At 65.1% G+C, this 57,671-nt stretch carries 48 protein-coding genes and 1 pseudogene (2 of these 49 cut by a window edge); 28 read left to right on the top strand and 21 right to left on the bottom strand.

All coding sequences use genetic code 11. The annotated features are described in order from the left end of the window. Positions 1 to 884, bottom strand: a pseudogene (locus AC05QJ_RS13805) (IS110 family RNA-guided transposase); it reaches 64 nt to the left of the window's first position. Positions 885 to 1,168: 284 nt separating this feature from the next. Beyond that, the gene (locus AC05QJ_RS13800; RefSeq protein WP_476747382.1) at positions 1,169 to 2,074 is read right to left on the bottom strand and encodes an AraC family transcriptional regulator; all 906 of its coding nucleotides are present in this window, start codon (positions 2,072 to 2,074) and stop codon (positions 1,169 to 1,171) included. A gap of 173 nt (positions 2,075 to 2,247) precedes the next feature. Here AC05QJ_RS13800 and AC05QJ_RS13795 point away from each other — a divergent pair, with 173 nt between their 5' ends. The 7 genes from AC05QJ_RS13795 to AC05QJ_RS13765 all read left to right on the top strand — a co-directional run bounded on the left by AC05QJ_RS13795 (position 2,248) and on the right by AC05QJ_RS13765 (position 8,374). Beyond that, positions 2,248 to 3,306, top strand: coding sequence for an NAD(P)-dependent alcohol dehydrogenase (locus AC05QJ_RS13795; RefSeq protein ID WP_476747381.1), 1,059 nt, complete (start codon positions 2,248 to 2,250; stop codon positions 3,304 to 3,306). 110 nt (positions 3,307 to 3,416) lie between these two features. After that, on the top strand, positions 3,417 to 3,839 hold the full coding sequence (locus tag AC05QJ_RS13790; RefSeq protein WP_476747380.1) for a nuclear transport factor 2 family protein: 423 nt from the start codon (positions 3,417 to 3,419) through the stop codon (positions 3,837 to 3,839). Beyond that, entirely contained in the window at positions 3,836 to 4,588 is a 753-nt protein-coding gene (locus AC05QJ_RS13785; RefSeq protein ID WP_476747379.1) for an SDR family NAD(P)-dependent oxidoreductase, read from the top strand. Before AC05QJ_RS13790 ends, AC05QJ_RS13785 begins: the two co-directional genes overlap by 4 nt. Before the next feature lie 5 nt (positions 4,589 to 4,593). After that, positions 4,594 to 5,841, top strand: coding sequence for an NAD(P)/FAD-dependent oxidoreductase (locus tag AC05QJ_RS13780; protein ID WP_476747378.1), 1,248 nt, complete (start codon positions 4,594 to 4,596; stop codon positions 5,839 to 5,841). After that, on the top strand, positions 5,838 to 6,653 hold the full coding sequence (locus AC05QJ_RS13775; RefSeq protein ID WP_476747377.1) for a DUF1365 domain-containing protein: 816 nt from the start codon (positions 5,838 to 5,840) through the stop codon (positions 6,651 to 6,653). Before AC05QJ_RS13780 ends, AC05QJ_RS13775 begins: the two co-directional genes overlap by 4 nt. Further along, on the top strand, positions 6,625 to 7,884 hold the full coding sequence (locus AC05QJ_RS13770) for a class I SAM-dependent methyltransferase (protein ID WP_476747376.1): 1,260 nt from the start codon (positions 6,625 to 6,627) through the stop codon (positions 7,882 to 7,884). The genes AC05QJ_RS13775 and AC05QJ_RS13770 overlap by 29 nt, the downstream gene beginning before the upstream one ends. Then, on the top strand, positions 7,877 to 8,374 hold the full coding sequence (locus tag AC05QJ_RS13765) for a DUF2878 domain-containing protein (RefSeq protein WP_476747375.1): 498 nt from the start codon (positions 7,877 to 7,879) through the stop codon (positions 8,372 to 8,374). Before AC05QJ_RS13770 ends, AC05QJ_RS13765 begins: the two co-directional genes overlap by 8 nt. Positions 8,375 to 8,512: 138 nt before the next feature. On the opposite strand, the gene metC is transcribed toward AC05QJ_RS13765, so the two are convergent. From metC to AC05QJ_RS13745, 4 genes are all read right to left on the bottom strand, one after another. After that, positions 8,513 to 9,682, bottom strand: coding sequence for a cystathionine beta-lyase (metC, locus tag AC05QJ_RS13760; protein WP_476747374.1), 1,170 nt, complete (start codon positions 9,680 to 9,682; stop codon positions 8,513 to 8,515). An 86-nt stretch (positions 9,683 to 9,768) separates the two neighbouring features. Then, a complete protein-coding gene (locus AC05QJ_RS13755; protein ID WP_476747373.1) occupies positions 9,769 to 10,305 on the bottom strand; it encodes a DUF3833 domain-containing protein in 537 nt (178 codons plus the stop codon). Between the two features lies 1 nt (position 10,306). Continuing rightward, entirely contained in the window at positions 10,307 to 10,861 is a 555-nt protein-coding gene (locus tag AC05QJ_RS13750) for a chalcone isomerase family protein (protein WP_476747372.1), read from the bottom strand. 150 nt (positions 10,862 to 11,011) lie between these two features. Continuing rightward, a complete protein-coding gene (locus tag AC05QJ_RS13745; RefSeq protein ID WP_476747371.1) occupies positions 11,012 to 11,758 on the bottom strand; it encodes an outer membrane beta-barrel protein in 747 nt (248 codons plus the stop codon). A gap of 225 nt (positions 11,759 to 11,983) precedes the next feature. Here AC05QJ_RS13745 and AC05QJ_RS13740 point away from each other — a divergent pair, with 225 nt between their 5' ends. Then, the gene (locus AC05QJ_RS13740) at positions 11,984 to 12,601 is read left to right on the top strand and encodes a LysE family transporter (protein WP_476747370.1); all 618 of its coding nucleotides are present in this window, start codon (positions 11,984 to 11,986) and stop codon (positions 12,599 to 12,601) included. On the opposite strand, the gene AC05QJ_RS13735 is transcribed toward AC05QJ_RS13740, so the two are convergent. Together AC05QJ_RS13735 and AC05QJ_RS13730 are read right to left on the bottom strand one after the other, a co-directional pair. Then, the gene (locus AC05QJ_RS13735; protein WP_476747369.1) at positions 12,579 to 13,019 is read right to left on the bottom strand and encodes an MAPEG family protein; all 441 of its coding nucleotides are present in this window, start codon (positions 13,017 to 13,019) and stop codon (positions 12,579 to 12,581) included. The genes AC05QJ_RS13740 and AC05QJ_RS13735 overlap by 23 nt on opposite strands. Beyond that, complete coding sequence (locus AC05QJ_RS13730) at positions 13,016 to 13,318, bottom strand: DUF2834 domain-containing protein (protein ID WP_476747368.1); 303 nt, start codon at positions 13,316 to 13,318, stop codon at positions 13,016 to 13,018. The genes AC05QJ_RS13735 and AC05QJ_RS13730 overlap by 4 nt, the downstream gene beginning before the upstream one ends. A gap of 109 nt (positions 13,319 to 13,427) precedes the next feature. On the opposite strand from AC05QJ_RS13730, the gene AC05QJ_RS13725 reads away from it, so the two are divergent. Then, positions 13,428 to 14,243 (top strand): helix-turn-helix domain-containing protein, encoded by an 816-nt coding sequence (locus AC05QJ_RS13725; protein WP_476747938.1) that lies wholly within the window; start codon positions 13,428 to 13,430, stop codon positions 14,241 to 14,243. Positions 14,244 to 14,323: 80 nt separating this feature from the next. Continuing rightward, positions 14,324 to 15,418, top strand: a complete 1,095-nt coding sequence (locus tag AC05QJ_RS13720) for an NAD(P)-dependent alcohol dehydrogenase (RefSeq protein ID WP_476747367.1) — start codon at positions 14,324 to 14,326, stop codon at positions 15,416 to 15,418. Positions 15,419 to 15,441: 23 nt separating this feature from the next. Here AC05QJ_RS13720 and AC05QJ_RS13715 read toward each other — a convergent pair whose 3' ends face one another. Then, positions 15,442 to 15,606: a DUF2986 domain-containing protein gene (locus tag AC05QJ_RS13715; RefSeq protein ID WP_476747366.1), complete on the bottom strand. Its 165-nt coding sequence runs from the start codon at positions 15,604 to 15,606 to the stop codon at positions 15,442 to 15,444. Next, the gene (locus AC05QJ_RS13710) at positions 15,593 to 16,339 is read right to left on the bottom strand and encodes a tRNA (adenine(22)-N(1))-methyltransferase (protein WP_476747365.1); all 747 of its coding nucleotides are present in this window, start codon (positions 16,337 to 16,339) and stop codon (positions 15,593 to 15,595) included. Before AC05QJ_RS13710 ends, AC05QJ_RS13715 begins: the two co-directional genes overlap by 14 nt. 410 nt (positions 16,340 to 16,749) lie before the next feature. Between AC05QJ_RS13710 and AC05QJ_RS13705 the strand changes: the two genes are divergently transcribed. Further along, positions 16,750 to 17,613 (top strand): diguanylate cyclase domain-containing protein, encoded by an 864-nt coding sequence (locus tag AC05QJ_RS13705; protein ID WP_476747364.1) that lies wholly within the window; start codon positions 16,750 to 16,752, stop codon positions 17,611 to 17,613. 7 nt (positions 17,614 to 17,620) lie between these two features. On the opposite strand, the gene AC05QJ_RS13700 is transcribed toward AC05QJ_RS13705, so the two are convergent. Beyond that, positions 17,621 to 18,349 carry a carbon-nitrogen hydrolase family protein gene (locus tag AC05QJ_RS13700; RefSeq protein WP_476747363.1) on the bottom strand — a complete coding sequence of 243 codons (729 nt, stop codon included), beginning with the start codon at positions 18,347 to 18,349 and terminating at the stop codon, positions 17,621 to 17,623. A 1,608-nt stretch (positions 18,350 to 19,957) separates the two neighbouring features. Between AC05QJ_RS13700 and AC05QJ_RS13695 the strand changes: the two genes are divergently transcribed. Continuing rightward, positions 19,958 to 21,553, top strand: coding sequence for a ShlB/FhaC/HecB family hemolysin secretion/activation protein (locus AC05QJ_RS13695; RefSeq protein ID WP_476747362.1), 1,596 nt, complete (start codon positions 19,958 to 19,960; stop codon positions 21,551 to 21,553). A 39-nt stretch (positions 21,554 to 21,592) separates the two neighbouring features. Then, positions 21,593 to 30,553: a two-partner secretion domain-containing protein gene (locus AC05QJ_RS13690; RefSeq protein ID WP_476747361.1), complete on the top strand. Its 8,961-nt coding sequence runs from the start codon at positions 21,593 to 21,595 to the stop codon at positions 30,551 to 30,553. 61 nt (positions 30,554 to 30,614) lie between these two features. Here the strand turns inward: AC05QJ_RS13690 and AC05QJ_RS13685 are convergent. Continuing rightward, a protein-coding gene (locus AC05QJ_RS13685; RefSeq protein WP_476745068.1) for an IS3 family transposase occupies positions 30,615 to 31,834 on the bottom strand; the annotation gives its coding sequence in 2 pieces (ribosomal slippage) (positions 30,615 to 31,486 and positions 31,486 to 31,834; 1,221 coding nt in all). Between the two features lie 522 nt (positions 31,835 to 32,356). Between AC05QJ_RS13685 and AC05QJ_RS13680 the strand changes: the two genes are divergently transcribed. Then, on the top strand, positions 32,357 to 34,102 hold the full coding sequence (locus AC05QJ_RS13680; protein WP_476747360.1) for a SulP family inorganic anion transporter: 1,746 nt from the start codon (positions 32,357 to 32,359) through the stop codon (positions 34,100 to 34,102). On the opposite strand, the gene AC05QJ_RS13675 is transcribed toward AC05QJ_RS13680, so the two are convergent. Next, positions 34,099 to 34,533 (bottom strand): Rrf2 family transcriptional regulator, encoded by a 435-nt coding sequence (locus tag AC05QJ_RS13675; protein WP_476747359.1) that lies wholly within the window; start codon positions 34,531 to 34,533, stop codon positions 34,099 to 34,101. The two genes, AC05QJ_RS13680 and AC05QJ_RS13675, sit on opposite strands and share 4 nt — an antisense overlap. A 124-nt stretch (positions 34,534 to 34,657) precedes the next feature. Here AC05QJ_RS13675 and AC05QJ_RS13670 point away from each other — a divergent pair, with 124 nt between their 5' ends. The 3 genes from AC05QJ_RS13670 to AC05QJ_RS13660 all read left to right on the top strand — a co-directional run bounded on the left by AC05QJ_RS13670 (position 34,658) and on the right by AC05QJ_RS13660 (position 38,317). After that, the gene (locus tag AC05QJ_RS13670; RefSeq protein ID WP_476747358.1) at positions 34,658 to 35,542 is read left to right on the top strand and encodes an NAD(P)/FAD-dependent oxidoreductase; all 885 of its coding nucleotides are present in this window, start codon (positions 34,658 to 34,660) and stop codon (positions 35,540 to 35,542) included. A 154-nt stretch (positions 35,543 to 35,696) separates the two neighbouring features. Continuing rightward, positions 35,697 to 37,337, top strand: a complete 1,641-nt coding sequence (locus AC05QJ_RS13665; RefSeq protein ID WP_476747357.1) for a hypothetical protein — start codon at positions 35,697 to 35,699, stop codon at positions 37,335 to 37,337. Then, positions 37,337 to 38,317 carry an endonuclease/exonuclease/phosphatase family protein gene (locus AC05QJ_RS13660; protein ID WP_476747356.1) on the top strand — a complete coding sequence of 327 codons (981 nt, stop codon included), beginning with the start codon at positions 37,337 to 37,339 and terminating at the stop codon, positions 38,315 to 38,317. The genes AC05QJ_RS13665 and AC05QJ_RS13660 overlap by 1 nt, the downstream gene beginning before the upstream one ends. Position 38,318: 1 nt before the next feature. Here AC05QJ_RS13660 and AC05QJ_RS13655 read toward each other — a convergent pair whose 3' ends face one another. From AC05QJ_RS13655 to AC05QJ_RS13620, 8 genes are all read right to left on the bottom strand, one after another. Then, the gene (locus AC05QJ_RS13655) at positions 38,319 to 38,795 is read right to left on the bottom strand and encodes a hypothetical protein (protein ID WP_476747355.1); all 477 of its coding nucleotides are present in this window, start codon (positions 38,793 to 38,795) and stop codon (positions 38,319 to 38,321) included. Further along, positions 38,792 to 39,154 (bottom strand): hypothetical protein, encoded by a 363-nt coding sequence (locus AC05QJ_RS13650; RefSeq protein WP_476747354.1) that lies wholly within the window; start codon positions 39,152 to 39,154, stop codon positions 38,792 to 38,794. Before AC05QJ_RS13650 ends, AC05QJ_RS13655 begins: the two co-directional genes overlap by 4 nt. 5 nt (positions 39,155 to 39,159) lie before the next feature. Continuing rightward, entirely contained in the window at positions 39,160 to 39,681 is a 522-nt protein-coding gene (locus AC05QJ_RS13645; RefSeq protein ID WP_476747353.1) for a DUF4123 domain-containing protein, read from the bottom strand. A gap of 8 nt (positions 39,682 to 39,689) precedes the next feature. Further along, positions 39,690 to 40,391, bottom strand: a complete 702-nt coding sequence (locus AC05QJ_RS13640) for a hypothetical protein (RefSeq protein WP_476747352.1) — start codon at positions 40,389 to 40,391, stop codon at positions 39,690 to 39,692. Positions 40,392 to 40,463: 72 nt separating this feature from the next. After that, positions 40,464 to 41,834, bottom strand: coding sequence for an APC family permease (locus tag AC05QJ_RS13635; protein ID WP_476747351.1), 1,371 nt, complete (start codon positions 41,832 to 41,834; stop codon positions 40,464 to 40,466). Positions 41,835 to 41,958: 124 nt separating this feature from the next. Further along, a complete protein-coding gene (locus AC05QJ_RS13630; protein WP_476747350.1) occupies positions 41,959 to 43,341 on the bottom strand; it encodes an aspartate aminotransferase family protein in 1,383 nt (460 codons plus the stop codon). Positions 43,342 to 43,388: 47 nt separating this feature from the next. Further along, entirely contained in the window at positions 43,389 to 44,186 is a 798-nt protein-coding gene (locus AC05QJ_RS13625) for a helix-turn-helix domain-containing protein (RefSeq protein ID WP_476747937.1), read from the bottom strand. A 300-nt stretch (positions 44,187 to 44,486) separates the two neighbouring features. Continuing rightward, the gene (locus AC05QJ_RS13620; protein ID WP_476747349.1) at positions 44,487 to 45,977 is read right to left on the bottom strand and encodes an aldehyde dehydrogenase; all 1,491 of its coding nucleotides are present in this window, start codon (positions 45,975 to 45,977) and stop codon (positions 44,487 to 44,489) included. 232 nt (positions 45,978 to 46,209) lie between these two features. On the opposite strand from AC05QJ_RS13620, the gene AC05QJ_RS13615 reads away from it, so the two are divergent. The 11 genes from AC05QJ_RS13615 to AC05QJ_RS13565 all read left to right on the top strand — a co-directional run. Continuing rightward, positions 46,210 to 47,676, top strand: coding sequence for a sigma-54-dependent transcriptional regulator (locus AC05QJ_RS13615; protein WP_476747348.1), 1,467 nt, complete (start codon positions 46,210 to 46,212; stop codon positions 47,674 to 47,676). Then, positions 47,673 to 48,677 (top strand): NADH-quinone oxidoreductase subunit B family protein, encoded by a 1,005-nt coding sequence (locus tag AC05QJ_RS13610; protein WP_476747347.1) that lies wholly within the window; start codon positions 47,673 to 47,675, stop codon positions 48,675 to 48,677. Before AC05QJ_RS13615 ends, AC05QJ_RS13610 begins: the two co-directional genes overlap by 4 nt. Before the next feature lie 11 nt (positions 48,678 to 48,688). After that, the gene (locus tag AC05QJ_RS13605; protein WP_476747346.1) at positions 48,689 to 50,146 is read left to right on the top strand and encodes a nickel-dependent hydrogenase large subunit; all 1,458 of its coding nucleotides are present in this window, start codon (positions 48,689 to 48,691) and stop codon (positions 50,144 to 50,146) included. Between the two features lie 14 nt (positions 50,147 to 50,160). After that, a complete protein-coding gene (gene nikR / locus AC05QJ_RS13600; protein ID WP_476747345.1) occupies positions 50,161 to 50,610 on the top strand; it encodes a nickel-responsive transcriptional regulator NikR in 450 nt (149 codons plus the stop codon). A 5-nt stretch (positions 50,611 to 50,615) separates the two neighbouring features. Next, positions 50,616 to 51,950, top strand: a complete 1,335-nt coding sequence (locus AC05QJ_RS13595; RefSeq protein ID WP_476747344.1) for a PAS domain-containing sensor histidine kinase — start codon at positions 50,616 to 50,618, stop codon at positions 51,948 to 51,950. 139 nt (positions 51,951 to 52,089) lie between these two features. Continuing rightward, complete coding sequence (locus AC05QJ_RS13590; RefSeq protein WP_476747343.1) at positions 52,090 to 53,109, top strand: HoxN/HupN/NixA family nickel/cobalt transporter; 1,020 nt, start codon at positions 52,090 to 52,092, stop codon at positions 53,107 to 53,109. A 221-nt stretch (positions 53,110 to 53,330) separates the two neighbouring features. Beyond that, positions 53,331 to 54,413 carry a hydrogenase small subunit gene (locus tag AC05QJ_RS13585; protein ID WP_476747342.1) on the top strand — a complete coding sequence of 361 codons (1,083 nt, stop codon included), beginning with the start codon at positions 53,331 to 53,333 and terminating at the stop codon, positions 54,411 to 54,413. Between the two features lie 24 nt (positions 54,414 to 54,437). Further along, positions 54,438 to 56,294, top strand: a complete 1,857-nt coding sequence (locus AC05QJ_RS13580; protein ID WP_476747341.1) for a nickel-dependent hydrogenase large subunit — start codon at positions 54,438 to 54,440, stop codon at positions 56,292 to 56,294. Between the two features lie 59 nt (positions 56,295 to 56,353). Beyond that, complete coding sequence (gene cybH / locus AC05QJ_RS13575) at positions 56,354 to 57,034, top strand: Ni/Fe-hydrogenase, b-type cytochrome subunit (RefSeq protein WP_476747340.1); 681 nt, start codon at positions 56,354 to 56,356, stop codon at positions 57,032 to 57,034. Continuing rightward, the gene (locus AC05QJ_RS13570; RefSeq protein ID WP_476747339.1) at positions 57,031 to 57,666 is read left to right on the top strand and encodes a HyaD/HybD family hydrogenase maturation endopeptidase; all 636 of its coding nucleotides are present in this window, start codon (positions 57,031 to 57,033) and stop codon (positions 57,664 to 57,666) included. The genes cybH and AC05QJ_RS13570 overlap by 4 nt, the downstream gene beginning before the upstream one ends. 1 nt (position 57,667) lies before the next feature. Further along, a protein-coding gene (locus AC05QJ_RS13565) for a HypC/HybG/HupF family hydrogenase formation chaperone (RefSeq protein WP_476747338.1) crosses the window boundary here: on the top strand, positions 57,668 to 57,671 show its 5' end (the start). Its footprint extends 320 nt past the window's final position; 4 of the gene's 324 nt are visible here — the first part of the coding sequence; it begins with the start codon at positions 57,668 to 57,670; its stop codon lies off the right edge, out of view.

The raw sequence follows: 57,671 nt of genomic DNA, 5'->3' as shown, positions 1-57,671 counted from the left end.
TTGCGAGCGAGCATCACCAAGGCTTGGGTAGTGCGGAATCCTTTGCTTATGTATCCCTCATAAACCTCTTTCCAAGCAGCAGTGCGACGGGCCGACATTGCAGCGTTGTGCAACAGGCGACGAGCTTCAGGATCACCGCGCTTGGACAAACTGCGACGTCCATCTTTCTGGCCCGACTTGGAGACCCGGAGGTCCAGTCCCAGAAATGCGATAAAGGCATCCGAGTTTCGAAAGTCTCCTCGCTGAAAGGCGGTGAGCAAACGAGCGCCAGTCAACAAACCGATACCTTCAACTTTCATGCAACGCTCCAATTGCTCCGCCAATCCGGCCTCTTTCAACTGGTTATTGATGGTTTTTTCAATGAGCGCTTCTAATCACGCCATGGCTTTGAGCTGGCCCCCTATTGCCCTCTTGAGCAGGGGTTCATTGGCCCAGCTCTGTTTGAGGCTGACGCGCGCCTGGACCACTGCAGCACGACGGCGGAAAAGGCTGATAATGCGACGATAGAGCGTGCAGGGCGGGCTCCACGGACGTAGCTCCTGGCCCTCGTTCTTGAGATACCGAGCAAGCAGCCGGGCATCCAGCGCGTCGGTCTTGGCGCGGATATTCACGCCTTTGCGGTAGTGGCTCAGTTCATAGCCACCCACCATGTAAATCGTGCAGCCGAACTCATGAGCGAGATCAGCGAACATCAAGTGATAGATATTGGTCGCTTCGATGGCGACAGCTACTTTTCCCGGCAACGCTTTGAGCCAATTCTTGATGGATGTCTTGTTATTGGGAATGGTCTCCAGCTCATCGGACTCGGCGTGGTAAATCACCAACTCATCTTTGGCGACGTCCACACCCACAATCGGCTGTAAAACAGTAACTGGCATTGCCATTGGGCTTTCTTCCCGGATATGGTTTGAGGGCTTGAAGGGCCACCCAGAGGCGCAGGCTTGTATCTTTCGTCGGTTGTGAGCCAGAAGGATTCTTTATCGGCGCTTGGGTGAAAGGAGGAGGGGCGAGATCTCCCACGGTCTGTACTGCGCGAACAGTCAGAAGCTGGCTTTGTCCCTTCTCCTCCCTTCAAGTCCTACCATACAAGCTGGCCTTGCCAGCGATGCGCCGCGTGAGCGGCGCTCGATCCTGAGAACGCCGAAAAAGCCCGGCATGCGCCAGGCAACTACACCGGCAATTCCCGATACGGCACCTCTTCTCCCGGATTGCGCAGAAACTGCCGCTTGTACTCGCGGCTGAACTGCGAACTGCTCTGATAGCCGACCCGGTGCGCCACCTGCGCCACGCCCAGCCCTTCGCCGATCAGCATCTGCTGCGCCTTGAGCAGGCGCAGGCGCTTGAGGTACTGGATCGGCGACAGCAGGGTGCTGCGCTTGAAATGCTCATGGAAGGCCGACGCACTCATGTTGGCGCGGCCCGCCAGGGCGTCGATGCTCAAGGGCTCGGCATAGTGGTCGCGCAGGTAGGCCAGCGAGGCGCCGATCCGGGCGAAGTGCCCCTGCTGCTCCACCAGCGCCCGCAGCGCTCCGGCCTGCGGGCCTTTCAAGGCAGCAAAGTACACCTCGCGAACCCGCGCCGCGCCCATCACCCGGGCATCTTCCTCGGTCTGCAGACACTGCAGCAGGCGCAGCACCGCGTCCTGCATCGGCGCGTCCAGCGGCGCCGAACTCATCGACTCCGGCGTCTGCGCCCGGACCATGCCCGCCGGCAGCGGGTCCATGGCCTGGACCATCTCGCTCAGCACCAGCGGATCGATACCCACCGACACCCCGTACAGCGGCTGCGCCTCACTGGCAAAGGTCTCGCACATGAACGGCACCGACAGCGCCTGCACCAGGTACTGCCCGGCGCCATAGTCCAGGGTGCGCTCGCCCAGGCGCGCCAGCTTGCTGCCCTGGGCCAGCACCATCAGGCTCGGCTCGTAGATCTGCGGACTGCTGGCGACGTATTCGGCCCACGACAGCACCTGCACCTCGGCAAGCCGGGTCTCGACGAAGCCGGGACGGCTGGCCAGCGGCTTGATCAGATCGCAAAGGGCCTGGCGGCCAGGAAAGAAACGGGAATCGGACATGACAGGAAGCAGCAGTGAATGAACGGGCCATGATCGCAGATTCGCGGGCGCCGGCAGTGCCGAACGTCAGGGTACTGGAGTAATAGGCATGACACGCGGAGGAATGCCCATCGGCAGCGCCGCCGATGATCCGCAGAATGCGCCGCCTTCACCCGCTGTGCAGAGGCACCTCCATGTATACCGCCATCGGCTACGCCGCCCAATCGCCTACCGCTCCCCTCGCCCCGATGACCTTCGAGCGGCGCGCCCCCCGCGCCAACGATGTGGTGATCGACATCCTCTACTGCGGCGTCTGCCATTCCGACATTCACCAGGCCCGCAACGAATGGGGCATCGCCGTGTACCCGCTGATGCCGGGCCACGAGATCATCGGCCGGGTCCGCGCCACCGGCAGCGCCGCCAGCCAATACCAGCCCGGCGACCTGGTGGGCGTCGGCTGCATGGTCGATTCCTGCCAGCACTGCGAGGCCTGCCACGCCGACCTCGAACAGTACTGCCTCGAAGGCCCGACCATGACCTACACCACCCCCGACCGGGTGGACGGCAGCTACACCCTCGGCGGCTATTCCAGCAGCATCGTGGTGCGGGAAGACTTCGTCCTGCGCATTCCCGAGGGCATGGACCTGCCCAGCGCCGCACCGATCCTCTGCGCCGGCATCACCACCTGGTCGCCGTTGCGTCACCACGGCGTCGGCCCCGGCCACCGCATCGGCATCCTCGGCATGGGCGGACTCGGCCATATGGGCATCAAGCTGGCCAAGGCACTGGGCGCCGAAGTCACGGTGTTCACCCGCTCGCCGGCCAAGGCCGAGGAAGCCCAGCGCCAGGGCGCAGACCATGTGATCGTCTCCACCGATCCGCAGCAGATGGCCTCGGTGGCGGACCATTTCGACTTCCTGCTCGACACCATCCCGGTACAGCACGATCTCAACCCCTACCTCCAGACCCTGAAGTTCAACGGCGTGCACATCCTGGTGGGGCTGATCGAACCCATCGAACCGGCCATCGACGCTGCGCACCTGGTGCTCAAGCGCCGGGGCATCGCCGGCTCGCTGATCGGCGGCATCGCCGAAACCCAGGAAGTGCTCGACTTCTGCGCCCGCCACGACATCCGCTGCGACGTGGAGATGCTCGACATTCGCCACATCAACGAAGCCTACAGCCGCATGATCGCCGGCGATGTGAAGTACCGCTTCGTGATCGACATGGCCACGCTGCCGCCCGCCACCTGACCGAGTGCAAAAAAGCTGTACAAGCGAATTGACTTGTACAGCTTCTTGCCTAGGCTTCAGGAAATACCTGTACAAACAATCCTGTTTGTACAAGATTCCCTGGAGCCGCCATGTCCGATTACCTCAACGGCTTCGCCCGCCAGTTCGCCGCGCTGGACGCCGGCAACCTGAGCCGGCTGGGCGAGTTGTACCGCGAGGACATCGAGTTTCGCGACCCGCTGCACCGCATCCACGGCCTGCCAGCGTTGCGAGACTACTTCACCCAGCTCTACGCCAACGTCCAGGACATCAACTACGAATTCCACGGCGCCGACGAAGCCCGCCCAGGCCAGGGCTACCTGCGCTGGACCCTGCACTTTCGGCATCCCCGCCTGAACGGCAACCACCCCATCCACCTCGACGGTTGCAGCCACCTGAAGTGGACCGACCGCGTGCACTTCCACCAGGACTACTTCGATGCCGGCGCCCTGCTCTACGAGCATGTGCCGGTGCTTGGCGGACTGATCGGCTGGCTCAAGGGCCGCCTGTCATGAGCCGCTGCTGGCTGACCGGTGCCGGCAGCGGCATCGGTGCTGCTCTGGCCGAAGTCCTGCTGGACCAGGGCCACAAGGTCGCCCTGGGCGCACGCACGGCCGAGTCCGTCGAGGCACTCAAGGCCCAGCATCCCCGGCAGACACTGCTGGCCCTCGGCGATATCACAGACCGGCAGCAGGTCGAGGCAATCGTCGAAGACATCAGCGAACAATGGGGCGCCCTCGATCTGGTGATCCTCAACGCCGGCACCTGTGAATACCTGGAGCCCGGCCAGTTCGACAGCGACACCGTCGAGCGGGTGATGCGCACCAACCTGCTGGGCACCAGCCAGTGCCTGCAGGCCGCACTGCCGCTGCTGCGCCGCGGGCAGCGGCCGCACCTGGTGGTGGTCGCCAGCTCGGTGGCCTGGCTGGCGTTGCCCCGGGCAGCGGCCTACGGCGCGTCCAAGGCGGCGCTGCGTTACCTGGTGGAGTCGCTGCGCATCGACCTGATTGCTGAAGGCATCGACGTCACCCTGGTCAGCCCCGGCTTCGTCGACACCCCGCTGACCCGGCGCAACGACTTTCCCATGCCACAACTGTGGAGCGCCGAACGCGCCGCCCGGCATATCGCTAGGCGCCTGCCACGCCGCCCGCTGGAAATTGCCTTCCCCGGTCTTTTCATTTTCATCCTGCGCCTGCTCGGTGCCCTGCCGGCGCGCTGCCGGCTGTGGCTGGGCCGGCGCATGGCCCGCCCCGGACAGGACTGACGCCCATGCGCATCGCCATCATCGGCAGCGGTATCGCCGGCCTGACCAGTGCCTGGCTGTTGTCCCGGCGTCACGAAGTCACGGTGTTCGAGGCCGCCGACTGGATCGGCGGTCACACCCACACCGTCGACGTGAGCTGGCAAGGCCGACAGTACGCCATCGACACCGGTTTCATCGTGTTCAACGACTGGACCTACCCCAACTTCATCCGCCTGCTGGAGCAGCTTGGCGTGGCCTCGCGGCCCACCGACATGAGCTTTTCGGTTCACGACCCGGCCAGCGGCTTCGAATACAACGGCCACGACCTCGACAGCCTCTTTGCCCAGCGCCGCAACCTGTTGTCCCCGGGGTTCTGGGGCATGCTGCGGGATATCCTGCGCTTCAACCGCCAGGCGCTGGCCGACTTCGATGCCGGGCGCATCGAGTCGACCACCCGCCTCGGTGACTATCTCGCCGCGCAGGGCTACGGGCGGCGCTTCATCGACCACTACGTGGTGCCCATGGGCTCGGCCATCTGGTCGATGTCACGGGCCGACATGCTCGGTTTCCCCTTGCAGTTCTTCGTCCGCTTCTGCCGCAACCACGGCCTGCTGTCGGTCAATCACCGTCCGCAATGGCGGGTGATCGAAGGGGGTTCACGGGCCTATGTCGCGCCGCTGTGCCGGCGCTTCGCCGAACGCATCCGCACCAACTGTCCGGTAAGCCGGGTGCGCCGCGACGAGGCCGGCGTCGAACTCACCAGCCGCGCCGGCAGCGAACGCTTCGACCGCGTGGTGTTCGCCTGCCACAGCGACCAGGCGCTGGCCATGCTGGAAGCCCCGAGCGAAGCCGAGCGCCAGGTGCTGGGCGACCTCGGCTACGCCAGCAACGATGTGGTGCTGCACACCGATACCCGCCTGCTGCCACGCCGGCGCAAAGCCTGGGCGGCCTGGAACTATCGCCTCGGTGAAGTCGAGCAGGCCCCCGCGACCCTGACCTACGACATGAACCTGCTGCAAGGCATCGACGCCCCGGTGACCTTCTGCGTCAGCCTCAACCAGACCGCGCTGATCGATCCGGCGCAGATCCTGGCGCGCTTCGACTACGCCCACCCGCAATACAGCCTCGGCGCCGTCGCCGCCCAGGCCCGCGAGGCCGAACTGCAGGGGCGGCAGCACAGCTTCTATTGCGGCGCCTACTGGGCCAACGGCTTTCACGAGGACGGCGTGAACAGCGCCCTGCGCGTGGCCGAATACTTCGGAGAGCGCCTGTGAACAGCCACCTGTGCCACGGCTGGGTCAGCCACCGGCGCCTGACCCCACGGCCCCATGCGTTCCGCTACCGGATCGGCATGCTCTACCTCGACCTGGACGAACAACCACGCTGGCTGGGCCTGTCGCGCTGGCTCGGGCGCTCGCGCCTGGCGCCGCTCTGCCTGCGCGACACCGACTACCTGCCGGCCCGCACCCGCCACGGGCAATCCCTGGCCGACGCGGCGCGCGCGCTGGTAGGCCAGGCCACCGGAAAGACACCGGACGGTGCCGTGCACCTGCTGACCCAGCCACGTTGCTGGGGCCTGTCGTTCAACCCGGTGAGCTTCTACTTCTGCCACGACGCTACCGGGGAACTGCTGGCGATCCTGCTGGAGGTGCGCAACACGCCGTGGCGCGAACGCTTTCACTATGTGCTGCCGGTCGAACCGGGCCAGCCCCGGCGCTTCGCCCTGGCCAAGGCATTCCATGTCTCGCCCTTCCTGCCGCTGGACATGGACTACCGCATGGACTTTCGCCTGACCGACAACGGCCTGCGCATCCACATGGAGAACTGGCGCGAGGGCCACAAAGTGTTCGAGGCGCACCTGGCACTGCAGCGCCAGACCCTCGACGCCAACACCCTGCGCCGCCATGTGCTGGCCTTCCCGTGGATGAGCCTGCGCACCTTGAGTGCCATCTACTGGCAGGCCCTGCGCCTGTTGCTCAAACGCACGCCCCTGCACGCCCACCGCGCCAGCCAGGATGCCCCTGGCCTCGGCCGCCCAGTCCCCGAGGAGCCCGAGCATGTCCGAACCCACCCTGAGCATCAGTAAATCCGGCGGGCTCGCACCGCTGCTGGGCAACCTCGGCAGAAACGCGGTGCTGGCGCAGATGCGGCACTTGAGCCAGGGCCAGTTGCGGCTCATCACTCACGACCGGCAATGGACCTTCGGCCCCGCCGGCAGCCCACTGTACGCCGAGATCGAAGTGCTCGACGAAGCCGCCTGGGGCCTGGTGGCAGCCAAGGGCTCGATCGGCGCCGGCGAGGCTTACATTCACGGCTACTGGCGCAGCCCTGACCTCGCGGCGGTGACCCGTCTGTTCGTCGCCAACCTCGACGTGCTCGACGCCATGGAGAGCGGCATCGCCCGCCTCGGCCGCCCGGCCCTGCGCCTGTTGCACTGGCTCAACCGCAACAACCGGCGCAACGCCCGCGGCAACATCCTCGCCCACTACGACCTGGGTAACCGCCTGTTCGAGCAACTGCTCGACCCGACCATGATGTACTCCGCCGCCCGCTTCGCCAGTCCGGAGCAGAGCCTGGAGCAGGCACAGCTGAACAAGCTCGAAGACATCTGCTGCAAGCTCGACCTCAACCCACACGACCACCTGCTGGAAATCGGCAGCGGCTGGGGCAGCCTGGCGATCCATGCCGCCTTGCAGCACGGTTGCCGGGTCACCACCACGACCCTGTCCCGGGCCCAGTACGATTACACCCGCCAGCGCGTGCGCAACCTCGGTCTGGACGGGCAGGTCACCGTACTGAACGAAGACTACCGTGACCTGCACGGGCATTTCGACAAGCTGGTGTCCATCGAAATGATCGAGGCGGTGGGCCACCGCTACCTGCCCGAGTACTTCCGGCGCTGCGGCGAGCTGCTCAACGACAATGGCCTGATGCTGCTGCAAAGCATCACCATCCGCGACCAGCGCTATGCCCAGGCGCGGCGCTCGGTGGACTTCATCCAGCGTTACATCTTCCCCGGCGGTGCCCTGCCGTCGCTGAGCGTGCTGCTGGACACCGCCAGCCGCGAGACCGGCCTGAACCTGGTGCACATGGAAGACTTTGGCCAGGACTACGCCCGCACCCTGCGCCACTGGCAGGACAACCTCCAGCGCGCACGCCCGGCCTTGCTGGACATGGGCTATGACGAGCATTTCCAGCGGCTGTGGGAGTTCTACCTGTGCTACTGCCGTGGCGGCTTCGAAGAGCGCGCCATTGGCGTGGCGCAATTGCTCTGGGCGGCGCCAGCGGCGCGGCGGGCGCCGGTGCTGGATGCCTGAAGGCTCGCGGCGCTGGCTGATCGGCAATGCCCTGTGGCTGCAGGCCGGCTGGTGGGGTTGCGTGCTCGGGGCGCGGCAGCCGTGGCTGTTGCTAGCGGTGGTGATCGGGCTGGTGGCGCATGTGCTGTTGTGCCGGCAGCGCCGGGCGGAAATCGGTGTACTGCTGCGGGTGGGGCTGGCGGGATGTTTGCTGGATGCCGGTCTCGGGGCGCTGGGGGTGTTCGCGTTCGACCAGACACCCCTGCCGGCATGGCTGGCGTTGCTCTGGCTGGTGCTGGCCAGTGGCATGCGCCATAGCCTCGGGTGGATGCGCCGGCCGCTGTGGCGGGGGGTGGTGTTCGGGCTTGTGGGTGGGCCGCTGGCGTATCTGGCCGGGGCGCCGCTGGCGGGGGTTGGGTTGCCTTGGGGCGCGTTGCCGACAGCGGTGGTGCTGGCGGTGGTCTGGGCGGTGTGGTTGCCGTTGTGTTTGCGGCTGGCAGGCTCGAACTGATGGCCCGTGAGACCGGGCGCCGCTTGGCGGCGCATCGCCGGCAAGGCCGGCTCCCACGAGGTCAGGTGGCGCCCACGTACCCTGTGGGAGCTGGCCTTGCCAGCGATGCGCCGCACAAGCGGCGCCCGATTTTGCGCCCTACGCCAGACGATCCAGCCCACGGCGCAGATCGCGCTTCAGATCCTCCATGTCCTCCAGCCCGATCTGCAGCCGCAGCGCCAGCCCGCCCGGCGCCCAGCGGGTCGCGGTGCGGTAGCTGGTGCAATCGAACGGAATGATCAGGCTCTCGAACCCGCCCCACGAATAGCCCATGCCGAAGATATCCAGGTGATCCAGCATGTTGGCCAGGTTCGCCTTGCTGTAACCCGGCTTGAGAATCACCGAGAACAGCCCGGTCGAGCCGCTGAAATCGCGCTTCCAGCACTCATGCCCCGGACAGCTCGGCAACGCCGGATGCAGCACCCTCGCCACCTCCGGCTGCGCCGCCATCCACTGCGCCATCTCCAGCCCGCGCCGCTGCGCCTCCTGCAAGCGCAGGTGCAACGTACGCAGGCCACGCAGGGCCAGGAAACAGTCTTCGGCCCCCGGCAGCATGGCCATGGCATCGTAGGTCTTGCGCAGTTCCGGCCAGGTGTCGGCGTTGGCCGTGACCAGGCCCATCAGCAGGTCGGAATGCCCGCCCAGGTACTTGGTCCCCGCCTCCACCGACAGGTCGCAGCCATGCTCATGGGCGCGGAAGAACACCGGCGTGGCCCAGGTGTTGTCGATAATGGTCTTGATCCCGCGGGCCCTGGCCACGGCGGTGATGGCCGGCACGTCCTGGACCTCGAAGGTCTGCGAGCCCGGCGATTCTAGGAAGATGGTCGAGGTATTGTCCTTGAGCAGCCCGGCGATCCCGGCACCTACCAGCGGATCGTAGTAGCCGACCTCGACGCCGAATTTCTTCACCAGGTTCTCGCACAGCACCCGCGTCGGCCGGTACAGGGTGTCGGGCATCAACAGGTGGTCGCCGCTCTTGAGGGTGGTGAACAGGGCCAGCGCCAGAGCCCCCAGGCCCGACGGCGAGATGACCGTACCTGCCGCACCGGACAGCTCGCTCCAGGCGTTCTCCAGGGCCTCGATGGTCGGCGTGCCCTTGGTCCCGTAGGTGAAACGGGCGCGCGCCTGCTCGAGGTCGGCCATGGTCTTGAACACCACGGTAGAGCCCCGGTACACCGGCATATTGACGAAGCCAAGCTGCAGTTCATGATCGCGACCCAGGCGGGTCAGTTGGGTGGCGAGGGAAAAGTCTTTGTTCGAGTCGGTCATTGCGAACCCGTGCGGTAGATGAAGGCAGGACAGGCCTACAGCCTATGTCGCGGGCAGGCCGATCACAACCAGGATGCCGCCGAAGACTACCGGTCCTGGGCCGCCAGCTTGCGGAAGAACAGCGTCACCTGCCCCACCTCCACCCCGAACTTGCTCATCCGCGTGCGGTTGATCAGGGTGTCCTGATCCATCAGGTACATCCAGTCGTCCATGTCCAGCACCCAGTGGCGGCCGTCCACCGGTACATCCAGGCGGTAGCGCCATTGCAGCGCATTGCCCGCCACCTGCCCCTGGGCCTCGCCCACCACATCGCCGGCCTCGCCACGCCAGCGGCCGTTGCCGTCCGGTGTGAGGGTCCAGGTGCGTTGCTGGCGGGTGCCGTCGCTGTAGACAAAACGCTCGTCGAGGATCAGCCGCTCGCCGTCCCGGCGGCTGTCGATGCGCACGTGAAACCGCTTGGTCACCTCGCCCGAACGGTTCTGCACCATGCCCCAGGCCTGCACCGGCCCGGAGAAGAAGCCGACCAGGTCCAGCGTCGGCTGCTCGCCGGCGTAGCGCTCGACCTCGACGTTGCCGCAGCCCGCCAACAGCAGACACATCAATGCAACCCGCAAACGCCTCATCTCAACCTCCTCGTCCATCGCCGGACATGCCCAGCAACTGCTGGCGCAACTGTGGATCGCGGGCCTGCGGGTCCAGCCAGATGGCGAAGAACGCCCGGGCGAACGCGACATCGTCGATTTCACGACGCAACTGGTCATCGACATAGAACCGGCAGCCACGGCCGGGCAGATAAACCCCGGTGATGCGCATGCCGGGACGCACATCGACGAAGGCGGTTTCCATGATGTGGGTCCAGCGCTCAAGCGTCGCCGGGCCAAGCTCGCGCCCGCCCAGGCGGCGCATCTCGTCCACGCTGGCTTTGACCAGAGTGTCCCGGGACAGGGCACGGCGGTAGGTCAGTTCGAGGGCGAAGGGCTGGTCCCAGGCGAAGCCCGTCGCGGGACTCCACAACCGGGCGTTGTAGAGGGTCACGCCAAACCAGCTGAAGGCACCGCTGCCCAGCAGGCGCGCATCGGCGATCGCCGGGCGCCAGTCCGCCCGGCACGGCAGTGCCGCCATCGACAGCAGGCACACACACGCCAGGACATTCAGGGTCTTGCCAGCCCGATCGAGCATGGTGAGAACGCCTCGCTGGGAAAGAAACCTTGTACAAGCCTAGTTGTTTGTACAGTTTTCCGGGGCGTTCGTTCCGTCGGCGGGGGATGTTCCGACGGGTGCGGCCTGCCGGTCAGCGCGAGGCGGACCGACAGGCCACGCGGGAGGCGCTTAGAACGCCATGCCCAGCTTCACGCCAAACTCGTCACGCTTGAGCTTGGTGTTGTCGGCCGCAGCCGAGTCTTCGTCGAGCTTGTACTCGGTGCGGGTGTAGTAGGCACCTACCTGCAGTGGCAGACCGCCGTTCTGGTTCAGCAGCAGGCTGACCTCGGCGTAGGGGTTGGTGCGGTCCTTCAGGTCGACGGTGTCGCTGCCGAAATCGTCCACCTTGAGTTTGGCGCGGCCGTCGATGGTGTGACGGGCACCGACTTCGACACGCAGGGTCGAGCTGTCGAACTGGTGGTTGTAACCCAGTGCGGCCTTGGCGAAGGGCGACCTGGCAGTCAGCTCGACATCAAGGTCGTTGATCTGCGGCTCGAAGCGCGACCAGCTGTAGCCGCCGCCCACGGTCAGGTCGACGAAGTTGCGGGCGTCCAGCGCCGCGCGCCAGCCGAGATCGAGATCGGCCTGGGCTTCCTTGAGCTTGTTGTCGTTCTTCTTGCCGTACTTGGCCTGGGCGCCGGCCTGGTAGATGAAGCCGGATTCGGCGGTCAGCTTGTTGCCGAAGGTGGCGAACACGCCGCCCTGGCCCAAGTGATCGGAGTCGGACTCACTGCCGCCTTCGAACTTGAATTTGTCGTAGCTGCCCAGCAGGCCCAGGGTGAACAGCGGGTCGGTGCTCGGTGCGGCGACAGCAGCCAGAGGAGCGGCCAGCAGGGCCAGGACACAGGTCGGAGCGAGCAATTTACGGGTGGGCATTCGGAGCCTCCATGACAGTAATGTGTTAACGAACGCACCGCTTCGAGGCAACTGGATCCCGGAAAGTTCGAAACAAAGTGAAAAAATTGTGAAAGACTTCGCGTAACTGACCGCTCTGGATCGCGGCTTTGGCGTCGCCACCTGCGCGTTGACGGCCCAATGCGCTGCATGAGTGATAGTCTACGGCCATCAGCCTTTTCCCTACCCAGTGCAGGAGCTTCCACCATGCTCGGCGTGACCGACTACGGCGCTTTCGTGATCGCGTTCATCATCGTCCTGGCCATTCCCGGCCCCGGCAACTTCGCCCTGATCACCGCCACCGGCAAGGGCGGGATCAAGGCCGGACTGGCGGCCACCTGCGGGGTGATCCTGGGCGACCAGGTGCTGCTGTGGCTGGCGGTGGCCGGTGTCGCCACCCTGCTGGCGGCCTACCCGGCGGCGTTCCATCTGGTGCAGTGGGTCGGCGCCGGCTACCTGGCGTACCTGGGAATCCGCATGCTGCTGAGCAAACCCGGCGATGCGCCGCGCAAGAGCCGCATGGACAACGGCCATTTCATGCGCCAGACCATGATGATCACCCTGCTCAATCCCAAGGCGATCATGTTCTACATGGCGTTTTTCCCGCTGTTCGTCGACCCGGTGAAACACCAGGGCCTGGTGACCTTCGGCTTCCTCGCCGCGACGGTGGCGGTGGTGACCTTCCTCTATGGCCTGATCGCGGTGGTCCTGACCCACAAACTGGCCGAGCGCATGCGCGCCAACCCGCGCCTCTCCAACCTGTTCGAACGGGCGGCCGGCGCTTGCCTGGTGGGGTTCGGGATCAAGCTGGCGGCGATGCGCTAGCGATGACGATGCAGCCCATCACCGCCAGTCCCGCCAGGCACAGGATGCCAACCCCGTAGAACACCGTGCGCCAGGGCTGCACACCCCAAAGATAGGCCAGGGTGTGCAGCCCCCTGGCGAGCGTGAACACCACCATCATCCAGGTACTGGGCAGTGTCGGCGTCCCCAGGGCAACCGCCAGCCCGCCCAACGCGAAAAACAGCGGAATGTTCTCCAGATCGTTGGCCCAGGCCCTGGCGGCCCGCAACACCTGTGGCCGCTCCACCGACTGCGGCGCCCGCTTGAACACCGCGGCATCCTCAGGGTTGGTGAAGGCCAGCCCGCGCAGGCGGAACCAGCCCTGGTAGCAGGACAGCGCGAGCATCTTGCAGAACAGCATGACCACGCAGAGACCGTAGACCGACAGCAAGTCGCTCATGCCCGCGTCTCCCGCACCACGATATAGAGCAAGGGCCCCAGCGAGACGAACACCGCCGTCACCAGCAGGTACGGCAGCAACCGCCTCCACGAACCGCCACGCACACGGTTGTCGTGCCACATCCAGACACCCGCCAGCGCAGCCATCAGGTACAGGTCGATGACCACCTGGGCGGTATCCGGTCGCGCCAACAGTTGCAGCCCGAAGGCCACCAGCGACTGTTCGGCGATCAGCAGGGTCCAGCCGGTGTACAGGGTGAAAGGGATCAGCGCGGCAAGCGCAGCGAAACGGGGTGTCATGTTCTTCTCCTGGGGTGGGCCGCGCCGCCACGGTAGTGATAGGGTGGCTCGCCCCTCAATGACCTCACAGGTCATGGACGCTTCGCACAAGGACAGTCAGAGTCGCCCGATGAGCCACCACCCGTTCCACCCTGTAGCCCCCGTAGCCGGCACCAGCGCCGGCCAACACCTGCGCCGACTGCGTCGGCAGGCGGGAATGAGCCAGCTCGACCTGGCACTGGTTGCCGGTGTCTCCCAGCGCCACCTCAGTTGCATCGAGACCGGTCGCGCCAAGGCCGGTCCCGGCACTCTGCACGCCCTGCTCTGCGCGCTGGACGTACCACTGGAGCAGTGCAACGACATCTTCCTCGCCGCCGGCTATGCGCCCCGCTATGCCGCCGGCGGCATCGATGCGCAGGCGATGGGCATGGTCCATGACGCCATCGGCCATATCCTGCAGGCGCACAACCCGGCACCGGCGATCGTCATCGACAGCCAGTGGAACATCATCGCCGCCAACGCCGGCGCCGGGCTGCTGCTTGCCATGGTCGGCATCGCGCCGGACACCGGGCCTGGGCTCAATCTGCTGGACACCCTGTTGCAACCGGGCGGGCTGGGGGATCACCTGGTCAATGCCGCAGAGATCCGCGCCATCGCCTGGCAACGCGCCTCGCGGGAGGCCGCCGGCAATCCTGCACTGCTCGGCCGCTTGCATAATCTGCCCCGCCCGGAAAGCCCGACACTGGAGCAGCAGTCGTCGCCGCTGGTTTTGACTCGCGTACAGACGCCCTTGGGCGAGCTGAAATTCCTGTCCACCTTCACCACCTTCGGCATGCCGCTGGACATCACCGTGGCGTCACTGCGGATCGAGCACCTGATTCCGGCGGATGAGCAGACCTGGCAAATGCTGCGACGGGCAGCCAAGGAGGCTGACCAGACGATTTGACGCACCTCGGGGATTTGCAGGATGACCGATGCTGGGCTTTGCTACACGGCTCAAGTAATCGCTCAACCAGGAGGTGGAAGATGGCGTTGATGAAGGCAGCGGTTTTCGTGGAGCCGGGACGGATCGAACTGACCGACAAGCGCATTCCCGACGTCGGCCCCAACGATGCGCTTATCCGCATCACCACGACCACTATCTGCGGCACCGACGTGCATATTCTCAAGGGCGAATACCCGGTCGCGAAGGGCCTGACGGTGGGCCATGAACCGGTCGGGGTGATCGAGAAACTCGGCAGCGCGGTCAAGGGCTACCAGGAAGGCCAGCGGGTCATCGCCGGGGCCATCTGCCCCAACTTCAACTCCTACGCCGCCCAGGACGGCGTCGCCTCGCAGGACGGCAGCTACCTGCGGGAAAAGGGGCTGTGCGGCTGCCATGGCTACAAGGCCACCGCCGGCTGGCGCTTCGGCAACCTCATCGACGGTACCCAGGCCGAGTACGTGCTGGTGCCCGATGCCGAAGGCAACCTGGCGCCGATCCCCGACGGACTCACCGACGAACAGGTGCTGATGTGCCCGGACATCATGTCCACCGGTTTCAAGGGCGCCGAGAACGCCAACATCCGCATTGGCGACACCGTGGTGATCTTCGCCCAGGGCCCGATCGGCCTGTGCGCCACGGCGGGCGCCCGCCTGCTCGGCGCCTCTACCATCATCGCCGTGGATGGCAACGACCATCGCCTCGGCATTGCCCGCAACATGGGCGCCGACATCACCCTCAACTTCAACCGCTGCGATGTGGTGGACGAGGTGATGAAGCTTACCGGCGGCCGTGGCGCGGATTCCTCCATCGAATGCCTGGGCCTGCCCAGCACCTTCGAGCAGTCCATGAAGGTGCTCAAGCCGGGTGGCACGCTGTCGAGCCTGGGGGTGTATTCGGCCGACGTGAAGATCCCCCTTGGCGCCTTCGCCGCCGGCCTGGGCGACCACAAGATCAACACCGCGCTGTGCCCTGGCGGCAAGGAACGCATGCGCCGGCTGATGAGCGTGATCGAGTCGAACCGGGCGGACTTCGGTTCGCTGGTCACCCACCACTATGGGCTAGGCAACATCGTCGAGGCCTACGACCTGTTCGCCCATCAGCGCGATGGCGTGCTGAAGATCGCGATCAAGCCCTGACGGCGCCGGCCTGTCAGCGGCGGTCAGCCCTCGCGCGGCTCCGCCGCTGCAGCCGACGCGGCCTCGGCTTCCAGCTTCGCCCGGTCGGCCTTGCTGATGTACTTCGGCTTGTTCTTCGGCGCCAGCTTGGCGTTGGCCTTCCTGGCGTGGGCTTCGAGCAACTGCTTGATCTTTTTACGACGGTTCATGGTTTGCGGTTCCGTTCAGGGTGTGCGCATTCGAATCAGCCCCGAGCATGGCGCTGATCTTCTCTATCTCCTGCTCAAGGTCCTTGACCCTGTCCTCGATGCCATCCTGGCGTGCCGCGCTCAACTGCGCCAGGGTACGCCGCTTGAGCTTCAGCAGACGCGCCCACTTCGCCACGAACGCGGCGCTGCGCGCTTGCAGTTGCAGGGGGCCGAAATACAGCGCCTGCGGGCTGTAGCTCACCGGGCCAGTGGGTTCGGCGACGATGATCTCGTAGTAGAAGCGGTTCTCGTGCAGCACCTCTTCGGCGACGATGCGATAGCCGTGTTCCATTAGCCACTGACGCAGCGGCTGCTCGCCGCCGTTGGGCTGGAGGATCAGGCGTTCGCGGCCGCTGAGGCGAGACTGGCCAGCGGCGAGCAGGTCACGGATGGTTTCGCCGCCCATGCCGCAGAAGCTGATGGCGGTGATGCCGTCGCCTGGTTCGATGGCGGCCAGGCCGTCGGCCAGGCGCACACGGATCAACGCCTGCAGGTCATTTTCCTGCACGCTGCGCAGGGCCGCGCGATAAGGCGTCATGGCGACTTCGCCGGCCACCGCGGCACTGACCAGACCACGAAGCACCAGCGCCACCGGCAGGTAGCCGTGGTCCGAGCCGATATCGGCCAGCCTCGCGCCTGGCGGCACATGGGCGGCGACGCGCTCGAGGCGCCGGGACAAGGTGTGTGGGTTCAACGGGGTACCTCGGGTTGGCGGTGGCGGCAGTGAAGTGCCAGCCGGCAGGTTTTCAGTGTTCTCAAGATCGAGCGCCGCCCGCGCGGCGCATCGCCGGCAACGCCGGCTCCCACTCCTGTGCAACGCGCCAAGGCCTGTGAGAGGCGGCGCGACTTTAGCGGCCCGCGCCGATCATTTCAAATATCGCCGACCGGAGCCTCGGCCAGGACCCAAGCGTGCGTCGATTTGCGTCAGCGAAATGAATTTTTTTCATGACACCGGTCGCAGCCCCGCTACCCCGCGGGGTCCCACCCATTCCAAATGGCCAGCCAATCAGCCACACTGCCACCACCAAGGACGTCTGCCATGACCGCCGCCGGGATTTCGCGGCAGGGCTCTGCTCAAGCTCAATCAACCGGACTTCCTGACTTATGCCCGTTGACCTCCAATCGCTGTATCCCAGACTGATCCACCTGATGCTGGACACGGTCTTCGTGGTCGACCGGGACAACCAGATCGTGTTCGTCAGCGATGCCTGCGAGGCGCTGCTGGGTTACCGGGCCCAGGAACTGGTCGGCACCCCCATCACCCGCTACATGCACCCCGACGACCTGCCGGCCACCCGCGCCTCGATCATCCGGGTGATGAACGGCCAGCCTCACTTCGACTTCCGCAACCGCTACATCCGCAAGGATGGCGGTGTCGTCCACATTCTCTGGGCGGCGTTCTGGTCCGACGAGGTGGAAGCGCGGATCGGCGTGGCCCGCAACGTCACCGCGCTGACCGAGGCAGAACAGGAGCTGCGCTTCCTCGCCCACCACGATCCGCTGACCAAGCTGAGCAACCGCTCGCTGTTCAATACCCGCCTGGAGACCGCGCTGCACAGCGCCCGGCGCCACGCCAGCACGCTGGCGCTGCTGTTCGTCGACATCAATGACTTCAAAGGCATCAACGATGCCCACGGGCATGCAGTGGGCGACCAGGTGCTGTGCACCATCGCCCGGCGCCTGGAAAGCTGCGTGGCGGAAGCGGACACCGTGGCACGCATGGGCGGCGACGAGTTCATCGTGCTGCTGACCGATATCCACTCGGAGAACGCCGTCGCCGAGCAGGTAGCGCAGATTCTCGCAGCCATGGCCGAACCCCTCGGCGGTGACTTCGATGGCCTGGACATGCCGTCCTGCAGTATCGGCGTGGCCTGCTACCCGCAGGACGGGCAAGACGCCGACACCCTTCTCAGCCACGCCGACGGCGCCATGTACCGGATGAAGCGACAGCGCTCCTCGGCGGGCTGAAGCCCGCTCAGAGCGTCACCACCTCGCCTTCCCCGCTGTGCAGGTCGTACAGCACCAGGGCCTCTTCGGCGTCGCCGGCTGCACACACCTTGATTCCCTGCGCGTTCCACACCCCCGACTGCCCGGCGGCGACATAGTCGTCGGCCTGGCCCACGCAATTGGCCATGATCACCGTGAAGCCGTGCGCCTGCGCGATCTGCGGGTAATGGATGGCTGCCCCAGCGACACCCCGTGCGGACTTGGCGACGCTGGTGAAGTAGACCCCGGCACCCAGCGCCGCCACCTGCCGCGCATGGGCCAACTGCAGCGACTCGAAGCAGATGGCCGGCGCCAGTACGTGACCGTTGCGGCTGAACAGTCGCTGCTCGGCGCCCGGGGTGAAGAACGGTAGCTCGTCGGCGTGCAGGAATTGCTTGGAGTATCGGGTGCGAGCCAGCCCGGGCTGGAACACCAGCATGCTGATCTCGATACCTTCGCGGCCCGGCGTGGGAACCCCGACGGCGACCAGCATGGCGTGGCGGTCGCATGCCTCTTGCAGCACGTCCAGTTGCGGATCGTCGGGCGCCATCGCCACTTCCCGGGCCAGCGCCGGCGCGTAGCCGCTCAGGGAGAGCTCGGGAAACACCAGCAGGTCGGCGCCCAGGCTGGCCGCCCGCTCGATCACCTCAAGGTGCTTGCGCAGGTTCGCCCCGATCGCGCCATGGGCGGAGGAGATTTGTGCGGCGATCAGCTTCATTACCCGTCCTTGCATGAGAGAGTTGAACCGCAAAGCGTACAAGATGAGTGATGGCAATTGAACAGCACTTAGTGAACTTCCGGGTATCTGGCACACCAGTGAGGCGACTGATAAATGTCGACTGGTTCACACTCTGCTAATTGATGACTTTTTGCCATCAGTTAATCCCGCACTGAAAACGCCGGCAATGATAGCGAAACGATCTCAACCGCGCCGCCTCCCTCAAACCCCTCATTCAGGTAGCGATGCAACTCATATGAAGAGTTCGAATCGTGTCGAACAATCCTCGCGACGCGACCTGTGTCCTGCGGTAATGATTGCGAACCGTTTGGTACATATCAGGCAGCGCCGGGCGTCGGGCGACGACCCTGTGCAGCGAAGCGGCCGGAGCCCGTTTTCGTTGGGCAAAGCCCCTGCGTCAGGGTGCTGGATGAGGTAATGACGACCTTACAGACGCAAACATCGCCAGCACACTCAAATGAATATAATTTAAATAAATCACTAAACTTTAATTTTCCGAACCCGCTAAACCCAAGGTGCACAAATCGATAACTTTAGAAAAAAGACAAATGCCAGAAGATCATTTCAGAAACAAAACGGACAGTCTTTAAAACTTCAAACCTCCACGCTTCTAAAAATCTTCCCAACCCAACATAAAAACCAAAAAAATCATTCAACCCAATAATCAACCATCAAAACAGTTATGCCATTGCACAACAGTGCCCCAACCCTGAACTCAATATTATCGACCACTAAATACCTGCGCCGTGACGCTTCGAAAGCGCTCTGCACCGCTATCCGCGACACCCGGTAACCTGTCAAAAAAATGAAGCATTACAAATAGTTAGCGCGTTAACAAATCGCGCAACGGCGGGCTTTCCCGGCCCATAATGGTGCGTACGCAAGGTTTTGGGTCGTGCCATTTCCTTTGCACACTTACAAAACTTACATTTATTGGCGTCAATTAAACAACGTCAAAAAAAATGATTTCACAATGCCATTGACCGTTTAACACAACAGCGCTATTAATGCGCCCGTACTACCTCTGACCCGTGATGGGTCTTAGCTGCCATGGACTGCAGGGGAAGCCAGAAGATAACGGACGGTGGTTCACCACCACACTAGAATCCGTTTTTTATAAAGCGCCATGCAGAACGGGAGGGCTTTCCAAAGCCCAATCAAAATCAGGGGAGCACTCCTCCAAACGAGGGGAGTAAAAATCAGGAAGGGATAAAAACATCCACCGGAAAGCCTGGCGAAGAACAGGCATGGTGGCGTGTCGGGGCGGTTTGCCGCTTCGCTGGTGCAACCTGGCACTCGTGTGCCGAATGCTGTTTTTGTCTTCTCGAAACCAATCTCTTCACGCCTGCGCGCCCGCCTCGAACGAGGCCGCTTGTGTGTGTCCGGTTGAAAACTTTGTGAGCTGATTATTTTTCGGCTTGGGCGCCCTTGCGCCCGAAAAAAGACGGTTTACCAAGGATTGTTCGGCTCCGGACCGGGGCCGTGCTCGAGTGTGCCAATCGCTAGAGAACGAAGATGCTGGATGTATCCCGACGAAATGACCTGCCTCTAACAACTTCCTCGCCAATCACTGACAGCAAGGTTCCCATGCCCTATTCCCACGTACCGGCGAAGGCTCTGCTGTGCGCCCTCGGTTTTGCCGTGATGACAGCCAACGCAGCAATGGCCAACGAATCCGCAGCTCAAGCCCCGCAATCCCAGGCGTCGCAAGCCCAGGTGATGGTCAAGGCCGTCGAGTTCAGCGGTAACCGCACCTTCACCAGCGAACAACTCTCGGCACAGATCGCAAACGATTTGGGTCGCCCAATGAGCCTGGCCGACATGAAAGCCCTGGCCGCCAAGGTCGAGGCCTACTACCAGGCCGCCGGCTACCGCCTGGTCAAGGTGGTGGTGCCCGCACAGGACTTCGCTCACCAGAACGCCCTCAAACTGGTGGTTCTGGAAGGCTGGCTGGGCCACGTGCAGGTCACCGGTGCCAAGCGTTTCTCCACCGAGCAGGTGCTTGACGCCCTGACCGCTGGCGGCGTGGTCGCTGGCAAGCCGTTCACCCTGGAGCAGGTCGAGCGCTCGCTGACCCACCTCAACCGCCTGTCCGGCATCGAGGTCAGCTCGACCCTGCAGCCTGGCGTGGAAACCGGCTCCACCGATCTGGTGGTCGACGTCACCGAGGAAGCCCGCGTTCAGGGCGCTCTGGAAGTCAACAACTACGGCAGCAAGGACACCGGCGAAACCCGCGTGATCCCGAGCCTGAAGTTCGCCAACCTGACCGGCCACGGCGACGAAGCCAATGTCATGGCCCTGACCTCCATCGGCGACGGCGACCTGTGGTACGGCTACGTCGACTACAGCCTGCCGCTCAACGCCCAGGGCACCAAGGCCCGCGCCTACTTCTCCAAAGGTAACGTCGACGTCGGCAACACCTACCGCGTACTGGAGATCGAAGGTGACAACCAGAGCTGGGGCCTGGGCGTTTCCCAGGACTTCGTGCGTTCGGCACGCAGCATCGTCACCGCCGAAGCCTGGCTCGAATCCCAGGACCTGGAGCAGAGCATCCTCGGCGTGCGCACTGCCGAAGACAAGATCCGCAAACTGCGCTTCAGCCTGAACCTGGACAACTCCGACCTGTACGGCCGCACCCTGGCCACCGCCGGTCTGCACTACGGCCTGGGCGAAGCCCTGGGCGGCATGGACGACGAGTCGACCATGTCCAGCCGCTCCGCCGCCAAGGCGGACAACAAGTTCACCAAGTTCACCTTCGACATTGCCCGCCTGCAACAGATCACCCCGCGCTTCCTGGTGATCCCGCGCATCGCCGGTCAGTACTCCCTCGACTCGCTGGTGTCCAGCGAACAGTGGGGCGTCGGTGGTTTCAACTCAGTAGTCGGCCATGCGCCGTCGACCTGGTCGGGTGACCACGGTTTCACCGCCAGCCTCGAAGGCCGCTACTCGCTGTTCAAGGACAGCGACCGCTACCAGGCGACCGCGCGCATCGATCACGGCCAGGTCTGGCTGAAGGACACCCTGGTCGGCCAGGACGACCATCAGGACCTGACCGGCGCCGCCATCGGCCTGCTGGCCCGTCCGATCGACAGCGTCGACCTGCGCCTGGACGTCGGTGTACCCCTCAGTGAGAAGACCGAGGACAGCACCTACGTCTACGCCCAGGCGCGCTATCGCTTCTGAGCCACGGAAACCACACCCAATTCGCACAGGTAAGTACTCATGTCCCGCAAGAAGAAAGGCACACAGAGATTCATCAAGGCGGTCTCGGTTTCCGTGATCGGCGCCAGCAGCTCGATCGCACTGGCCGCACCCACCGGCGGCGTCGCCGTGTCCGGCGGCATCTCCATCGGCACCATGAACAACAACGAACTGGTGATCACCCAGGCGTTGCAGAAAGGCATCATCAACTGGTCCGACTTCAGCATCGACGCTGGCGAGCTGGTGCGCTTCGCCCAGAACGCCGGTAATGACTCGATCACCCTGAACCGGGTTCTGGGCAACCAGGTCTCCAACATCCAGGGCGCCCTGCAGGCCAACGGCAACATCTTCCTGATCAACCCCAACGGCATCGTCTTCGGCGCCGGTTCCCAGGTCGACGTGGCCGGCCTGCTGGCCACCACCTTCGACGTCGACGACCAGAGCTTCCTCAACGGCGGCCAGCTGAACTTCACCCAGGTCGCCGGCAAGGACCTGGGCAGCATCGCCAACCAGGGCCAGATCACTGCCGACACCGGTGGCTTCGTCTACCTGGTGGCGCCGAAGGTCGACAACTCCGGCTACGTCATCGCCAACGTCGGTCGCGTGACCATGGCCGCAGGTGACCGCTTCACCATCAACCTGCAAGGCAGCAACCTGATCAACTTCAGCGTGTCGGCCGACACCCTGGCCGCCGCGACCGGCAACGACCTGAACGGCGTGACCAACAGCGGTACCGTTTCGGCCCAGACCGTCCTGCTGCAAGGCAACTCCGCCAGCGGCCTGATGAGCTCGGTGGTCAACAACACCGGCGTCATCGAAGCCACCGACCTCAACATCGAGGCCGGCGACATCGTCCAGAACAACACCATCAAAGGCGTCAGCACCGCGGCGGCCACCACCGCGACCCTGAAGGCCGGCAACAGCATCACCACCGGTGCCAACAGCTCGACCCGCGCCACCACCCTGAACCTGGAAGTCACTGACGAGAACGCCTCGATCGGTGCCGAAGGCGCAGCCCTGACCGTCGACGCCGACGTGCTCAACGCCACTGCGGCCAGCGGCCACGTTCTGGTCACCGACGTCAACGGCGGCGTGGCCCTGGGTGAAGTCAAGGCGGGCACCGATGCCGCCGGCGGCAGCGTGGTCATCACTGCCCAGAACGGCAACATCACCTCCGCCGACACCAGCAAGACCAACGTCTCCGGCTACTCGGCCAAGTTCGTTGCCGACGGTGCCGTGGGCACCGACAACGCCGCGGTCAACACCAAGGTTGGCGTGCTGAGCGCCTCGACCCAGAACGGCGGCATCAACGTCAAGAACGAAGGTGCGCTGATCCTCGGCGACGTGATCGCCCGCGAGCAGATCACCGTCAACAACCTGACCTCCAGCTCGGCCGCCATCGACAACTCGGGCTCCATCACCCTGAGCAACGGCAGCACCGGCACCAAGAACGTCAAGGTCCGCGCCAGCGAAGGCGTGATCCTGACCGGCACCGTGTCGGCCACCAACAGCCTGGACGTCACCTCCGACACCGGCAGCATCCTGGCCGCCCAGGCCGGCACCTCGCTGGTCGGTCGCACCGTCAACCTGAGCGCAGGCCAGGAAGTCGGTGACGAAGCCCTGGCCCTGAGCACCCAGAGCAATACCGTCAACGCCAGCGCCGGCAACGGCGGCGTGTACCTGAGCGAAAGCAACGGCCTGACCATCGGCACCCTGACCGCCGCCGGTACCGACAACAACGTTGTGCTCAACGCCACCCAGGGCGGCATCACCGTTGGCAGCATCACCGCCACCGGCGGCGACGTCACCCTGACTGCCGGCAATGGCGGCATCACCGCCACCGGCTCCGGCACCAACGTCACCGCCGGCAGCCTGACCACGTCGAGCAAAACCGCCACCGGCGCCGCCAACAAAGCGCTGGCCACCAACGTCGACGCCATCACCGCCACCACCACCTCGGCCCAGGCCGGCGTGTACATGGCCAACACCAAGGCACTGAGCGGCCTGTCGGTGACCACCCCGAACGGCGACACCAACGTCACCTTCACCGGTGGCTCGCTGGTCTACAGCCGCAACCTCAACGCCCTGACCCTGAACCGCACCCAGGCCCTGGACCTGTCGTTCTCCAACACCGCCAGCGGCTTCAAGGTGAACGGCATCGACGCCGGCGCCGACAAGAGCGTCTCGCTGACCGCCGCCGGCAACATCACCCAGGGCAGCGGTGCCGTCGTCGGTAAAGACGTGGTCATCGACGCCTCCGGCAACATCGGCGCCGCCGACACCGCGCTGCAGACCCAGGCCACCAGCCTGAACCTGACCAGCCGCAACGGCATCGCCAACATCGCCAACACCTCCAGCGACCTGACCCTGACCGCCAAGGCCAGCTCCACCAACGGTGCCGTCACCGTCGACCAGAGCGGCAACCTGGCCGTCAACTCGGTCGTCGCCAAGACCGCCGTCGCCCTGACCGCCGGTGGCGCCGTGACCACCGACGCCGCCGCCGTGGGCACGCCGATCTCGGCCGGCTCCCTGACCGTCAACGCCGGCTCCATCGGTACCAGCACCAAGGCACTGTCCAGCCAGGTGGCTGGCGCGGTCAACCTGACCGCTACCAGCGGCGACATCAACTACTCCAACATCGGCGCCATCAGCCTGCTGGACGTCCTGGCCACCAACGGCAAGATCGCCTTCCAGAACTCCGGTGACGTAGTCGTAGGCCAGGTCAAGGCCGGCGGCACCGTCAACTTCAAGGTGACCGGCAACGTCACCGACGGCAACGGTTCGGCTGCCAACTTCATCACCAGCGGCCTGACCGCAGCGGTGAAGTCCTTCGGTACCAGCGGCGACGCCCTGGAAATCCAGGTCGACGAACTGGTGATCGACGCTGCCAACGGCGGTATCTACGCCCGCCAGAGCAACGGCAACCTGCTGTCCCTGGTGCAGGCCACCAGCGGTGGCACCGGCAGCGACATCCAGATCGCCGCCGACGGCAGCATCAAGCTGGGTAACGTCGACGCCGGCGGCAACAACGTCAAGCTGAGCGCCGGCGGCACCATCGAAGATGGTCGCACCGACAAGACCAAGGCCAACGTGGTCGCCCGCGAGCTGGACATGAGCGCCCCTGGCGGCATCGGCAAGCAGGGCAACCTGGACCTGGACGTCAGCTTCCTCTCCGCAGCAGGCGGCAGCGGTGGCGTGACCGCCACCAACGCCGGCGCCGTAGCGGTCAACAGCAGCTCTCTGACCGGCAAAGGCACCGCCGCGATCACCATCGTCGCGACCGCGATCACCGTGCTGGACAACAGCGGCGGCACCATCACCATGGATGGCGGCTCCCTGACCCTGACGGCGACCTCGGGCAACATCGTCTTCCTCAACCAGAACGACACCATCTACCTGCCAGGTGGCGGCAGCATCACCCTGACCGCGATGTCCAAGTCCAGCTCTTCGGTGCCGGGCTACGACGGCGTGATCATCGCCGGCAACCTGAAGACCGATGGCGGCAACATCACCCTGCAGGCGCAGTCGAACATCACTATCGGCATGCTCGATGCCGGCACCACCGGTGACGTCACCGTCGCGTCGGCCGCAGGCGTGATCCTCGACGGCAACGGCACCGCGCAGAACATCCGCGGCAACAACGTCAGCCTGACCGCCAACACCCCGAGCGAGCACACCGCCGAGCTGACCCGCGACACCGCCATCGCCGAATACTCGGCGCGCGATGCCGAAGCCGCGGCCAAGCTGCTGCAACTGAACATCCTGATCCAGCAGTTGAAGGACTACGAGGCCCTGGTGACCTCTGCCACCGTGCAGAACAGCCTGGCCGAGCTGACCCAGCGTCTGGCCGAGATCAGCGCCAACGCCCAGGCCGCCAAGGTCGACAGCATGTCGTCCACCGCCGACGCCCTGAACACTGCGCTGAACGCCGCCACCGTGGTGCGTAACGCCGCAGCGGTCATCGCCGGTGCCGCACAGGCCGTACCGTTCTCCGGTGACGCCGGTGCCGACGCCGCCTTCGCCGTGGTCGACCTGGTGATGTCCGCCGCCTCTCTGGCGCTGGACAGCTACGAGCGCTACAGCCTGGCACCTCAGCAAGACCTGCTGGTCGAGCTGAACAACACCTTGGACGTGGCCAACGCTGCGGTCTACACCGCCGCCACTAACCTGGCGACCACCACGGCGATCCGTGACACCACCGCCACCTCCAAGGCCACCGCCGATCTGGCCGTGTTCAAGGCCAACACCGCCCGCGATGCCGCCCTGCAGGTGCGCAAGCAGGCCGTGGCTGCCTACGACCAGAACCAGATGATCGACAGCTCGGCCGACAAGCCGCTGGGCATCACGGCCAACCGCCTGGACATCAACAACGGCGGCGTCATCGACTCCAGCCTGTACCTGGACTCCACTGGCAGCCTGGGCCTGGGCAACATCACCGTCGCTGCCGGCGAGAAAATCGTCGCCGAAGCCGCCGGTAACGTTGGCGTGGTCGGTACCGTCACCAGCGACACCTCCATCAGCCTCAAGGCGGGCCAGGCCATCCTCGGCCAGGGCGGCGTACTGGTCACCCCGGACCTGAAAATGGTCGCCGGCAACGGCATCGGTGCCCTGCAAGCGGTCAACACCGAGACCGACCGCGTCGCAGCCGACGCCGGCAACGGTGGCGTGGCCATCGTCAACGCCAACGGCGGCGCACTGCTGACCATCGGTACCCAGGGCGCCGTCAAAGGCATCACCGGTGCCGGCGACATCAGCGTCACCACCGACGGTTCGCTGAAAATCGACCAACTGGTGAAAGACAGCACTCACACCCATACCGTGAGCCTGACCAGCACCAACGGCGCGATCGTCGATGGCAACACCGTCGAGCGCAACGTACAGGGCGGCACCCTGGTGGCCAAAGCCGCCGGCAACATCGACCTGGACACCGAAGTCGACACCCTCAACGCCGAAGTCACCAACGCCGGCAACATCACCGTGCGTGAAGCCAACGCCGTGACCGCGCGCAACCTGAAGACCGCCAGCGGCAACATCGACCTCAAGGCCGGTGGTGCAGTAGTCGTCGGCAGCCTCGACGCCGGCACTGGCCAGATCGACCTGCAGGCCGATGGCGCGGTGGACGATGACCAGGACAACAACACCCTGATCGTCGCCGACACCCTGAACATCAAGGCAGCAGGCTCCGTTGGCGCCACCGGCAGCAATGCCAACCGCGCCCTGGACACCCAGGTCAACACCGTCAACGTCACCGCCGCCGGCGAGGTCAACCTGGCCGAAGTCGACGACCTGACCATCGGTACCCTGGAAACCGACCACGGCAACGTCACCGTCACCACCGGCGGCTCGCTGAACGTCGGCACCCTGACCACCGGCACCACCAGCGACACGGTGACCCTGGTCGCGGGCAACCTGATCACCAACGCCAAGACCGACGGCAGCAGCAACATCGACGCCGCCAACCTGACGATGAAAGCCGTCAACGGCATCGGCGCGGACAAGGCGCTGGACGTCAAGGTCAGCAACCTGGTGGCCTACACCGACACCGGCAGCATCAAGGTCAACGACCTGGATGGCGACCTGGTCATCGGCGGCGTTACCTCGAACCTGGGCCTCGACACCCAGTACGGTCTGGACGCTGCCGACGGCGACATCGAAGTCGGCACCACCGGCAACCTGACCGTCAACGAAACCGTGGCAGCCTACGACAGCGGCGCGGTCCGCCTGAGCGCCGGCGGCGACATCCAGCAGGATGCGCGGATCCGTACCGAAATCGGCGATATCGCCGTCACGGCCGGCGGCAACATCCAGCAGATCGCCCGGATCACCACCGACACCGGCAACATCGTGCTCAATGCTGGCGGCAACATCCTGCATGACGCACGTATCACGGCCGACACCGGCGATATCTCCGTCACCGCTGGCGGGAACATCCAGCAGGACGGCCACATCGCTACCGGCACCGGCAACATCGTTGTCTCCGCTGGCGGCAACCTGGTGCAGAACGAGCTGATCGGCACCACGACCGGTGACATCACCGTGAGCGCGGGCGGCAACCTCCAGCAGAACGCCAACATCAGCACCCAGAACGGTAACCTCTCGGTCAGCGCCGATGGCGATATCACCATGGCCGCTGACACGGATACCGTTGCCTACCAGAGCGGCAACGTGACCATCGCCGCAGGCGGCAATGCCACGCTGCAAGACGTGGGCGCCTTCGCGGGCAACGTCGATGTGAGCGCGAAGCAGGGCAACCTGTTGCAGGTCGGCCAACTGCTCGCCGGTACCGGCAATGTCACCGCGTCTGCCGGTGGCGACCTGACCACCCTGGCCCTGACCGGCGCACTCTACGCAGGCAATGTCAACCTCAGCGCGGGCGGTAACGTCAGCCTGCAGCAGGTCGGCACCACCAGCGGCAACATCGATCTGAAGGCTGGCGGCAACCTGACCCAGCACCAGAACGTCGTGACCGGCGAAGGCAACCTCACCGCGCACGCCGATGGCGACCTGACCACCCTGGCCGACACCACCGTGACCGGCACCGGCAACATCGACTACAGCGCCGGCGGCAACGCCTGCCTGCAGTACGTGACCACCGGTACCGGCAACATCGATCTGAAGGCCGGCGGCAACCTGACCCAGAACGCCCTGGTGCAGACCGGTGCGGGCAACCTCACCGCACACGCCGATGGCGACCTGACCACCCTGGCCGACACCACCGTGACCGGCACCGGCAACATCGACTACAGCGCCGGTGGCAACGCCAGCCTGCAGAACGTGACGACCGGCAACGGCAACATCGACCTGGCCACCCTGGTCGGCGACCTGACCCAGAACGCACTGGTGCAGACCGCCAATGGCAACGTCACTGCCGTGGCCGGCCGTGACCTGCTGATGGCCGTGGGTGCACGCACCGAAGTCAGCGGTAACGGCGACGTCGCCTACACCGCCGGCAACGAGCTGCTGGTCGACGAGATCAGTGCCGTCAACGGCAATGTGGCCCTGACCGCCAGCAACGGCAGCATCCAGGTCCATGGCACCGCTGCGCACAACGTCAGCGCCAAGCAACTGACCGCCAACGCGGCCAGCGACATCGGCACCAACGACGCCCTGCGCACCAACATCGACACCCTGGTCGCCAACGCCACCAACGGTTCGATCGTGGTCAGCGAAGCCGACGATGTCACCCTGGACAACGTCGCGGCAGCCAACGGTTCGGTCTCGGTCGACGCGGGCAACATCGCCATCAACCAGTTGCAGGGCGACTCGATCGACCTGTACTCCACTGGCAAGGTGGAAACCCTGGCCGGCGGCCTGGTCAAGGGCGGCAGCCTGAACGTCGGCGCTGAAACCGGCGTCAACCTGCACACCGCGGTCGATCGCGCTACCGTTTCGGTCAACGGCACTGGCGACATCGTGCTGGCCGAAGACGACGGCATCACCCTCACCCGCCTGAACACCGCAGACGGCGACATCCGTGTCACCGCAGGCGGCGACATCGGCGTGAGCACCGTGGACGCCGGCACCCACAACGTCAGCCTGAGCTCCACCAGCGGCGCCATCGTGACCCAGCAGCCGACGTTCTTCGCCCGTCTGCTGGCCCGCGTGGCCCAAGCGACCGGCATCACCGGCGATCGCATCGAGCTCGATGCGGCCAATGGCCTGGGCAACGGCTCGCAAGGCGCACTGCAACTGACCGGCAACACTGTCGACGCCAGCACCACCAGCGGCGACGTGAACCTGGCCCAGTCGCAGGCGGTCACCCTGGAAAACGTCAGCACCGGCAACGGTAACGTGCAAGTCACGGTCGCCGACGGCAACGCCGTGGTCGGCAGCATCAGCGGCACCGGTTCGGTGGCCCTGAACGCTGAAAACGGCCAACTGGTCGACGATGGCAACAGCAACACCCGCATCCAGGGCAATGCCCTGAGCCTGACCGCCACCGACGGCATCGGCGCCAACGGTGCCCTGCAGACCCAGGCCACCAGCCTCGACGCGCAGGTCACCACCAGCGGCAACATCAACATCAACGAAGCGAACGGCCTGGATCGCCTGACCGTCAACAGCGCCAATGGCGACGTGACCGTCAACAGCACCACCGGCAACCTCAACGTCGATGTGATCAACGCCACTGGCCACACCGTCAACCTGAACGCCAACGCCGGCGCGATCCGTGATGCCAACAACAACACGGTGAGCAACGTCAATGCGCAGACTGCCAACCTGATCGCCGCCAGCGGCGTCGGCCAGAGCGGCAATGCCTTCGACGTCAACGTCGGCAACCTGGCCTCCAGCGGCGGTACCGGCGGCGCGGCGCTGAACAGCACCTCGACCTCGGCCCTGAACCTGACCTCGCTGACCGCGTCCTCGGGTGACATCGTCCTGAACAGTGCGGGTGACCTGAATGTCAACGGCGGTGTCTCGCACACCGGCGGCGGCAACATCACCCTCAACGGCGGCAACATCAACCAGAACGCCAACATCACCACCAGTGGTCGCGGCAACGTCAACGTCAACGGCAGCGGCAACGTCGTCATGGCAGCGACCACCACCACCAGCACCGACACCGGCACCGTCAGCTACACCGGCGGTCGCAGCATCAGCGTGGCGTCGATCCAGACCTCCAACGATGTTGGCGGTGGTCGCGTGGTGTTCGTCGCGCCGCAGGTACTGGACAACATGCCGGGCGTTGCCAACGTCCGTGCCTGGTCGGTATCGCTGAAAGCGGACAACGGCACCAACGCCCTGATCCAGGAACTGATGGGCGACGTCAACGACTCGTCGCAGGTCGACCTGGGCAGCCGTGTGATCGGTGGCAGCCTGGCAGAGAGCCGTCGGTTCATGGAAGCGCTGCTGCAGCCGGCTAAACTTCAGCAGACCGGTGCCGAGAAGGTGTTCGACACGGGTCTGATCACTGCCAAACAGATCAGCCAGTCCAAGGGCTTCGTGGAAGGTGAAGACGGCGTGATGACCTACAACAAGTAAGTCGTAGCGTAGTGTCTAGTCCTGAAATAGGTTTACACCTGTTCAGGTAGGCCGATAGGCCTCAAAACGCCCGATGCACTGCATCGGGCGTTTTGTTTTTCAGGGCCATATGGGGCCGTTCTGTGTTGTAGATCTGCACTGCCTCGTCAACCATCTGTCTCGCCTGCTCAAGATCTTCAGGGCTGCTCAACAGCAGCTCCATTTTGAGGATTCCGTTGATTCGCTCGGCCAGCGCGTTCTGGTAGCAGTCATACCCATCAGTCATGGAGCACTGAACATCGTGCCGTTGGTGCAGTGACTGGTACAGCGCTGAGCAATATTGGATGCCTCGATCCGAATGGTGGACTAATGGCTGGCGACGACGTCGCGTTCGTAATGCCTGCTTGAAGGCTTGCGCCACTGACTCGGCATGCAGGCTTTCATGAACGTGGTGGCCAACAATTTTCCTGGAGTACGCATCCGTTACCAGGCTCAGGTACAGCGGGCCGTTACGTGCGGGCAGGTAAGTAATGTCGGCAACCCAGACGTGCTCCGGCCTTGTCGGAACGACTTGGCTTGGACCGGGCTTGAGTAAATTGGGATGGCGGTAGAAGCGATGAAAGCTCTGTGTTGTCTTGTGGTAGGCCCGCTTGGGCAGCACCAGCAAACGGCGCTCTCCCAAGACCTGGAACAGCCTATCTCGGCCGACTTGGAATCGTTTGTCAGGTTGGCAATGCAGCAGATAGTGCAGCTTGCGTGTACCCAAACGAGGCTGGCGCATCCGGACTTGCTGAACAAACTCAACCACCCGGTCTGCCTGATGCTCTTTGCCATCAGCCGCTCGGTTGCGCTTGTAGTAAGCCTGTCGACTGATGCCTAGAAACTGACAAGCCCTGGCAATGCTCAGTCCTGAGACTTGACCTTGCGAGAGGACTTGCCGGATCGCTTTTTTACGACCGAGACACCATAGTCATTTTTCAGAACATCAACGACCGTCTCAAAGAACTGGGCCTTCTGGCTCATCAGCTCAAGCTGTTGCTCAAGCTCTTTGATCCGCTGCTCGGGAGTGAGCGTTTTGGGGTCAGACATCGCGCAGCTCCTCTCGTCTCGGATCGAGGCCCCCTGGCTCCAATCCTGGCGACCGTGCTTACGCAACCATACCAGAACCGTTGACCGACCCTGGATGCCATACCGCACCTGGGCCTGCTTGTAGGTCAGCTCGCCTTTTTCAATCTGATCAACCACCGCCAATTTAAAAGACAGTGAGTAATCCCGCTGTGTGCGCTTTACACCTTGCTCCATCTGACTCTCCGGAAATTCGGGATGGGAGGTGTAAACCTTATTCAGGACGGGACATAGTAACGAAGAAGGCCGCCGGGGATTCCCCGGCGGCCTTTTTTTTGGACTTGTGTGCTGCAAGGTGCTAGCCGGGAGGTTTTCTGCGCTCTCGAGATCGAGCGCCGCCCGCGCGGCGCATCGCGGATAAATCCACATTTGTTGCAACGCGCCATGGCCTGTGAGATTTGAGTTGCCAGCCTTGGGTGCTCGGCGATCCATTGCGGGGAGGCTGTTTGGCTCGACTCGATATCGCGTCGTACAAACAAGGCGATCAACCATGGCCTTACAGACATAGGTACGTTGCAACAAATGTGTGGGATTTATCCGCGATGCGCCGCGCGGGCGGCGCTCGATCTCAAGGGCGCTGAAAACCCAACGACATGCCCATCCCAGCCCCACCCCTCTTTTGACCTGAATCCCCCCCGCCCCCTCTACCTTGAACTAAGGTTGCGCAACCCCTCGCCCCAAACAAGAAGCCGCCCCACCATGGATCAGCCACGCCCCCGCCCGCTCTCCCGCGCCTCGAACGCTGTCACCGGCTGGCAACGCTGGCTGCCCGGCCTGCAACTGTTGCGCAACTACCCGCTGAAATGGCTGCCCCGCGACCTGCTCGCCGGGCTGGTGCTGACCGCCATGCTGGTGCCGGTAGGCATCGCCTATGCCCAAGCCTCCGGCGTACCGGGCATCTATGGCCTGTACGCCACCATCGTGCCGCTGCTGGCCTACGCGCTGTTCGGCCCCAGCCGCTTCCTGGTGATCGGCCCGGACTCGGCGCTGGTGGCGATCATCCTCGCCGTGGTACTGCCGCTGTCGGGCGGCGACCCGATGCGCGCCATTACCCTGGCCAGCGCCATGGCTCTGGTCTCCGGGCTGGTGTGCACGGCAGCCGGGCTGTTCCGGCTCGGCTTCATCACCGAACTGCTGTCCAAGCCGATCCGCTACGGCTACATGAACGGCATCGCACTCACCGTGCTGATCAGCCAGACGCCCAAGCTGTTCGGTGTGTCGCTGGACAGCAACGGTCCGCTGTCGGACACCTTCGGCCTGTTCAGCGCACTGGCCAACGGCAGCTTCAACGCTCCGGCCCTGGCCATCGGCGCGGGCAGCCTGGCGATCATCCTGCTGCTCAAGCGCTTCGACCGGGTGCCGGGAATTCTGATCGCCGTGGTCCTCGCCACCCTGGCGGCCTGGTGGTTCTCGCTGGAGGCACACCACGGCGTAACAGTGGTCGGCTCCCTGCCCCAGGGCCTGCCGGGCTTCGCCTTGCCGCTGATCGGGCTGGATGACATCAAGGCCGTGCTGATCGGCGGCTTCGCTGTGGCGCTGGTGTCGTTCGCCGACACCAGCGTGCTGTCACGCACCTACGCGGCCCGCACCCGCACCGTGGTGGACCCCAACCAGGAAATGATCGGCCTGGGCGTGGCCAACCTCGCCACCGGCCTGTTCCAGGGCATTCCCATCAGCAGCAGTTCCTCGCGCACGCCAGTGGCCGAGGCGGCGGGCGCCCGCAGCCAGTTGACCGGGGTGTTCGGCGCCCTCGGCGTCGGGCTGTTGCTGCTGGTCGCGCCTGACCTGCTGCGCCACCTGCCGGAAAGCGCCCTGGCGGCAGTGGTGATCGCCGCCGCCATCGGCCTGTTCGAATTCAGCGACCTGCGGCGGATCTACCGTATCCAGCAATGGGAGTTCTGGCTGTCGATGGTGTGCTTCATCGGCGTGGTGGTGTTCGGCGCAGTACCGGGAATCGGCCTGGCGGTGGTGATCGCGGTGATCGAATTCCTCTGGGACGGCTGGCGCCCGCACTACGCGGTTCTCGGGCGGGTGGAGGGCATCCGCGGCTACCACGATGTCAGCCGCTACCCCCATGCTCGCCGCGTACCAGGGCTGGTGCTGTTCCGCTGGGACGCGCCCCTGTTCTTCGCCAACGCCGAGCAGTTCCAGCACTGCGTGCTGGAGGCCATTGACCAGTCACCGGAGCGGGTGCGGCGCATCGTCATCGCCGCCGAGCCGGTGACCAGCGTCGATGTGACCTCGGCGGACATGCTCATCGAGCTGGAACAGCAACTGCGCGCCGCCGGCATCGAGCTGCGCTTCGCGGAAATGAAAGACCCGGTGAAAGACAAGCTGCAGCGCCTGGAAGTGCTGACGCGGATCGGCAGCGAAATCTTCCAGCCGACGGTAGGCGCGGCGGTGGATGTGTATCTGGAAGAACACCGCATTGACTGGGAAGCCTAAGCACCGGTCAGTCGATAGCGCGCCTCGAAATCTTCTGCCAACTGCTCCAGCGTCACACTCCCCAAGCGTTCGACCAGCAATGCCTGGGCCGCGTCGAACGCCTCGGTCAGCGCCGCATTCACCGCCTGCTCCACCAGGCACTCGGGGTGATCGGTGGACAGGCCGATGGCGAAGATCGACGACGACCCCAGCGCTTCATGGATATCCAGCAAGGTGATCTGCGCCAGTGGCCTGGCCAGCGTCCAACCACCGCGATGGCCCTTTTCCGAACTCACGTAGCCCTGTTCCTTGAGCAACGCCATGGTTCGCCGCACCACCACCGGATTGGTGCCGAGCATCTGCGCGATGGTGTCGGAGGTGGCGGGCTGCTCGTGTCGGCCCATGTGGATCAGCACATGCAGCATGCGCGACAGGCGGGTATCGGTTCTCATCGATGGTTTTCCGGTCAGAGGGACGGCCAGCATATAACGACACATCATTAGTTACGAGACTGTTGACAGTCGACTTTCACGTAACTTACGGTGTGTCGAGATTTCCTCTGACGGAGCAATGGGCATGATGTACGACGCAATCATCGTGGGCGGCAGCTATGCCGGCCTCTCCGCCGGCCTGCAACTGGCCAGGGCGCGGCGCAAGGTGCTGGTGATCGATGGCGGCCAGCGCCGCAACCGCTTTGCCACGCACTCCCACGGCTTTCTCGGTCAGGACGGCCGTGCTCCGGGCGATATTGCCCGGGACGCACGCCTGCAATTGCTGGCCTATCCAACGGTGGAATGGGTCACTGGCCAGGCGGTCGAGGCCACGGGTGAGTCAGGCGGCTTCGTGGTAGGCACTGACGATGGCCAGCGCTTTGGCGGCGCCCGTCTGCTGCTGGCGACCGGCGTCATCGACGAGCTTCCCCCACTGCCCGGCTTGCGCGAGCGCTGGGGCAAGGCCGTGTTCCACTGCCCCTATTGCCATGGCTACGAGTTGAACGGCGGGCCGATCGGCGTACTGGCGGCAAGCCCGTTGGCCCTGCATCACGCCCTGATGCTGCCGGACTGGGGCCCGACCACACTGTTTCTCAATGACGCATTCGAGCCAGACGCCGAACAACGGGCGAAGCTGGAGCAGCGCGGCGTGGTCCTCGAACAGGAACCCGTGGCAGCACTGGAAGGCCACGCAGAGGTGGTCCTGCGAAGCGGCCGGCGGATCGAACTGGCAGGCCTGTTCACCCAGCCGCACACGCGCATGGCCTCGCCGCTGGCGGAACACCTGGGCTGCGCCTTCGAGCAAGGCCCCACAGGGGCGTTCATTCAGGTCGACGCCCTGCGCGAAACCAGCGTGCCTGGGGTATTCGCCTGCGGCGACGCGGCGATCGGCGCCGGTAACGTCGCCATCGCAGTGGGTGATGGCGCACGCACGGGCGGTGCAGTGCATCAGTCGCTGCTGTTTCGCTGAGCCGGCCTCTTCCCTCGGACCCCGGAAGTGTGAATGATGGCAGGATGCCGCTTCCACCGGTCGAGCAAGTGGCAATCATCCCGTCAAGGAGCTACGAGATGCTGGAGCAACGCCACGCAATCCATTGGCAGACCGATACAGTGGCAGGCGCGTAATGGGGAAGGAACTCATAGTCATTGTCGATGAATGGTATGAGCGTACCTGGGACGTGCGTAAAACAGGTAACCGGCGCTATCTGGCCAATCTTGAGGAGTCGTCCTGGATCTGGCGAAACCCCAGGCTCTGGAGAGTCAAGAGCAGCGATGTTCACTGGGTGAACAGCAAGGAGAGCAAATACACCGGTACCCTGCGCGACGTCAGAAAGCGAAAGCTGAAACACAAGTGGAACAGTGCGCGTCTGAGCGTGCGCCTCCCTGACAAGGCTCGCGAAGAAAAGCTGCACCTGCACAAGCTCAAAGTCCTCAGACGTGTTCTCGCCAAAGTGAAGTCGTATGGATTGCAAGGCTCGGCAACCTACACCGAAGAGTTGGCCTCCACATCTGATAACACACTGTTCATCGATGGCGTGCTCGAGGACCAATCGCCCTTTCAGTCAGCTGTCTGGTTCGAGCAGAGCGGTACCGACTGGAAGCCTCAGGCGACCTGTATCGTCGACGTTCACGACATCTCCGACCATCCCGCGCTCTACCCGCTGGGCCCGCAACAGAAACTGCGCACGCTGGACAGCGGCATGGCCAGCCTGCGCTTCGACTCGGTACCGATGTACGTCGAATCCGCCATTGCCATGGAAGGCACCGAGACCACACCGCCCATTCTGATAGGCAATCATTACTACCAGGCCTTCCAGTTCGGCCCCAACCTCCAGGGAGCAGTGCGCAACCAGATGCCATTGGCATTGATTTGCGAACGCGCCGATGGTTGTAGATGGCGCTCGACCCCGTTCGATCTGGAGTTCGCTCAAGTCCGGCTGTCAGGCTGCGAGTTGCTGCTCACTACCTACACGGATGAAGAAGACACGCACAGCACCTGCTGCCTGGTCGGCTCAGGCCCTGATGGACGTTTCTATTACACCGATCTCGGTCGGGACGACTGGGTCTTGCGCTGGAATCTCCACCTGCAGGACGGATTCGAACCGTCCGAAGTCAACGACGCCGATTCGGATGCCAACGCCGCGCTCGCTGGCGAGGAAGATGATTTTTTCCTGGAGTGCGAGTACGACTATCCACCGCTGGGACAGCTATCCTGCCTGGATGGCTGGCTGGGAGGCGATGCATGGCGCAGCGGCGAGCGGACCGCCCCTCTGTATAACGCCCTGAACGATGCCCGGCTCCTGCATCTGCAGTTCGGCATTGCCTTGACCGACCTCGGCATGACGGATGCCATTGTGACCTTCCGCGGCACCCCGTTGCTCACCGAGGCGAATGGGCAATTCAGTTTCGGAAGATCACTGTTCAGAATCGCCGTGGGTCAGCCGTTCAGCGAGGGTGCGGGCAATGTCCTCCATGAGTCGCACCTGCACGCAACCGTGCACGAAATACCCTGCGAAGGCTACAAGGAGCCCGGCGAAGACAGCTTCATCATCAACCTGCGCCCGCTCGAGGATGCTCAGATTCCGGCACTGATCCGCAGACTTCAGATCAACCTGCCATACGACCCGGCACCCGCCGTGACTCAGTTCTCGCTGCGCCTGGAACTGGACACCGGCCGCTGGGCGTTGCACGCCGGCAACGACCAGAACTTCGACCTGATCGTCCAGAACCCTTCAATCAATCCCATTCCTGCGGAGCAAAGCTGATGGCGATCCGCATCATCAGTTGGAACATCTTCAATTTTGCGGCAGGCAAGTCCGGGGTCCTGAGCAGGACTGACAGCACCAATCGGGTACTGGATGTGGTCCATCCCGCCACCGGGGCAGCGGCATGCGATATTTTCGTGATCATCGAACCGACGACCAAGAAGGGAAAAGTCGGAGATCTCGCCATCGGTGGTGGTCCCACCGGCGGCACGCAGATTCTCGCCATGCTCAAAGCCCGGACAAACGGCGGCGCCGACTGGGACCTGGTGCCGGCACGCTTTATCTACAGCAAGAACAAGGGCGCCGGCAAAGGCGAAACCGTCCTGGTGTTTCACCGGACACCGGTCGTCACATTCCAGTCGGGGAGAGTGTTGACGAACTCAACGAAGACCATCATTCCCAACTGGGAAATCAAAGGTGTCCGGGAGAGTTGCCCTTTTCATGTCACGTTCCACGACGTGGCAGCCAATATCGATTTCCAACTTATCGCACAGCATGCCCCGAGCCCCAGCTACGGTCCCGATGAAAACGAAAAGGCCAACCTGGGCGTGGCAGCGGTGGGCACACATGCCAGCGTCACCGGTAACGCGAAAGTAGTGTATCTGGGAGACCTCAACCTCTGCGCCGTGTCGTCCCCCCCCGTACCGAGCTGCGAACTGGATGGCCACGACGACGACCGAACCACCCTGAACAACCTGGGCCTGACACTGGTCTCCGACCGTAAACGCTCCAGCCTCAAGTCGTCAGCGGCTGTCTGGGACAACTACCGCGAGCACGCCTACGACAATATCCTGGTCAAAGGCCATACTGCCGCAAGCGCTGCCAGCCTGATCGACCTGGTCGCGCCCCTGATTGCCATTAAAGGCACTCCGGTCAAGGCGAATATATTTCGCAGCGGCACGGTGTTCTGGAAGATTCGCATCATCAAAAAAGGCGGTATCAGCGACCACCTGCCCGTGACGGTGACGCTCGACTTCTGACTCACCGCCAGGCGTACGGCGGCTCTATGTACGCCGGCCAACGCTCGTCTTCGATCTGCCTCTGGTCTTCATCGGTTTCTTGCAGGGCAGTCGGGCTGGCAGTCAGGAGAATGTCGGCGCGCTCGACGACCTGGGACGACTCGTTGCGTTGCAGAACGATCTCGATGCGCCAGTCTCCTGCTGGCAGTTCCTGCTTCTCGATGGCGACAAAACCCATGCCATCCAGCGTGCCTTCGGCGAGCAACGACCCTTCCAGCATCAATCGATATGGCATATCGGCAAGCGGCAGATTGTCCTCGTCCATCACCGTCACTTCGATACAAGGCTGCTGACAAGGCAGGATCGGATCGCCCAGTTCGGTGGACGACGCCAGCGCAACCGCCACCTCATCCATGGCAGCGTAGGATTCGACGGCATCGTCGTCGGGCGCCAGGATCACCGGGGGCACGACAGCGAAAAACATCGGTGCGAACGTCATCCTCGCGCCCTCTCGTCCAGCAGCCACTCCCGCACCTGCCGGTCCAGCACATCAAGCCGGTCCGACGGCCGCAAGCGCGGGTTCTGCAGTGCTTCCTGCACCCAGATGAGGGGCGAGTCCGCCGCCAGATCGTCATCCAGCGCCATGCCCATGTTGGCCAGTCGCAACAGGTCCGACCGCTCGCGAATGCCGAGGTCCAGCGCCCGCTGATAGACCAGACGCAAGCGCGCCTCCAGTGCCGCCGGTCCCATCCGTTCGACGCGCCGCGGCCAGTGTCTGGTCAGCAATGCCGCCGCCTCGCTCAGGAACGCTGCGTCCCCCGCCTCGGCCAACTGTTGCAACTGCTTGTCCGTGATCACCAGCATCAGGGCTCCCCCTGCCCGAACACCCGCCAGGCCTCACCACCCTGCTGCTCCACCAGCAGCCGGTTCATGGGGCCGAGCAACGCCCGGTATTGCGCCTGATCGCAGCCGGGGAGAAACACCGAAAGCACACGCGGATCGTAGAACCGGAACAGCAGCACACGGTGATCTTCCGTGCGTATCCGCAGGAATTTCTTGCAGTGCCGGCGCACCTGATCCATCGACAACGCCGCCGGCACCACCAGCAAGATGCCCCAGGCCTTGCCCCAGCCGGCCTCAAGCAAGGCCTGGCTGGCCGGCGAACCGGCGGCAAGCCTGACCAGCCACGGCGCGGCAGCCTTCAGGCGGGGCGTGAGCGGGCCGCTGTAGAGGCAGTCGGTCGGCAGCCCGCTGCGCTGGAGCAGGGGCAGGATCACCGGATCGCGGGCACCATCCAGCAACCAGTAGACCTCATGGTCGGCGTCGCCCGTGTCGGGCCACAGCTCGCTGCACAGGCGCGGCAGGACCGAGGGATCGGGGGGCATCGGTTCATTCATCGCATGCGCTCGCAGGCTTCACAGAAGGGGGTACCGCTCACGGCGGCCTGCTCCAGCACCGCGGCCTGGGCATCCTGAACGGCGGCGACGGCAGGCGCCGGCGACTCGGCCGGAGCAGCGGCCCGGGATCTGCGGGCCAGTTCGCACACCTCGCAGAACGGCGCAACATCCTGCGCCGCCTGCTCCAGCATCGCCGCCAGCGTGTCCTGGGCCGCCGCCACCTCCGCCGTCGGTTGTGCGGCGACACTTGCCTGCACAGCCACGGGCGCCTCGGCGGAGGTGACCGGCACAGGATCGACAGGGACTGCCGGTGGCGTGGTGGAGACTGCCGACACCGGCGCAGGAACCACCACTGGCGAATCGCCGGCGGCGTTATCGCGGATCGTCGGGTGTGACCGCCAGGCGTAGAGATCGGCCCGCAGGTGGCCGAAGCACAGCTCGTTGGCGACCTGACGCAGCACCTGCTCGTCACTCAGTCGGTGGATCATCAGGGTCTGCCGGGCCAGCAGGCTGCGCAGCTCGTACAGTTCGCCCGGACCGCGCAGGTGGCGCTGCACGAAGGCCTCGGCGCGCCAGGGGTCATTCAGGTCGAGACGGTGCTGCCAGGCCAGCACGCTGCTGTCCTGGCGCTGGAGATCGAACTCAGCCTGTTGGCACAGGCCGATCCGTTCCGTGCCATCCGCAACCCACACTTCCATCGTCCCGTCCCTGGCGAGCAGTTCCCGGGTTTGTACGGAATGGCCGGGGGCATGTCAACACGCCAGTACCGCTCACTCCGCCATCTGCAATTCCGGCAGCTTGACCCGGAACGCCCGGGTCGCCACCAGCAGGCAGACCAGACCCAGCGCCATCCAGCTCAGGCCGATGGTGAACGACAGACTCGACAGGCTGCTCCACAGCCACAGGGTGATCAGGAAACCGGTCACCGGCAGCGCGCCGAACAACAGGATATTGGCCGCGCCACGGCGTTTCTGGTCGAGCAGGTAATGCTTGACCACCGCCAGGTTGACCGCCGAGAAGGCGAACAGCGCGCCGAAGCTGATCATGTTGGCGACGGTGTCGAGGGTGATGAACAGCGCCACCAGCGACAACAGGCTGACCAGCAGGATGGCGCTGGCCGGCACGCGCTTTTTCGTCGCCAGACGCCCGAACATCCGTGGCAGCGCCCCGTCCCGGCCCATGGCGAACAATACCCGCGACACGCTGGCCTGGGACACCATCGCCGAGGCAAAGCAGCCGGCCACGTAGGTGGCGGTAAAGGCCGAACCGAGCAGGTCGCCACCGACCCGGCGCATCACTTCCACCGACGCCGAATCAGGGTCCTTGAACGTGCTCCACTCCGGATAGACCATCTGCGCGCACCAGGACACGATGACGAACAGCACGCCCCCCAGCAGGGTCACCAGCATGATGGCGAGCGGAATGCGGAATTTCGGGTTGGCGGTTTCCTCGGCCATGGTCGAGACCGCGTCAAAGCCGACGAAAGACACGCACAGCACCGCCGCGCCGGTCATGATCATCGGGAAGTTGAAGCCTTCGTGGTGGAACGGCGCCAGCAGCGACACCGGCTCGGCCTGGTTCGTCAGGCTCTGCACCGACAGGCCGACGAACACCGCGATGAACACCAGTTGCGCCACCACCAGTACGCAGTTGACCCGGGTGATGGACTCGATGCCGATCAGGTTGAGGAAGGTGACCAGGGCGATGGAGCCCAGCACCCAGACCCAGGGATGGATGGCCGGGAAGTACTCGGACATATAGATGCCGATCAGCAGGTAGCTGAGCATCGGCAGGAAGATGTAGTCCAGCAGCAGGGTCCAGCCGGCCATGAAGCCGAAGCACGGGCCGAACGCCTTGCGGGTGTAGGTGTAGACCGAACCCGAATACGGGTGGGCCTGGACCATGCGCCCGTAGCTGTAGGCGGTGAAGAGCATGGCGGCGAGGGTCAGCAGGTACGCGGTGGGCAAGTGCCCCTCGGTCATCTGGGTGACCAGCCCGTAGGTGGTGAACACCGCCAGCGGCACCATGTACGCCAGGCCGAACAGCACCAGCGCGGTAAAGCCCAGCGACTCGCGCAAACGGCCGGTCTGCGGGGTGGAAGGGTGAGACGGAGTATCGGCCACATTTGTTGTTGTATTCATTGCAGACTCCTGGAATCGGGATGCAGGATGCCGCGGCAGGCGAAGGGCTTCGCTGCCGTTGATGACGCTTGTTGTGGAAGGCAAGCAAGGCGGCCACCCCGGACGGGATGGCGCGCCGTTCAACTCAGCGCTTGCCGGCGATGCGCGCGGTGCGGTCGACGGCGATGCGGGTCTTCTCGACCAGCTCGTCCAGTTCGGCACGGGTCGCCACCAGCGCCGGGGCCATGATCATGCGGCCCAGGGTGGAACGGATGATCACCCCTTCCTCGAAACCGAAAGTGCGGCACTGCCAGGCCAGGTCGTTCTCGTTGGCGAAGCGCTTGCGGGTGGCCTTGTCCTCGGCGAACTGCAACGCCGCCACCAGGCCGGCGCCCTGGATCTCGCCGATCATCGGGTGGTCGGCAAACACCTCGCGCAGGATTTGCTGCAGGTACGGGCCGGTGTCTTCCTTCACCTGGCGTACGATGCCCTCATCGCGCAGCGCCTTGAGGTTGGCCAGGGCCACGGCGGCGGCCACCGGGTGACCGGAATAGGTCAGGCCGTGAGCAAACACTCCGCCCTGCTCCACCAGCGCATCGGCGATGCGCTTGCCCAGCACCAGCCCGCCCATGGGCACGTAGCCGGAGGTCAGGCCCTTGGCGATGGACAGGGTGTCCGGCTCGAAGCCGAAGTACTCGTGGGCGAACCACTCACCGGTACGGCCAAAGCCGCCGATCACTTCGTCGGCGCACAGCAGCACGTCGTACTGGCGGCAGATGCGCTGGATTTCCGGCCAGTAGCTTTCCGGCGGGAAGATCATGCCGCCGGCGCCCTGGAAGGGTTCTGCGATGAAACCGGCGACGTTCTCGGCACCCAGTTCGAGGATCTTCTCTTCCAGTTGCAGGGCGCAGCGACGACCGAATTCGGCCGGGGTCAGGTCGCCGCCCTGGGCGTACCAGTACGGCTCGTCGATGTGCGCCACGTCCGGCACCAGGCCGCCCATCTCGTGCATGAATTTCATCCCGCCCAGCGCCGTGGCCGCCAGGGTCGAGCCGTGGTAGCCGTTCCAGCGGCCGATCATGATCTTCTTCTGCGGCTTGCCCACCACCTGCCAGTAGCGGCGCACGGTGCGGATCAGCACCTCGTTGGATTCGGAGCCGGAGTTGGTGTAGATGACGTGGCTGTAGTGGCCCGGCAGCAAGCTGAACAGCAGTTCCGACAGCTCGATCACCGCCGGGTGAGTGGTATGGAAGAACAGGTTGTAGTACGGCAGCTGATCCATCTGCGCGGCGGCGGCGGCGGTCAGGTCCTTGCGGCCATAGCCGAGCTGGGTGCACCACAGGCCGGACATGCCGTCCAGGTAACGATTGCCGTCGCTGTCCCACAGATACAGGCCCTCGCCACGGACGATCACCCGCGGCCCTTCGGCGTTCAGCGCCTTCTGATCCAGAAACGCATGGATGTGGTGGGCGGCGTCCGACTTCTGGTAGTCCTGGGTCTGCCGTTGCGGGGCGAAGGGTGCATTCATGGTCTTGTTCTCTTTGTTGGTAGTCACGCGAGGGTCAGCGAGGCCGCTCAGCGGCGCTTGCTCATGTAGCTTTCCAGCGGGTCCTTGCCGAGTGCGCCCTGGGCTTCGGCCAGGGAATCGATGAACAGGGAAAACAGCTCCGATTGGGTGCCGATATCCAGCTTCACGTAGAGGTTCTTGCGGTGCGACTTGATGGTGTCCTCCGACACCCCGAGGCGCTCGGCCAGCGAGCGGGTCGAGTGGCCGCGCAGGATCAACTGGGCGATGCGGCACTCGCGCTCGGTGAGGATCGACGAGCCGAAGTTGTTCAGCGCCGAGTGCACGCGCTGATCCAGCGGGTTGTCGAATCGGTTGTTGCGCGCATCGATGCCGACGAAGTGCTTGCCCAGCAGCGCCAGCACCCAGGGACCGATCTGCTTGAACTGGCGGGTGATCGCAGGATCGGGCTTCTCGGTGAAGGCCAGCGACACCGCCAGGCTCAGGCCGGGAGACGGCTGCAGGATGTAGTTGAGTTCATCCTGCAGGTGCGAGTGGCGGTAGAACGACTGGTAGTACTCGCTCAGCTCGAAATGGTCGGGGGCCACCTCGGCCAGCTCGAAGCAACCGGACAGACCGTTCTCCACGCTGGCGCCGTAGAACGGATCGAGCAGGTAGAAGCCGGACAGGTAGCGATGCACATTGCCCTGGGGCAGCCAGGGGCCATCCACTTCGAACAGCGCACTGGGCATGCCGCCGTGGGGGTACAGGTACAGCGTGGTGGCCTGGATCGGATGGATGCAGCCGAGGGTCTCGAACAGCGTCGCGGCGAAGTTCGGCTGGCCGATGCTCTCGGTCACCCGGGCCATCTGTTCGAACCACTGCGCGGAAATAAGCCGTTGGTTGTCCACGTCGGAGCCTCGTCGAAAGGTCACTGGGGTTGGAAGGATGTTCCCACGCGGTGGGAAGTGCCGAAATCACCCGTTGGGGTGAGTACATTGCCTGACGCAAACCTGTGGGAGCGGCTTCAGCCGCGATTGGCCGCGCAGCGGCCATGAAACCTGCGCTCCCGGTATTCCAGAGACATCGCGGATTCAGGTTCTACGACGGCTTCGCCGCCGATCGCGGCTCAAGCCGCCCACAGTGTCAATACCCCTGCCCAGCCGAGTTCAGCGCAACTGGAACCAGGTGGTCTTCAACTGCGTGTACTTGTCGAACGAATGCAGCGAAAGGTCCCGGCCAAACCCGGATTGCTTGCCGCCGCCGAACGGCACGGCCACATCCAGCGCATCCATGGTATTGACCGACACCGTGCCCGCCTTCAACGCCCGCGCCACCCGGTGTGCGCGGTTCAGGTCGTCGCTCCACACCGACGCCGCCAGCCCATAGACACTGTCATTGGCCAGGCGCACCGCCTCGTCTTCATCATCGAACGCCTGGACCGCCAGCACCGGGCCGAAGATCTCCTCCCGCGCCAGCGCCGACTGAGGGCCCACCCCGGTGAAAATGGTCGGCTGGATGAAGTTGGAAGAGCCGTTGATCCGTAACTGCTCGCCTCCCGCCACCAACTGCGCCCCCTCGCCCCGGGCCTGCTCGATGGCGCGCATGATGCGTCCGGTCTGCTCGCCGTCGACGATGGCCCCGGCGCCGCTGGCCGGGTTCAGCGGGTCGCCCGGCATCCAGGCGCGGGCCTTGGCGATCAGGCGTTCGACGAACTCGTCATGGATCGAACGCTGCACGTACAACCGCGAGTTGGCCGAGCAGACTTCACCCTGATTGAAGAAGATGCCGAACGCCGCCTTTTCTGCTGCAAGGTCCAGGTCCTGACAGTCGTCGAACACCAGGTTCGGGCTCTTGCCGCCGCACTCCAGCCACACCTGCTTGAGATTGGACTGCGCCGAGTACTGCATGAAGTACTTGCCGACCTGGGTCGAGCCGGTGAACACCAGGCAGTCCACGTCCGGGTGCAGACCCAGCGCCTTGCCGGCCTGCTCGCCAAGGCCCGGCACCACGTTCAGTACGCCTTCGGGAATCCCCGCTTCCAGCGCCAGTTCGCCCAGGCGCAGCGCCGAGAATGGCGATTGCTCGGCCGGCTTGAGCACGACGCTGTTGCCGGCCGCCAGGGCCGGGGCCAGTTTCCACGCGGCCATGTCCAGCGGGAAGTTCCACGGCACCACGGCGGCGACCACGCCCAGGGCCTCGCGGGTAATGGTGGCCAGGGCGTTGGGCGCGGTGGGCGCCACCTGGTCGTAGACCTTGTCCAGCGCCTCGCCATACCAGGCGAACACGCCGGCAGCGCCAGGCACGTCGATGGTGTAGGCATCCATCACCGGCTTGCCCATGTTCAGCGAATCGAGCAGCGCCAGCTCCTCGCGGTGGGCCAGCAACAGTTCGGACAACCGCAGCAGGATGCGCTTGCGCTCAACCGGCGCCATCCGCGCCCACGGCCCCTGTTCGAACGCCTGCCGCGCCGAACGCACTGCTAGGTTTACCTCGTCTTCACCGCAGGCCGCCACCTGCGCCAGCAACTGGTTGGTGGCCGGGTTGATGGCCTCGAAGGTCGCCCCCGAGGCGCTGGCGACCGGGCGCCCGTCGATCAGGGCATTGGTAATGAAGGTTTGCCGGGCGGCACGCTGCTGCCAGTAGTTGAGATCGAGCACAGTCCACTCCCTTGTCGACCGACCGGGCGGTCGTCTTGTTGATGTCGGGCGATGGTGCGCCAGTCGTGCGGCGAGGAAAAATAGTAAAAATATGCTCGGTCACAATGAAAAAGCTCGGCAGCGAGCGGCCTGCCGGGAAGGAAAATTCATCCGTTAGTAGCGATTTCTTCCTACGCCTCGCGGCGAATGTCATCATTGCGCCCCGATATCGTCACCTGCGAAACCGGCGTCCATGTCTTCCCACGAAAGCTTCGATTCCACCGTCCAGACCCTGCTGGTCATCGACGACGAACTGCGCTCCCGCGAGTCCCTGTCGCGGGTGCTCGCCGACGAGTTCAACGTGCTGCTCGCCGACTCGGCCGAGCAGGCCCGCGAACTGCTGGAGCAGCATGAGGTGGCGGTGATCCTCTGCGACCAGCGCATGCCCGGCATGCAGGGCATCGACTTTCTCAAGGAAACCCGCGAGCGCTGGCCCGAGGTGGTGCGCATCGTGCTCTCGGGCTACACCGACGCCGAAGACATCATCGCCGGGGTCAACGACGCCGGCATCTACCAGTACCTGCTCAAGCCCTGGCTGCCCGACCACCTGCTCAACACGGTGCGCAACGCCGTGGAAAGCCGTGCCCTGCACAACCATGCGCGGCGCCTCGACGTCGAGCTGCGCAGTGCCACGCCGGTCCTGCGCCGGCGCAACCAGCAGGCGCTGGACAAGGTCCGCGACGCCTTCGATTTCGCCCGTATCGTGCGCGCCCCCGGCAGCCCGCTGGACGCCCTCTGCGAACTGGCCGCCCGGGTCGCGCGCTTCGACCTGTCGGTGTTGCTGCTGGGCGAGTCCGGCACCGGCAAGGAACTGCTGGCGCGGGCCATCCACTACGCCAGCCCGAGGGCGGGCAACGCCTTCATCATGGAAAACTGCGCGGCGCTGCCGGACACCCTGCTGGAGTCGGAACTGTTCGGCCACAAGCGCGGTGCCTTCACCGGCGCCCACCAGGACCATGTCGGGCTGATCCAGCGCGCCCACGGCGGCACCCTGTTCCTCGACGAGATCGGCGACACCTCGCCGGCCTTCCAGGTCAAGCTGTTGCGGGTGCTGCAGGAAGGCGAGCTGCGTCCGGTCGGCGCCACCACGCCGGTGCGGGTGGATGTGCGGATCGTCGCCGCCACCCACCGCGACCTCGAAGCCGAGGTGCAGGCCGGGCGTTTTCGCAGCGACCTCTATTACCGCCTGGCCGGCGTCTCCCTGGCCCTGCCGCCGTTGCGCGAACGCAGCGGCGACCTGATCCCCATCGCCAGCAAGCTGCTGGCCGACGCCAGCCAGGAACTCGACCTGCCGGGCCTGTGCTTCGCTGCCGATGCCCTCGGCAGCCTGCTGGGCTACCCATGGCCGGGCAACATCCGCGAGCTGCGCAACGAGGTCTACCGTGCCGCCGCGCTGTCCGACGGGCCCGAGATCGGCGCCCGGGCGTTTTCCTGGAAGGTCCTGCAGGGCCAGGCCCGCAGCGCCCTGCCCGGCACACCGCTCGACAGCCGCCCCGTCGGCACCCTGCAGGAACAGCTCGACGCCATCGAGGCTGCCCTGCTCAAGGAGGCCCTGCTGCGCCACCGCTGGAACAAGACCCACACCGCCCGCGAGCTGGGCCTGTCGCGGGTCGGCCTGCGCCAGAAACTGCGCCGCTTCGGTCTGGAGGAAACGCCATGAACGCCCCCTTCCGCGTGCTCTGGCTGCAGTCCGGCGGTTGCGGCGGCTGCAATATGTCGCTGCTATGCGCGGACACCCAGGATTTCGCCGGCCTCTGGCGCGGCGCCGGCATCGAGTTGCTCTGGCACCCGTCGCTGTCGCTGGAAAGCGGCGATGAAGTGCTGGCCATCCTCGACGATTGCCTGAGCGGCCGCACCCACCTCGACGCCCTGTGTATTGAAGGCTCGCTGCTGCGCGGCCCCAACGGCACCGGGCGCTTCCACCTGCTGGCCGGCACCGGCGTGGCGATGATCGACTGGGTGCGCAGGCTGGCCGCGGTCGCCGACTACACCCTGGGCATCGGCACCTGCGCCGCCTATGGCGGCATCACCGCCGCCGGGCACAACCCCACCGATGCCTGTGGCCTGCAATACGACGGCGAACGACGCGGCGGCCTGCTGGGTGCCGACTACCGCTCGAACAAGGGCCTGCCGGTGATCAACGTCGCCGGCTGCCCGACCCACCCCGGCTGGGTCACCGACACCCTGATGGCGCTGGCTGCCGGGCTGTTCGCCGAGGAAGATCTGGACGCCCTCGGCCGCCCGCGTTTCTACGCCGACCAACTGGTGCACCACGGCTGCACCCGCAACGAGTTCTACGAGTACAAGGCCAGTGCGGTGAAGCCCTCCGACCTTGGCTGCATGATGGAAAACCTCGGCTGCAAGGGCACCCAGGCCCACGGTGACTGCAACAACCGCCTGTGGAATGGCGAAGGCTCCTGCACCCGTGGCGGCTACGCCTGCATCAACTGCACGGCGCCGGGCTTCGAGGAGCCAGGCCACGCCTTCAACCTCACGCCCAAGCGCGCCGGCATTCCCATCGGGCTGCCCACCGACATGCCCAAGGCCTGGTTCGTCGCTCTCGCCGCCTTGTCCAAGTCGGCCACCCCGGACCGTGTCCGGCAAAACGCCACCGCCGACCATGCGCTGATTGCGCCGGCCATCCGCCCCACTCGTCGCTAGGAGCTCCAAGCATGACCCGTCTTCTGGTCGGCCCGTTCAACCGCGTCGAAGGTGACCTCGAAGTCCAGCTGGACATCGAGGACGGCCAGGTGCGTTCGGCCCAGGTCAACGCCACCATGTACCGCGGCTTCGAGCAGATCCTGCGCGACCATGCGCCCCTCGACGCGCTGGTCTACGCGCCACGGGTGTGTGGCATCTGCTCGGTGTCGCAGTCGGTGGCCGCCGCCCGTGCCCTGGCCGGGCTGGCCGGTGTCGAGCCGCCGGCCAACGGTTTGCTGGCGATCAACCTGATGGCGGCGACCGAGAACCTCGCCGACCATCTGAGCCATTTCTACCTGTTCTTCATGCCCGACTTCGTCCGCCCGCTGTACGCCGACCGGCCCTGGCATGCCGAGGCCGTGGCCCGCTTCACGCCCCACAGCGGCAGCCAGCAGCGCCTGGCGCTGGCGGCGCGCAAGCGCTGGCTGGACCTGATCGGCACCCTCGGCGGCAAGTGGCCGCACACCGGCTCCGTGCACCCGGGCGGCTCGACCCGCGCCATCGACCCGGCCGAGCGCCTGCGCCTGCTGACCCGCGTCCGCGAGTTCCGCCAGTTCCTCGAAAACGAGCTGTTCGCCGCGCCCCTGGAGCGTATCGCCGGGCTGAGCGGCGAAGCGCAGTTGTGGGCCTGGTACGCCGAGGCACCCGAGCGCGGCGACCTGCGCCAGTTCCTGCGCATCGTCCAGGACACCGGCCTGGAACTGCTCGGCCAGGGCCCGGGCCTGTACCTGTCCTACGGCGCCTACCCGCAGCCGGATGGCTCGCTGGCGTTCGCCCGCGGCCTGTGGGACGCCCGCCTCGGCCAGGTACGGACGGTGGCGCTGGACGGCATTCGCGAAGACGCCTTTCACGCCTGGCTCGATGACCGCGACGGGCCGCTGCATCCGGCCCGTGGCGTCACCGAGCCGAGCCCGGACAAACCCGCCGCCTACACCTGGAACAAGGCGCCGCGCCTCGACGGCGCGGTGCTGGAAACCGGCGCCCTGGCCCGGCAATTGGTCAGCGGCCAGCCGCTGCTGCGCGACGCCGCCGCCCGCTGCGGTGGCAGCGTCTACACCCGCCTGCTGGCCCGCCTGGTGGAACTGGCGCGGGTGGTGCCGATGATGGAGAACTGGCTGATCGCCCTGCGCCCCGGCGAACCCTGGTACGCCGCCTGCGAACTGCCCGACAGCGGCAGTGCCGTGGGCCTCACCGAAGCCGCCCGTGGCGCCCTCGGCCACTGGCTGCGGGTCGAACAGGGGCGCATCGCCAGCTACCAGATCATCGCCCCGACCACCTGGAACTTCTCGCCACGGGACGCCCAGGGCGTTCCCGGCGCCCTTGAAAAAGCCCTGGAAGGCGCCCTGGTACTCCCCGGCGAAAAGACCCCGGTGGCCGTGCAACACATCGTGCGCTCGTTCGACCCCTGCATGGTCTGTACTGTGCACTGACCCGGAGAATTCCCATGCAACGCCTGACCATCTCCCTCGACGACCGCCTCGCCGAAGCCCTCGACCAGTTGCTCCGCGCCCAGGGCTACGACAACCGCTCCGAAGCCCTGCGCGACATCCTGCGCCGGCATATCGAGGCCTCGCGCCTGGACCAGCAGGCCGAGTCGCTGCTGTGCGTGGCCAACCTCAGCTTCGTCTACGACCACCACGCCCGCACCCTGGCCGAACGCGTGATGACCCTGCAGCACGACCACCACGATCTGACCATCGCCAGCCAGCATGTCCACCTGGACCACGACCACTGCCTGGAAAGCCTGATGCTCAAGGGCCCGGTGCAGAAGGTGCGAGCCTTCGCCGAACGGCTGAGCGCCGAGCGCGGCGTGCGCCATGGCCAGCTCAACCTGATTCCGGTGGCGGCGGCCGCCGATGATCACGGCCACGCCCACCTGCACCCGACGAGCTGACTGCCATGGCCCGCAAACCGCCACCGCCGCCCATCGACGAAGACGCCTGGCTGGAAGTCATCGGCAAGATGGACGAGGTGTACTCGCAACTGGTCCAGGACGAGATCGCCCTGGAAGAAAAGAACGCCGAGCTGGAACAGTCGCAGCAGTTCATCGCCGGGTTGCTGGGCTCGATGTCTGACATTCTGCTGGCCTGCGATCCCCAGGGCCTGATCGAGCAGACCAACCCGTCGCTGCGGGAAAGGGTCGGCGGCGACGAACAGCAACTGCTGGGCAGCCCGGTGTACGGGCTGCTGGCCGATGCCGACAGCGCCGACCTGCTGCGCAAGGTGCTCGGCGGCCTGCGCCAGGCCAATGCCAGTGCCAGCCTGGAAGTGAACTTTCGCGGTGCCGATGGCGCCCCGCTGCCGGTGGACCTCAGCTGCACGGTGCGCAGCGGCGCCCATGGTCGCTGCCTCGGCCATGTGCTGGTGGGCCGGCCGCTGGGCGAGCTGAAGCACGCCTACCGGCAACTGCACGAAGCCCACGAAGCCCTCAAGCGCACCCAACAGCAACTGCTGCACGCCGAAAAGATGGCCGCCCTCGGCCGCCTGGTGGCGGGGGTCGCCCACGAACTGAACAACCCCATCAGCTTCGTTCTGGCCAACACCCATGTGCTCGGTGGTTATGGCCAGCGCCTGCAGGACTACCTGGCGGCCGTGCACCAGCAGGTACCGGAAGACGAACGGGAAGCCCTGCGCAAGCGCCTGCGCATCGACCCGTTGCTGGCCGACCTGCCCTCGCTGATCGACGGCACCCTCGAAGGCGCCCAGCGCACCACCGACATCGTCAGCGCCCTCAAGCGCTTCTCCGCCGTGGACCGTGGCCAGCCCGGCGAAGTGTCGCTGAACGACCTGGTGGAACGGGCCATCCACTGGATCACCCGCGGCACCGCGCCCGACCTCAAGGTGCACTGGCAGTCGGGCGCGGACATGACCGTGCACGGCAACAGCGGGCAGTTGCTGCAGGTGCTGATGAACCTGATGCAGAACGCCTGCGACGCGGCGCGGGAGACGGCGGGCGCCACCCCGCAGATCTGGATCGACCTGACCCGGGAGTCCGGCACCGCCTGCCTGACCCTGCGGGACAACGGACCGGGGATTGCCGAAGCGCACCTGCACCAGGTGTTCGAGCCGTTCTTCACCACCAAGCCGGTGGGCCAGGGCACGGGGTTGGGGTTGTCGATCAGCTACGGCATCGTCGAACGCTGCGGCGGCACCCTGGAGGCGGGGAATCATCCGCAGGGCGGCGCGGTGTTCAGGTTGTGCCTGCCGGAGGTGGATGCGGGGTTTGCGGTTTGATGACTGGGATGCAAAGCCTGTAACCACTGGGAATCTGCAGGTCCTCATCGCTGGCAAGCCAGCGATGAGGACCGGCACAACCCCTTGGCACACCCTTTGTATGAAGACCAGAAAATTCTTCATACAACCGGACCGCCCCATGCCTCGCCTCTCCCCCGTCACCACCCTGTTCACCGGCCTGATCGCCGTCAACCTGCTGGCCTGGCTCTGGGCCCTGGTCGCCTTCCGCGACTACCCGCTGCTGCTCGGCACCGCCGTGCTGGCCTACAGTTTCGGCCTGCGCCACGCCGTGGATGCCGACCATATCGCCGCCATCGACAACGCCACCCGCAAGCTGATCCAGGAAGGCCAGCCCACCGCCAGCGTCGGCCTGTTCTTCTCCCTCGGCCACAGCAGCGTGGTGATCATCGCTTCGGCCCTGATCGCTTTCAGCGCCGCCAGCCTGCAGGACGAACTGGCAGCCTTCCACGGCGTCGGCGCGGTGATCGGCACCTCGGTGTCGGCGGCCTTCCTGCTGCTGGTGGCGCTGATCAACCTGGTGATCCTGCGCTCGGTCTACCAGGCCTTTCGCCGCGTGCGCCAGGGCGAACGCCTGGGCGAGGCCGAGCTGCACGGCATGCTCGCCGGCGGCGGCCTGATCGCCCGCCTGGCCCGTCCGCTGTTCCGCCTGGTACGGCGCAGCTGGCACCTGTATCCGCTGGGCTTTCTGTTCGGCCTGGGCTTCGACACTGCCACCGAGATCGGCCTGCTCGGCATCGCCGCCAGCCAGGCGGTACAGAACCTGCCGATCCTGTCGATCATGGTGTTCCCCGCGCTGTTCACTGCCGGCATGGCCCTGGTGGACAGCGCCGACAGCGTGCTGATGACCGGCGCCTACCGTTGGGCTGAAGTCCGCCCGGCACGCAAGCTCTACTACAACCTGACCATCACCTCGGCCTCGGTGCTGGTGGCGCTGCTGATCGGCAGCATGGAGGCGCTCAACCTGATCGGCGAACAGCTCGGCCTGGAAGGCGGCGCCTGGGACTTCATCGCCCAGGTCAACGAGAGTTTCGGCCTGCTCGGCTACCTGATCGTCGGCCTGTTCGCCACCACCTGGGCGCTGTCCTGGGCCTTCTACCGCTACAAGGGCTACGACCGCCTGGACCTGACGCCAGCCTGATCAGTCACCTTCCACTTCAGCGAGCGAAGCGGAAAGCCACTTTCCACTTCGCTTCTCTCACACCCACCAACCACTTGCGTCGGCCAGGGCAAAACCCCGTGAATCAGGGCGCCGCCCACCCCGACCAAGGTCGCACGCGCCCCTGCGACCGAATGGCACAGCTCTTGAAGTAAGCCCTTGGCCACACGAAAGAAAAAGACCGCCTGGCCGAGGAAAACCAATTGACCGAAACCTTTTATGAAGTGATGCGCCGGCAGGGCATCTCGCGGCGCAGCTTCGTCAAGTTCTGCTCGCTGACCGCCACCTCGCTGGGCCTGGGCCCGGCCTTCATGCCGCAGATTGCCTGGGCCATGGAGAACAAGCCGCGCACCCCGGTGCTGTGGCTGCACGGCCTGGAATGCACCTGCTGCTCCGAATCGTTCATCCGCTCCGCGCACCCGCTGGCCAAGGACGTGGTGCTGTCGATGATCTCGCTGGACTACGACGACACCCTGATGGCCTCCGCCGGCCACCAGGCCGAGGCGATCCTCGAAGAGGTCATGACCAAGTACAAGGGCAACTACATCCTCGCCGTCGAAGGCAACCCGCCCCTGAACCAGGACGGCATGAGCTGCATCATCGGCGGCAAGCCGTTCATCGAGCAGCTCAAGCGCGTGTCCCGCGACGCCAAGGCGATCATCTCCTGGGGCTCCTGCGCCAGTTGGGGTTGCGTGCAGGCGGCCAAGCCCAACCCGACCCAGGCCGTGCCGATCCACAAGGTCATCACCGACAAGCCGATCATCAAGGTGCCCGGCTGCCCGCCGATCGCCGAGGTGATGACCGGGGTCATCACCTACATGCTCACCTTCGACCGCATCCCCGAGCTGGACCGCCAGGGCCGGCCGAAGATGTTCTACAGCCAGCGCATCCACGACAAATGCTATCGCCGCCCGCACTTCGACGCCGGCCAGTTCGTCGAGGCCTGGGACGACGATTCCGCACGCAAGGGCTACTGCCTGTACAAGGTCGGCTGCAAGGGCCCGACCACCTACAACGCCTGCTCCACGGTGCGCTGGAACGGTGGCACCAGCTTCCCGATCCAGTCCGGCCACGGCTGCATCGGCTGTTCCGAAGAGGGCTTCTGGGACAAAGGCTCGTTCTACCAGCACCTGAGCGATATCAACGCCTTCGGCATCGAGGCCAATGCCGACCAGATCGGCCTAGCCGCCGCCGGCACCGTGGGTGCGGCCATCGCCGCCCACGCTGCGGTCACCGCCCTGCAGCGCGCCAGCAACGGCAAGGCGCGCGCCACCCACGAAGCCTGATCGACGTACGGGAAAACCTGATCCATGAGCAACTACTCCACCCAAGGCTTCGACCTGGACAACAGCGGCCGGCGCATCGTCGTCGACCCGGTGACCCGCATCGAGGGCCACATGCGCGTCGAGGTCAACCTCGATGCCAACAACGTGATCCGCAACGCTGTCTCCACCGGCACCATGTGGCGCGGCCTGGAAGTCATCCTGCGTGGCCGCGACCCGCGTGACGCCTGGGCGTTCGTCGAGCGTATCTGCGGTGTCTGCACCGGCTGCCACGCCCTGGCCTCTGTGCGGGCGGTCGAGGACGCACTGGACATCCGCATTCCGCCCAACGCCCACCTGATCCGCGAAATGATGGCCAAGACCCTGCAGGTCCACGACCACGCGGTGCACTTCTACCACCTGCACGCGCTGGACTGGGTCGATGTGATCTCGGCGCTCAAGGCCGACCCCAAGGCCACCTCGGCGCTGCAGCAGATGGTCTCGCCGGCGCACCCCAAATCCTCCCCCGGCTACTTCCGCGACGTGCAGAACCGCCTGAAGAAGTTCGTCGAGAGCGGCCAGCTCGGCCCGTTCATGAACGGCTACTGGGGCAACCCGGCCTACCAGTTGCCGCCGGAAGCCAACCTGATGGCGGTGACCCACTACCTCGAAGCCCTCGACCTGCAGAAGGAGTGGGTGAAGATCCACACCATCTTCGGCGGCAAGAACCCGCACCCCAACTACCTGGTGGGCGGCGTGCCCTGCGCCATCAACATCGACGGTGACGGCGCCGCCGGTGCACCGCTGAACATGGAGCGCCTGAACTTCGTCCGCGCGCGGATCGACGAAGCCCTGGAGTTCTGCCGCAACGTCTACGTGCCCGATGTGCTCGCCATCGGCACCCTGTACAAGCAGAAAGGCTGGCTGCACGGCGGCGGCCTGGCGGCGACCAACGTCATGGACTATGGCACCTACGCCAAGGTCAACTACGACGACAGCACCAACCAGTTGCCCGGTGGCGCCATCCTCGGCGGCAACTGGGACGAGATCCTGCCGGTGGACGTGCGCGACCCGGAACAGGTGCAGGAATTCGTCACCCACTCCTGGTACCAGTACCCGGACAACGACAAGGGCCTGCACCCCTGGGACGGCATCACCGATCCCCACTACGAGCTGGGCGCCAGGACCAAGGGCACCCGCACCGCCATCGAGGAAGTGGACGAAAGCGCCAAGTACTCCTGGGTCAAGTCGCCGCGCTGGCGCGGCCATGCCATGGAAGTCGGGCCGCTGGCGCGCTACATCCTCGGCTACGCCCATGCCCTGCAAGGCAACAGCCATTGCCAGCGGGTCAAGGAGCAGGTGGAAGGTTCGCTGCGGGCGGTCAACCACGACCTGCCCAAGGCCCTCGGCCTGGCCTCGACCGACTACAGCGCCAAGCAGTTGCTGCCCAGCACCATCGGCCGCACCCTGACCCGGGCGCTGGAAGCCGAATACTGCGCCGAGATGATGCTCGATGACTGGCACGAGCTGATGGGCAACATCCGCAACGGTGACCGCGCCACGGCCAACGTCGAGAAATGGGACCCGAAAACCTGGCCCGCCGAAGCCAAGGGCGTCGGCAGCGTCGCCGCACCGCGGGGCGCGCTGGGGCACTGGATCCGTATCAAGGACGGGCGCATCGAGAACTACCAGTGCGTGGTACCGAGCACCTGGAACGGCAGCCCGCGTGACAGCAAGGGCCAGATCGGTGCCTTCGAGGCGGCACTGATGAACACCCCGGTGGCGGTCGCCGACCAGCCGGTGGAAATCCTGCGCACGCTGCACTCCTTCGACCCCTGCATGGCCTGCGCCACCCACGTGATGAGCGAGGATGGCGCCGAACTGAGCACGGTCACCGTGCGTTGAGCCAGCCCGCAGCCAACCGCCGGGGGCCGTGCAGCTCCCGGCGTTTTCGAGGTGACGCCATGTCCCAGCATCCGGTCCCCGAGGGCCACTCCGAATACGTCTACGAGGCGCCCGTGCGCCTGTGGCACTGGATCAACGCCGCCTGCATCCTGGTGCTGGCGGTCACCGGCTATTTCATCGGCGTGCCACCGCCGACCCAGCCGGGCGAAGCCATCGACAACTACCTGATGGGCTACATCCGCTTCGCCCATTTCGCCGCCGCCTACCTGTTCGCCATCGGTCTGGTGGGCCGCGCCTACTGGGCGCTGGTGGGCAACCACCACGCCCGCGAGCTGTTCTGGATTCCCCTGGGCAGCAAGCGGTACTGGCGCGACTTCGGCGCCTGGCTGCGCTACTACCTGTTCATAGGCCCCATGCCGGAGCCGATCTTCGGCCACAACCCGCTGTCGCGCTTCGCCATGGTCTTCGTCTTCATGCTCACCTCGCTGTTCATGCTGGTGACCGGCTTCGCCCTGTACGGCGAAGGCGCGCAGATGGGCTCCTGGCAGGAACGCGCGTTCGGCTGGGTGCTGCCGCTGCTGGGCCAGTCGAACAACGTCCACGTCCTGCACCGGCTGGGCATGTGGCTGATGATCCTGTTCATCCTGCTGCATGTGTACGCCGCCGTGCGCGAAGAAATCTACGGTCGCCTGAACCTGATCGGCGGCATCATCTCCGGCTACAAGAGCGTGAAGAAATGACCGCGACTCCCTGCCCCGCGCCGCGCATCACCGTGCTCGGCATCGGCAACCTGCTGTGGGCCGACGAAGGCTTCGGCGTACGCTGCGTCGAGGCCCTGCAACAGCGCTTCGAATTCGAAGACAACGTCACCCTGATCGACGGCGGCACCCAGGGCCTGTACCTGATCCAGCATGTGCAGCAGGCCGATTACCTGCTGATCTTCGACGCGGTGGACTACAACCTGGCGCCCGGCACCCTGAAGTGCGTGGCCGATGACGAGGTCCCGCGCTTTCTCGGCGTGAAGAAGCTCAGCCTGCACCAGACCGGCTTCCAGGAAGTGTTGATGCTGGCCCAGCTCACCGGCCATTTCCCGCAACGGGTGCTGCTGATCGGTTGCCAGCCGGAGCGCATGGATGACTACGGCGGCAGCCTGCGGCCGAGCGTCAAGGCGGCGCTGGAACTGGCCCTGGACACCGCCGTCGACACCCTCGCCGACTGGGGCGCCGCACCGCGCCCGCGGGCCACGGCGCTGGCCGACGACGAGGCCGTGACCCTCGCCCACCTGGAGCTGCAACGCTACGAAAGCGAACGTCCCAGCGAAGCCGTGGCCTGTCGCCTGGGCGATGAACGCATCCTCGCCCGGCGCCGCTGACATGT

The organism is Pseudomonas sp. TUM25319, assembly GCF_056388475.1.
Note: the sequence above shows the minus strand (reverse complement) of the source record. Positions and strands in the feature narration are given on the sequence as shown.

Bases quoted from the DNA above. Each gene is read 5' to 3' on its own strand.
- AC05QJ_RS13670 (WP_476747358.1), top strand. From the start codon at position 34,658: ATGATGTACGACGCAATCATCGTGGGCGGCAGCTATGCCGGCCTCTCC.
- AC05QJ_RS13645 (WP_476747353.1), bottom strand. From the start codon at position 39,681: ATGCCCCCCGATCCCTCGGTCCTGCCGCGCCTGTGCAGCGAGCTGTGG.
- AC05QJ_RS13765 (WP_476747375.1), top strand. From the start codon at position 7,877: ATGCCTGAAGGCTCGCGGCGCTGGCTGATCGGCAATGCCCTGTGGCTG.
- AC05QJ_RS13720 (WP_476747367.1), top strand. From the start codon at position 14,324: ATGGCGTTGATGAAGGCAGCGGTTTTCGTGGAGCCGGGACGGATCGAA.
- AC05QJ_RS13800 (WP_476747382.1), bottom strand. From the start codon at position 2,074: ATGTCCGATTCCCGTTTCTTTCCTGGCCGCCAGGCCCTTTGCGATCTG.
- AC05QJ_RS13745 (WP_476747371.1), bottom strand. From the start codon at position 11,758: ATGCCCACCCGTAAATTGCTCGCTCCGACCTGTGTCCTGGCCCTGCTG.
- AC05QJ_RS13735 (WP_476747369.1), bottom strand. From the start codon at position 13,019: ATGAGCGACTTGCTGTCGGTCTACGGTCTCTGCGTGGTCATGCTGTTC.
- AC05QJ_RS13635 (WP_476747351.1), bottom strand. From the start codon at position 41,834: ATGAATACAACAACAAATGTGGCCGATACTCCGTCTCACCCTTCCACC.
- AC05QJ_RS13725 (WP_476747938.1), top strand. From the start codon at position 13,428: ATGAGCCACCACCCGTTCCACCCTGTAGCCCCCGTAGCCGGCACCAGC.
- AC05QJ_RS13610 (WP_476747347.1), top strand. From the start codon at position 47,673: ATGAACGCCCCCTTCCGCGTGCTCTGGCTGCAGTCCGGCGGTTGCGGC.
- metC (WP_476747374.1), bottom strand. From the start codon at position 9,682: ATGACCGACTCGAACAAAGACTTTTCCCTCGCCACCCAACTGACCCGC.
- cybH (WP_476747340.1), top strand. From the start codon at position 56,354: ATGTCCCAGCATCCGGTCCCCGAGGGCCACTCCGAATACGTCTACGAG.
- AC05QJ_RS13680 (WP_476747360.1), top strand. From the start codon at position 32,357: ATGGATCAGCCACGCCCCCGCCCGCTCTCCCGCGCCTCGAACGCTGTC.
- AC05QJ_RS13790 (WP_476747380.1), top strand. From the start codon at position 3,417: ATGTCCGATTACCTCAACGGCTTCGCCCGCCAGTTCGCCGCGCTGGAC.
- AC05QJ_RS13755 (WP_476747373.1), bottom strand. From the start codon at position 10,305: ATGAGGCGTTTGCGGGTTGCATTGATGTGTCTGCTGTTGGCGGGCTGC.
- AC05QJ_RS13695 (WP_476747362.1), top strand. From the start codon at position 19,958: ATGCCCTATTCCCACGTACCGGCGAAGGCTCTGCTGTGCGCCCTCGGT.
- nikR (WP_476747345.1), top strand. From the start codon at position 50,161: ATGCAACGCCTGACCATCTCCCTCGACGACCGCCTCGCCGAAGCCCTC.
- AC05QJ_RS13700 (WP_476747363.1), bottom strand. From the start codon at position 18,349: ATGAAGCTGATCGCCGCACAAATCTCCTCCGCCCATGGCGCGATCGGG.
- AC05QJ_RS13705 (WP_476747364.1), top strand. From the start codon at position 16,750: ATGCCCGTTGACCTCCAATCGCTGTATCCCAGACTGATCCACCTGATG.
- AC05QJ_RS13715 (WP_476747366.1), bottom strand. From the start codon at position 15,606: ATGAACCGTCGTAAAAAGATCAAGCAGTTGCTCGAAGCCCACGCCAGG.
- AC05QJ_RS13730 (WP_476747368.1), bottom strand. From the start codon at position 13,318: ATGACACCCCGTTTCGCTGCGCTTGCCGCGCTGATCCCTTTCACCCTG.
- AC05QJ_RS13580 (WP_476747341.1), top strand. From the start codon at position 54,438: ATGAGCAACTACTCCACCCAAGGCTTCGACCTGGACAACAGCGGCCGG.
- AC05QJ_RS13780 (WP_476747378.1), top strand. From the start codon at position 4,594: ATGCGCATCGCCATCATCGGCAGCGGTATCGCCGGCCTGACCAGTGCC.
- AC05QJ_RS13570 (WP_476747339.1), top strand. From the start codon at position 57,031: ATGACCGCGACTCCCTGCCCCGCGCCGCGCATCACCGTGCTCGGCATC.
- AC05QJ_RS13770 (WP_476747376.1), top strand. From the start codon at position 6,625: ATGTCCGAACCCACCCTGAGCATCAGTAAATCCGGCGGGCTCGCACCG.
- AC05QJ_RS13615 (WP_476747348.1), top strand. From the start codon at position 46,210: ATGTCTTCCCACGAAAGCTTCGATTCCACCGTCCAGACCCTGCTGGTC.
- AC05QJ_RS13590 (WP_476747343.1), top strand. From the start codon at position 52,090: ATGCCTCGCCTCTCCCCCGTCACCACCCTGTTCACCGGCCTGATCGCC.
- AC05QJ_RS13625 (WP_476747937.1), bottom strand. From the start codon at position 44,186: ATGGCCCGGGTGACCGAGAGCATCGGCCAGCCGAACTTCGCCGCGACG.
- AC05QJ_RS13630 (WP_476747350.1), bottom strand. From the start codon at position 43,341: ATGAATGCACCCTTCGCCCCGCAACGGCAGACCCAGGACTACCAGAAG.
- AC05QJ_RS13750 (WP_476747372.1), bottom strand. From the start codon at position 10,861: ATGCTCGATCGGGCTGGCAAGACCCTGAATGTCCTGGCGTGTGTGTGC.
- AC05QJ_RS13640 (WP_476747352.1), bottom strand. From the start codon at position 40,391: ATGGAAGTGTGGGTTGCGGATGGCACGGAACGGATCGGCCTGTGCCAA.
- AC05QJ_RS13605 (WP_476747346.1), top strand. From the start codon at position 48,689: ATGACCCGTCTTCTGGTCGGCCCGTTCAACCGCGTCGAAGGTGACCTC.
- AC05QJ_RS13675 (WP_476747359.1), bottom strand. From the start codon at position 34,533: ATGAGAACCGATACCCGCCTGTCGCGCATGCTGCATGTGCTGATCCAC.
- AC05QJ_RS13595 (WP_476747344.1), top strand. From the start codon at position 50,616: ATGGCCCGCAAACCGCCACCGCCGCCCATCGACGAAGACGCCTGGCTG.
- AC05QJ_RS13660 (WP_476747356.1), top strand. From the start codon at position 37,337: ATGGCGATCCGCATCATCAGTTGGAACATCTTCAATTTTGCGGCAGGC.
- AC05QJ_RS13795 (WP_476747381.1), top strand. From the start codon at position 2,248: ATGTATACCGCCATCGGCTACGCCGCCCAATCGCCTACCGCTCCCCTC.
- AC05QJ_RS13785 (WP_476747379.1), top strand. From the start codon at position 3,836: ATGAGCCGCTGCTGGCTGACCGGTGCCGGCAGCGGCATCGGTGCTGCT.
- AC05QJ_RS13690 (WP_476747361.1), top strand. From the start codon at position 21,593: ATGTCCCGCAAGAAGAAAGGCACACAGAGATTCATCAAGGCGGTCTCG.
- AC05QJ_RS13665 (WP_476747357.1), top strand. From the start codon at position 35,697: ATGGGGAAGGAACTCATAGTCATTGTCGATGAATGGTATGAGCGTACC.
- AC05QJ_RS13655 (WP_476747355.1), bottom strand. From the start codon at position 38,795: ATGACGTTCGCACCGATGTTTTTCGCTGTCGTGCCCCCGGTGATCCTG.
- AC05QJ_RS13740 (WP_476747370.1), top strand. From the start codon at position 11,984: ATGCTCGGCGTGACCGACTACGGCGCTTTCGTGATCGCGTTCATCATC.